The following is a 55,225-nucleotide window of genomic DNA, read 5'->3' as shown; positions in this document are numbered from 1 at the left end:
GCTGACGGTCGCGGTGCCGATCAGCCCAAACAGGATGGGCGCAGCGCAGGCGGGGATGTTCAACCCGAAGGCTGCACCTTGCAGGAGCGGCGCGTCGGCGATCTTCCAGCGGTCCGGCGCGAACCGGACCCGCCGGCGAAGCCCACTGTCACCTCCCGCGATGATCGCGATCCCGAAGCCGAGGTAGATCGCTCCGAAGACCAGCCACATCCCGGTCTGAACACCGATCAGGCGCTGGCCGAGGAGGACGATCAGGCCGCCGAACCCGCCCATGACGACAAGCCGCGCCAGTAGGAAAACCACTGCCGCGCTTAAACGCTGTCGCAGCCTACGTCCCTCTTGGGCCGAGAGGAACAGCATATGCGCCCCGAAGGTGCAGGGCTCAATAAAGCCGAGGAGGCCGAGGCCAAGGGCAAGCAGGATCGATTGATCAGAAAACTCCATGTCCCTCGTCTTATTCGGTTTCTTGGTCGACGTGCAGGCAATCCGGGCAGATGGCCGCCGGTCAGAACATTGACCCGATGTCCGACGCCCCAGTCGGATAGGCCGCGGGCATCGATTTCACCTGCGCCGCCGTCAGCCCCAGCTTGATCGCGAGAGAAAAGACGTTGATCAACTCGGCGTAGTCCGGGCCGAACATGTGCGCGCCAAGGATCTTGCCGTCCGTGCCGGTAATGACCTTCGCGCTCGCGTGACTTTCGCCCAGCCGCTTCTGCGAGAACCAGTCCGAGGTGTCGGTGAAGCTGACATCGACTTCGCCCCTTGCTCGCGCCTCCTCCTCGAGGAGGCCAACCCGCGCAAGCTCGGGAATGGTGAACACCACGCTCGGCACGCCGGTGTAGTCGGGCTCGGTCCGCTTGTCCGTGAGCATGTTCGAGGCCGCGATCTTGCCTTCGAACACCGCCACCGGGGTCAGCGGCTTGCCCCCGGATGCGGCGGCGTCGCCTGCCGCGAAGATGCGCGGGTTCGACGATGATTGGAGCCAGGGTGTGACCTCCACGCCGCCATGCTCGGTTTCGATCCCGGCAGCAGCGAGGTCGAGATGGTCGAGGGCAGGCACCCGACCGGCGCCGTGGACGAGGAGGTCCGCCTCGATGGCATGGTTTTCGTCCCCCTTCCGGTAAACCACGCAGTGGGCTCCCTCTGCCTCTTCGACCCGCTCGATCACGGCCTCAGAGATGATCTCGATCCCGGCCGCGCGGCTGCGCTCGATCAACATGTCGACAAGATCGGGATCGAACATCTTCAGCTGCCGCGCACCCCGGTCGAGGATCGTCACCTCCGCCCCCGCCCGCGCCGCGATATGGGCGAACTCGAATGAGATGTAGCCGCCGCCGACAAGGACGATACGGTGGGGCAGCTCAGCGAGGTTGAGGAAGTCGGTGCTGTCGATCAACTTTTTGGCGCCGGGGAAGTTCAGCGGCCGCGGCTTTGCTCCTGTAGCGATCAGCGCGTGGCGAAAGCCGATCTCGCCATGACCTTCGACCCCGATCCGATCTTCGGCCGTGAAGCGAGCACGACCGTGCAGCGTTCGCACCCCGGCCTCCCGCAGCCCGCTTTCCATGTTCTCGGGCACCGGATCGGTGAAGCTTTCCTTGTGTCTCATCAGCGCGGGCCAGTCGATCTGGGGCGCCCCCGTGATGCCCTTGTCCTCAAGTCTCCGAGCGGCCTCGATCGCCTCGGCACCGGCACGCAGCATCTTCTTTGGGTCGCAGCCCCTGAGCGCGCATGTGCCGCCGTAAGGAAGTTCATCGACAATGGCGACCGACCAGCCGGCCTTGCTGCATTTCTTCGCGGCGTTGATCCCGGCCATGCCGGCGCCGATGACGATCAGGTCGAGTGTCCCTGTCATGTCTGCTCCTCGTTGTTTTGCCGGTCGGATGGGTAGGTTCCTTGCGCTCAGCGGTATCTGCCCATGATGCGTTCGCTCAGCCCCCAGATCGCCGCGGTGCCTCCGCCGACCGCGAGGCCGAGCCAGTGCCATCCCCCGTCGCCCAGCGGCACCAGCCCAGTGCCATGGCCCAGCACCGGAAGCGTCATCGCCAGCAGATACGGCCCGGTGTAGCGGCAATGGACACGACCGCAGCGCCGGGCGTTGAGGAAGCAGGCGCCGCCCATCCAGACCAGCGCCACAAGCCAGATCACCGTCTTGGGGCCATCGGAGAGCGGGATCGCCAGGAGCATGGCCCCGATGGGCAGCCACCAAGCGATGACAGAGCCGCTGGCGGAGCCAAGGAGATCGCGCGAAGACTTGTCACTCATAGGTCACCCTGCACAGCAGCTGAGCGCGGCCACGTCCTTCTCGAAAGTCTGAGCGGCGAGTTTCAGCCCCTCGACCGTGGTGAGATAGGGCATAATGGTGTCGCCCAGCTCCTCGTAGGTCAGCCCCGCCTTCAGCGCCATCGCCGCTGTCTGGATACTGTCAGCCCCTTCGGGGGCGAGGATCTGCGCGCCCAAGAGACGCTTGCTTCCCGCCTCCGCCACCAGCTTGATCAGCCCGCGCGTGTCGCGGGCGGCGAGCGCGCGCGGCAAGGCATCGAGCGGCAGGACCGAGGTCACGACCTCATGCCCGGCAGCCCGCACCTGTGCTTCGCTCAGCCCCACGCCCGCCACCTGCGGGTCGGAGAAGACAACCCAGGGCATCGTGCCGTTGTCATAGCTGCGCACCTCGTCCGCCACCGCGTTGCGGGCCGCGAGCTTGGCACCGTAGGCCGCCATGTAGACGAACTGGTCGCGCCCGGTGACGTCGCCTGCGGCCCAGACGTTCGGGTTGGCGGTGCGCATCTGCGCGTCGGTGACGATCCCGCCCCGCACGTCGGTCTCGATCCCAGCAGAGCCGAGGTTCAGCCCGTCGCTGTTCGGCACCCGTCCGGTGGCGAGCAGCAGCCGCTCGGCGTCGAAGATGGCGCCGTCCGTGGTGGTCAGACGCACGGTATCGCCGTCGCAGGTCACGCTCTCGTAGCCCGCGACCCGCACCAGGCGGATGCCTTCCTCGGACAGATAGCCCTCCAGCGCCTGTGATATCTCTGGCTCTGCTTCCGGCAGCACGCCCCGGCGGCTGATCAGCGTCACTTCGACACCCGCACGGGCGAAGAGCTGCGCCAGTTCCACCCCGATATGGCCCGCGCCGAGCACCAGCATCGAGGCTGGCAATTCGGTCAGCTCCAGTGCCGAGGTGCTGTCGAGGGCGTCGACCTCCTCGATGCCCGGAATTGCCGGCATATGCGGTCGGGAGCCGGTCGCGATGACGACCTTGGTCGCCGGAAAGACCGCGCCGTTCACTGTCAGGCGGCCCTCGCCGTCGAAGCTGGCGCGGCCCTCTATGTAGTCGATGTTCTCGTGCCGGGGCAGCACGTCGACGTATTTCACCGCGCGCAGCTCCTCCACGAGCACCTGCTTCTGCGCCACTGTCGCGGCCCAATCGGTCACGCGGGCCTCGGCCTGGATACCGTCGAACCGGTTCGCGGCCCGGGCATGGTGCAGACCTTCCACCGCGCGGATCAGCGCCTTGGAAGGCACGCAGCCCACGTTGACGCATGTGCCGCCGATGGTTCCGTCGCCGATCAGGGCGACCCGCGCCCCGGCTTCGGCGGCAGTAATCGCGGCCGAAAATCCCGCCGAGCCTGCGCCGATCACGGCAAGGTCATAGGCGCCGCCCTCGGGGGTGCAGCAATCTCTCATGTCGGTCTCTCTTCAGTTGATGCGTTGGCGCCGCCAAAGCGCGTAGAGGGTGATGCCGATGAACAGCGCAAGCGCCGGCAGGAGCACGATGTCGAGCCAGCCAAGCACGGCCGACAGCCCGACCGCGCCCAGCAGGATCACGAGGATCGGCGTGAAGCAGCAGAGCGCCACGACGACTGTGCCGATCAGCCCGAATTTCAGGAGGCGGTCGTTCTTGCCTGCGGGCGTCTCGGGCTGGGTCACGAGCCCCCTCCGGGGGCAAGCGCCGCGCCGTAGCCAACGCCAGTCACGGCAGCGATCAGAGCTTCGGGATCGGTGACGGCGTCGTCATATTGCAGCAGGTAAGTGCCGTCCTCGGCCTCGCCCTCGGTAAACTCGGCGATCCGGACGCTCTCTACCTTTTTCAAAGCGGTGGCGATGATGTAGCTACATGAAGGGCAGGTTAGCCCGGTGACGTGCAGCTTGGTCTCGGCCTCGTCCGCCAGCGACATCGCAGGGGCCAGCACCAGAGCTGTGGCAAGAAGTGTTCGTTTCATCGGGGTCTCCGTATCAGAAGGTCAGGATGCGCGGGGCGACATAGGGAAAAACCAGGGCCAACAGCACGACGGCCAATGCGCTCCAAAGAAGCGCCCGCATCACGCCCCGATCCACCGGTCGGGCGCAGGCGCCGGTGTCGCAAACGTGCTCGGTCACCGGGCGATAGGCCTTCCAGAAACCATAGCCGAGAGCCGCGGTAGCGAGGAAAAATGTCATCCACTTGTAGGCGTAGAGAGCGGTCAGCTGGCCGATGAACACGCCGGTGACGCCGAGGCTGACAAGCACCAGCGGGAGGATGCAACAGGAGGTCATCGCCAGCGCGCCGAGCACCCCGGCGCCGGTGGCAGCCCATCCCGACCTGTCCGGATGGTTTTGTGCCTGTCGCTCGATCTCAGTCATCTCGCTCATCGCTTCACCGTGGTTGTCGCCTGATGACAGGCAAGATAGGATCTGTAGCAACTACAGGATCAAGGGGTTTTCTCATGTCCGATAGTCACGCCATTGCGAGCGACCTAAAGCGTTCGGATCTCGCGCGCTTGACGGGCTGCAATCTCGAGACGATCCGCTACTACGAGAACGTGGGCCTGATGCCCGATCCGCCGCGCACGGCGTCGGGCCATCGCCGCTACGGCGCACCTCATGTGGAACGGCTGAACTTCGTGATGCGCGCCCGGGATCTTGGTTTCACCATGGAAGAGATCCGCGGCCTGCTGTCCCTCGTCGATCGCGGTAGCCATACCTGCGCCGAGGTCGAACGAATGGGACGCCACCACCTCGACGTCGTCCGCGCGAAGATCCGCGACCTCCAGATGATCGAAGCCGTTCTCGCCGGAACGATCGCACGCTGCACCGGCACCGACACCCCTGACTGCCCGTTGCTCGATGTTCTCAGCGAGGGGCAGGCCGTTCCAGAACGGGTAGCAAGGACATCCGAATAGCTGCCGTTCATGCGAGGTGCAGCGAAAGACCGGTATCCGCCCTTAGTGCCGGACGGTTCGCGGCCGCAGCGAACGACGCCCAGGACCAGTAGGCTCTCTCTGCCCTCTCCGTGGCTGAGCTCGGACACCTCGTCCAGCAACCTGCGCGATCCGCCGCTCTCAGATCCTCGTCACGTTTCAACCAGCCAAGCAGCGGCATGGCCCGTCCCCCATGCGGCCCCCCGGGCCATGGATCTTGGCACCGGATCTTGTTCGCTCTGGCTTCGACCCATGTAATTCGGCTGGCGCTCGACCGAGAAACCTATCCTTTGAACGGGGGAACGGCCGCCCGAATGGGCGGCCGCCTCCCGGCGCTGTCCTCGCCTTACTCTGCCGGTTCTGGTGACGAGGTAGCCATTATGTCCGAGACGGCCGCACGAATGTCGGCCTTGTTGTCCGGATTGCGCAGTTCAGCGAGTAGGCGGTCAAAGCCGGTGGACTCGCGACCAAGCCGATCGACCTCTGCTCGAGCGACTCTTAGCTCTTCCTGAACGTCGGCCAATTGCCTCGCAAGCGCGTCACGCTCTTCCTCGATCCTTATGCGAGCTTTCTTCTCGTCGGCGAGATCGCCTTCAAGTTCGGCGACGCGATGCTGCGCAATGCGCTTGTCGGCGCGCAGTTCCTCGCACGACTTGTCCGCGATGCCTTGAGAAGCCGCGTGCTGGCGGGCCACCACCAGCTGCAATTTGCGCCCCGCAGCCGCGACAGCGGCGTCGACGGCAGATGCGATGCCTTCGGGCAGAGACTTCAGGAGCGCAACATTTTCGGCTTCCGCAAGCTCTGCATGGACGGTATCAACCAAGGCCTCGAGGGCCTCTTTGCGGATCGTGCCGTTTACGCCGTGCTCTGTGCACAGCTTCTCCTTGACGTAAGGAGCGTCCAGCTTGGCCGCAGGTGTTCCGCCGGCGAGGCCGTCGGCGATGATCTGGTGCACGAGGTTGGGATCGTAACTGTGAGGGCGGCCGCCGGTTTTCGTCTTGTTCTTCACGGACTTTGTCATGGCAGGTTTGCCTTTCGGTTTGTCAAACCCGGTTTGACAAACCTGGGCTCAATGTTGCTTCTGTCATGAAGATTGGTCTCTTCCTCGCAAACAAAAAAACTTTTCTCCAGATTTCGGGGTAGGCGACTTGGCTGCACGCCTATGGCATCCAGTTAGGCATCCTCCTGATCTTCATCGGAAAACTGGCGAATAGAAAGCACACAGAGGCAGGCGAGAGCTTGGTGATTGCTGCCATACGTGCCAAGGCAGTGCATCGTCTTGCTACTCAGCCTCCTGCCATCGCAACATCGATCGGCTCCGAGGCCAATACTAACGACCCGGATAATGCCGCGGAGGCGTGCCCATGACGCAGTGCTATTTTGCCGTCAGGCCTGGCCAGAGCTTCTTTGCCCAAGGCACCGCATCCTGGCTTGAGCACAAGACAATCGCTGGTGTGGGCTTGCCACCTCCAGCTCGGCGGAGGGAAAGGACAGAGATCGGCCATCCGTTCCTTGCTGCAATCCGCTTTGCCATACGCAGAAGCATGTGAGATGTCCGACCGCGCCGAAAATTTCGGGCAATATCTACAGAAGTGAAGTCCTTCGGCAGGTCTGCCGCGAGACCGGCCGCTGAAAGGCGTGTTCCCCGAACCGACTTACCCCGCGTCGCGCGCAGCGCCCGTTCCAGGCGAATGTATCCGGAAACATCGGCCTCTTGCTCAATCCCCCGTAGCACGGCTTCGAGAGGCACGAGCTGGGTAACCGGGAACCCCGGAAGAGGGAGGCTGCTCAGAACCACAACACGCTTCGGCTTGCTCGGACTTACGAGTCGAAGGCGTGCGATCGCCTGCAAGGTTTGGCATTCACGCATCTGTGAGAGAACGCGGCAAGCGCGAGGATCACTGTGGGTCCGACAACTGGTCTTGATTAGATCGTCGTTGTCCATCAGGTGCCAAGCCGGTCGTTCTGGCAGCATGAATGGGCCATTCGGGACCAGAGGTGTCTCGTCATCACCGAAAATGCAACGCGTCGCATCCTCGATTGCCGACGGTCGCGGTTGTAGACGACCAACGACAATGATTGTCGTGTAGCCTTCGAAGTCGTTCACGCCCTGGGTGCTTGGTCCAAACCATCGTGCTGACGCACCGCAGAGATCTTGGCGGAGGCCTTCTTCTACATCTTCGCCCACGGGCTGTCCTGCCTTTGCATGTAACGCCTTCAAGACCGCCTTGGTCGCAACAAGCAAGACGCCACCGCCCTGAGCTCGATCGACCTCCCGGGCTACAACATCGAGAATAGCGGCTTGCCGTTTCGGCCCATGTTCCGGGTTCAAGAGCCAACTGTTTGACAGGTTGCGATCCGCAATCTGGATTACATTCGCCTTCGGCTTCACTTCGATTTGGCGGATCTGGGCCCCTGGAGCAATCCTCTCCACGATCTCGTCATCGATGTCCGCGTCGAGCAAAAGAACCGGTGCATCTCGCGGCACGAGAGCCAAGGCATGAAACTTGATAAACTGGCGAGCTTCACCGCGTTCGAGTTCATCGCAATAGCTCAGGCGGATTGACGATGCAGGAAGGCGCTCGCCAATCTCTTCGAAGACCCGCTGACGAAGCCGTGAGGCCCTGAAGTCGGTCAGCTGAAATACAGAGAGCTTCTGCGCAGCCTGCTCATCCGAGTCCCACGGTCGTATATCGAGGGCGACCCGTGACGCTGCCTCTTCCTTGCTGAGATTCTTGAGCGCCTGATCCCCGATTTTCGCATCTGCGAGGGTCTCGGCAAGGGGTGCGCCGGTTTGCAGAGCATGTAGGATCGCCGAGCGCGCCTTGTTCAAGCCAGGTCTCAGAACGTGGGAGAAACCTAAGGCCGGGGCTCGCATGAAATTCTCGATAGATATCGGTATCGTCTGTGACAAGGTCGGCCAGACCTTCTCGTCGATTATGCGGAGGACCACGGGGTGGTTCTGGTCAATTGGCGGACGAGCTTTCAAATAGGCGTGCGAGAGAAAGTAGACTTTCGCACCCCCCTCCGATTTCTGGGCCAGATACGGGCATCGGGCTGCACATGGCGCCTCGTATGCGGTCCCGTCCTCCTGCTCAGCGTAGCACATCGCCTCCGTAAGCGACGGAACAAGTCCCTCCAGCCGCGCTGCCAGTTCATGCCGATCGCACATCCTGTGGCCGATGCGAGAAGGATCAGCGGCTTGGCGACCCCGCACGACGGCAGATGGAATACCGGGGGCGATCTTGCGGAAGTCCGCGCAAGCGCGGGACGCAAGCTCGAGTGTCGGTGTGTGAACAAGAACATGCCCTTGAGCGAGTAGTCGCTCCGCATGGTGCGCGAGGGCATTGAGTGCCGCTCCCGTCTTGCCGGTTCCCGCCGTGACTTTCACGGCCAAGACTGGCTCCGGGTCCTCGGTGTTGTGCGCTTCCACGGATTGCGCGACGAAGTCCTCTATCAGGCGGGCGAGATCCCGCCGCGCGTCATCGACATCCCTCCAGGACGGGATTGATCTGCTTAGGTCGAACTTTGGTGACTGGTCCACTCGGTGCTCCTTCGTTTGGAAGGAACTGGGTCGAGGTGCTGTCGCGGAAAAATTTGCTGCGTCGTGCTGCCCTGTCCCCTGTCGCAGCTACAAAGGTGTTGTCGCTCAATTGAAGATATCAATTGGCAGAGCACACCTTTGCAGCACCGACGCGTTTTTTGCCGGCCGCATTGGGGACTATTTCCTTCTCAGGTCCAAAGTGAGGAGGAAAAAATGCTGTCGGTTGAGGAAGTTGCTAAACACTACGGTCTGCGTCCCGACACGGTTCGGCGCAAGATCCGGGCCGGTGATATCGAGGCGATCCGCATCGGCCGGGTCTTCCGTCTCGCCTGGCCGGATGTGTGGGCCTGCGAGGACGGACCGATGCCGAAACGCTCTCGGATTACTCGCTACCAGGATGACCTGCTTTGCAAGAAGCGGATTGCCGGGGCACTCCGCGTCAGCGTGCGCACCGTCGAGCGGTGGATTGACGATGGGATGCCCACGCGCCGCGTCTTCGGTGCCGTGCGCTGCAACCCTCATGACGTGACCGACTGGCTGAAGCTGCGGGGCGTCGATCTTCCCGTGGGATGGTGGACGTGACCTCGCCTCTCGGTCGCACAGATGGGACAGGGATCATCCCGACACGAGCGGGGCGACCCCGGCTGTCGCACATCCGTCCCCGAACATAAATTGGCGTTATGTTTGGGGGCGATCCTGCGGAACGCGGGAAAATCACGACAGACTGTGCGAGACGCTCCGCCGGGCGCGATCTCCTGAAGGGACCGAACGAGGTCCATGGCTCGGGCCACACGAGCCGCCTTTCCGCGTGAAGGCGGCCCGAGAGGCCCCACCCCTGGAGATCGAAAAGATGAAACACGACTGCACACTGACCAACGCCGCCCCGCCGATGTTCTCTGAGTTTCTGGACTGGGCGAAGGAGGCCGACGAGAGCCGCGACACCGTTTATGAAATCGAGAAGGTCGCCACGCGGCTCGACCTGACCAAAGAAGAGTTGGATCTCATTCCGGCAGAGCTTGGCTATTTCGAGAAGGTGATCGCGGTTTCGCCCTACGGTGCGGTGTCCCGCTCGAAGAACCTCGAGCAAGCCCGCAACCGCGGGAATTCCCGTGTCCGTTCGGCCCTGCAACGATTTCTCGGAGCGCGCGGCCATGTCACTTCGAACGCGGACATCCAGACGAGTTACGACAAGGCGATCGCGTTCATCGAAGAGAATGAGGGATTCGTCGACCGTAGCGCGCTCTTTTCGACGAGCACGCACAAACCGTTCCTTCTGGTCCGGGCGCGGGCTCGCCTTGCCCTGCCGCACCTCGACCAGGAGGAGTTCGACCGTCTCTGGCACGACGCTACTCCCGATGGGCGTAAGACCCTGCGGAAATTCGCACAGCGCATTACTGCGCTCCGACGCGGCCACAATTCCTGGCCGGAGCTTGCGGACCTGCTCCCGCCCGAGGACTTCATCGTTCCGGCCGCGTCGGACCGGGCGCGGCGTATCGTGTGGCAATCACTGCCGGCATCCTTTCGCGCGGATGCCGAAGACGTGTTTCGGCAGACTTTGCGCCAGCCGGCGGACCTGAAGGCGTGGGCGAAGGAGCAGATAAAGCTCGGCCGGACTGCTGTCGAGGTCGACAAAGAGATTGCAGAGCGCGTGGGCAAGAAGGATCGCCCGCCCAAGAACATCGACTCGGCGACGGCCGGCTACCGGCAAGCCACAACCTGGCTTCTGCGCGAAAGCTACTCACCCGAGGCCGGTTTCGCCGGCCTTGCGGCGCTGCGCGATCTTTTCACCACCGATGCCTTGGAGGCCGCATGCGACGCTCAGATCGCGCGAAGCGCATCGACCGTGTCTCTCAAGGATGCGGACGAGAGCTCGACCCTCTGGTCACGTATTACAAATCTCACGACCGTCGCCAGACACGGTCTGCGCGATCCCGAGATCTTGGCCCGGATCGGTCTCGTCCGCTTGTTCTACGCGGACTATATTCTCTCGCCCGACGAGATGACCGCAGATGCGGAGGCTATATGCGACCGGTTGCGCAAATCTCCGCAGCTTGCGGCCGCATTCGTGCATGCGCCGGCGCGCCTCGCTGCCATTTCGCACAGGGAGCTTGAGGCTGCGTCGAGCACATTCGCGATGGAGCGCGGTCTGCGCCTCTCTGCCTGTGCCGCAGCCTACGCCGTTCAGGTCAGCCGAGCGCTACGTCCGGCCAATCTCTTTATGACCCGCCGCAAGGCGACTCCGGGTTGCCCACGCAACCTGACTTGGATTGTCGACGGAGAGCATGCCGAGATCCGCTTCTCGGGGGGCGAAGTGAAGAACGGCCAGAGTGTAATCGTGAACGTGCACGGCGAGGACGCCCAAGTCTTGTGGCAATGGGACCAGGTCGACCGGCCGAAGCTCATTAAGCTCCGCGGCATCGAGCCATCCCCGTATCTCTTTCCAGGCACCGCCAGTCCAAGGTTACGTAAATCAGGACTGAACTTGCCGACGGGATGCATGTCCGTCGCGTCGATCATGGAGCTCTGGGACCTCGGCGACCGGCAGCTGGGCCTCGGACTGACGCCGCATCAGTGTCGCCACGCGCTCGCGACGCTGATGCTCGCGGTCCGGCCGGGCGATTTCGCGAATGTCGCCTCGGTTCTTGCGAACACAGAACAAGTCGCGCGCCGTCATTACGGCAAGGACAGCGGCGAGGCCGCGGCGGTGGCCGTGCGCGAGTCCTTGCTCGCGCAGCATCCCGACGTCTTTGCGCGCATGCAACGAAGGACATGACATGAAGCTCGATCTCTCTAAGGTCCTCAAGGATGCGCCTGCGGCTGTGAGGCGGGCGATGTCTGACGACGCTCAGCATCTCGAACCAGGCGCAGCGCAGGTCATGGGGCGCTTCTGGTCGGCTGTCCGCGCGGTCAGGGGCGACCTGTCGATGCCACCCGCGGAGGCTTACCGCGCCGCCGCCGCTTCTGAATCGACATTCCGCTGTCTGCTACGTGCCCTGAGTGCATATGCGCCTCACCTGTCCACCGCACCCGCCAAGCGCGTCAGCGAAGAATGGTATGCCCGGCGAAAGAAATCGTCTGCAAAGGCTGCCTCGAATGCGTCGAAGCCCGTGGGGGCCGACTGGCCTGCATCTTGGCAGCAGCTAAAACGGGAATTCGATGCCGCACCGATGGCGGTCAGCACCCGGAAGCGCTACTTCGCCAGCATCGATCGATGCGCCGCAGTCGTCGCCGAGGGCTTGGCTTCGGAGAGGCACGGGTTCGTTGCAGCCTGTGAACTGGCTGAAGCGTTCATGTTCCATCCCGACGAAACCCGGCGCGTGAAGCCGGTCACCGCCGCCAACTACATCGCCGGTTTGATCGCCCTTGGCGCCAAAGGTGGGGTTGCTGAGGAGAGCCTGACTGCAATGCGGGTCATCTGGCGGGACCTGCGGGATCAGGCCGCGCTCGACGAGAAGGACAAGTATGAGCGGCTATCGGAACTGATGGAGAGAGGAGGGTATGCGCACGTCGCGGACAGGATCGGCGAACTCAGAGCGCGCGCGCAAGATCTGCCCGCGCATAGTGCGGCTGGACGGCGTTGCATGCAGCAGGCCGTCGTCTGTGCCGTCATTCTCAACAAGCCGCCGCGGAAGGGCGACCTCGTTTCGTGGCGGTTCGGTGAAGAACTTGTCCGTGAAATGGACGGGACCTGGCGCGCCGAATGGGACCAGGAGAAGACAGGAGGCACCACGGAGACCGGAGCTATCTGGCCGGAGATCTGCGACATCCTGGATGAGTGGGTTCTCGGCGGTCGTCCCGAGCGTCTCGTTCATGTTCGTTACAACGAACTCGTTGGCCAGAACTGGCTTTCGCTCAATTACACCCAGCCCTATCGCAACCTTCCCACCGAGCTGACGACGGCCGCGATTGGCGTTCCTTCCCACGACCTGCGAACTTTGGCTGCGGATTACATGAGACGTCATGATCCGGCACACGCCGCTGATGTCATCGCCACGCATCTTGGGCACGCCGACCGCCGGTCGACCGCACCCTATCGCGCCGAATGTGGTGGGGCAGCGTCACAAAAAATCTGGAGCCAAGTGCGAGAGATTGTCTCGGCGCAGTCGGTCCGCTGATACAGAGGCGGGGCCCCGCTGCGCCGTCGAGCCGTGCTCAAAGCGACCGAGGCGGCTTCACCATAGCTCAGTAAATTCTGTGCACTGAAGTGCAGCATCAGGACATGGTGGCCGGCAGAAGGCAGCTGTGGATCGTGCAGCTGTTGACCGCGCCCGGTTCGGAGGGCGCGGTCAACGCCCGCACGTCGAAAAATCAGAAGATACACCCGGAGGCTTCACGATTTCGGACCGGAAGCGCGGTCCGCACTTGACCCGAGCCACTGGAGGCTTGGGAATTCTCGAAGGAGATCCCTGATATGCACCATGATATCAAAAACGACATGCGCGCCACGCTTCTGGCCGCAGAAATCCGTCGCCAGTTCATCGCCTGGCTCAAGGCCGATGGTGATCGACTTGTCGCGGCGGCTGACCTGCTTGGTGGGGCGCCTTGGGCGGCCAAGGCTCAATCGGCGATCGATGCCTTGGCCGATCAATCGAAGCCTGAGGAGATCGAAGACGACCTTATCGCATTGCATCGCCTTCTGATGCTGGACTTCACCGATGACCTCGATAGTCCGGAAGCGATTTGCTTCATCGGGCTACATCCAGATGATCCACGCGCCGACGACGCCCGGCTATGTGCCGAAGCTCTCGAGCGCGGCCTAAAGGCTTTGCGGGCCTGCGCCGCCGCGGCAATCGGGGAGGCAGCATGATGGACCTCATTGCACAACGCGTTGCCGACGCGCTTCGGCAGGCTCGCGTCGTCGGGAAATGCCTCGACGAGAAGATCATTCCGATGCTCGAGACAAGGGATCGTGCTTTCGCTGGCAACATCAGCCGGCGGATCGCGGCACGCGATATCGTGAGCGAGGAATTTCTCCGGGATTTGGAGGCCTTCACGCTGCGGATCGAGCGAGAGGTTGAGGAGGGGACGACGCTCATTTGGCGAGGGCACGAGCATGACCCGGACTGTGGTTATCACGCACCTGTGCGGACCGCCCGGGCGGGCGGCCTTCAGCACTTCCAGGCGGAGCTCGTCGACCTCGCCAGTGAAGTAGAGGGCGCCCTGAATGCGGCCTATGCCTTGGAGATAACCAGCGCGCTCTTAGCCCAATGAGCCCCACGGCGCGTCTCCGGGCGCGTCGCCTTGACGGAGCGAAGCTGCCCTCTCTCTTGGATGGGATGACTGTAAGCACAGGTGCAGGTGCGATCTGTTTTTCTGTTGCTGGAGCCGGCAGGCGATTGACCAGAGGCCATCCTTCCCTGCGGTCACGACCAAGCTAATTGCCTCAAATTCAGTTTACGACGCGCACTGCGGTATCTGCGACCCAGGGTAACCCTGGCCAAAGAGCCACTGAATCTATGCCGTTAAGAGACACGAAAGCCCCCCGCAGCAACGATTTCGCTTTGCCTGACGCCTATAGAGACATGGAATTCGAAGGTCGTGACTCAGTTTGTCAACTCCAAAGCTTCGCAAACTCTCTGTCAGCTTCAGCCGATCGCTGATCAAGAATGGTAGCGATATTCGCCACGCGAACGAGCTTTACGGACTTCTGTTTCCCGTCCGAGGTGAAGTATGGTAATCGGATCTCACCGGAGTCGATCTTGTCCTTCATGGTTTTCTCCGTATGCCCCCAAAGAGATCCGGCCTCCGCCAGAGGGATATACGGTCGGAAGCCGTAGTGTTTCAGAAGCAGTTCCGTAGTATCCATTTGAGCCTCCACATTAGGATACTCAGGATCTGGGTTCAGTCCGCATTGGCAAAAAATCACCCTTACGCAACGTCATGAATCGCCCCGGTTTCCTTGGAGGCTGATAAGTATGGGTCACGCTGCTTGTGGCTGCATGTCGATCAGCGCGTAGTAGACCGCGGCTACCGGGAAGCGGCAGATTGCGTTTGTCGCCTTCATCCCCTCCCTATATCCTGGCTCAATGAACCACTGCATGTGAGCCATCATGAATCACTTCGACCTGCCACTTCAGGAAGAGAGAGCACGGCTCTCAGCGGTGCGCAGGTATGCTGTGCTGGATACGCCCCCCGACGGTGCCTTTGATCGAGTCGCCAGATTGGCCGCGCGATTGCTGGATGTTCCAATCGCCATCATCTCGATCGTTGATGAGGACCGCATCTGGTTCAAGAGCCATGAAGGGCTGGACGGCGTGGAGGAAATTCCCCGGGACCCGGGGCTCTGCGCTTCTGCAATCCTGCAAGACGGCCCGTGGATTCTCAGCGACGCTTCCGTTGAGCCGGTGGCCCTTGCCAACCCGCTGGTCGCGGGTGAGTTCGGGCTCCGCTTCTACGCCGGTATCCCGCTCAGGACCCAGGATGGTTACGGCCTCGGCACGCTGTGCGTCATCGACAAGGAGCCGCGTGAGATCACGTCCGCGCAGACGGCGATCCTCGAGGAGCTGGCAGCCGTGGTCATGGACGAGCTCGAGTTGAGGCGCGAGGCGATCGACATGCACAAAGCGCTGCGGCGAGAGGTGCGGGAGAAGGAACTTCTCGCTGAGGAGGTCGAGCACCGGATCATGAACAGCTTGCAGCTCATCTCTTCGGTCGCGCGGCGCAAGGCGGCGCAGCATGACGGGGTGGTCGCAACAGAACTCAACGACATCGCCGCGCGCATTAGAGCCATCGCGCAGGCCAACCGGCATATTCAGCAGAGCCTACCCGGCCACTCGAAGCACGGGGATCTGGCACTATTTTTGGAGGTGCTGGGCCGTGAACTCTTCCCGCTGTGCCCCAAAGGCGGATTGATCGAGGTGGAATGTCCATCGCTTCAGCTGGACCGGGGCCAATTGGTCTCGTTGGGTCACCTTATCACCGAGCTCGTGTTGAACTCGGTCAAGAGCGGCGCTCAGCGTATCGGCCTTCAGGGTGATGCGACCGAAGGGCATCTGCGACTGCTGATCGACGACGATGGGCCCGGACTGGAGGAAGATTTCGACCCGCACAAAAGCAAGGGTCTTGGCATGGTCATTCTCCAGGCAATGGCACAGAAGCTTGAGGCCGAAGTAACCTGGGGGCGCAGCCCGGACGGAGGTGCTCGGTTCGCCGTGAAGCTGCCACTCACGCTCGACTCGACGAGCGATGACGGCCCGGCGCAGCAGCCGAGTATCGCCGGAGTGTAGCGACGGCATCCTTCTCAGGCGCTGCGAGGCAAGGCGATTCCGCCCTCGGTTTCGCCCGTTCCCGAGCCGTGGCATCCTGCCTGGGAAAAGGGAGCCGAAAGAATGGAGACATTCCATTATCTGATCGGGCAGGATACGCCGCATATCGCGTGGTGGCAGATGAGCCGTACGCCTCCGGCGAGGGCCGCCTGAACACGGGTTTGGATTTCAGCTAAGGGTCTGAACCTATGACAGACCATAGCTTCATGCCCCAAGTAGAAGTTCTTTCGGTCACGGATACTGGTCGGCGCCGTCGATGGACGGATGCGGAGAAGCTCCGGATCGTAGAGGAGAGTTATTCAGCACCGCGGATGGCCGCGGCGACGGCGCGGCGACATGCCATCTCTCGTTCGCTGCTGACGCGATGGCGGCGGGAAGCACGCCAGGGGCGGCTGTCTGCGCCGGAATCCGAGATGCATTTCGCGCCGGTGGCGATCACAGCGAACGCGGATCAGCGAGCTGAGACCGAGCGCGGCGATGCGTGCTCTGGCCGCTTCGAGATCGTCTTGCAGAACGGACGACGACTGCTTGCTGACGCCTCGCTCGAAGCGTCGGCTCTTGCACGACTGGTGCAGATCCTGGAGCGGGCATGATCGCGTTTCCGGCCGGGGTGCGGGTCTGGATCGCGGGCGGGGTCACCGACATGCGCCGCGGTATGAACACCCTCGCGCTACAGGTTCAGCAGGGGCTCGGACGCGATCCCCACGCCGGCGAGATCTTCTGTTTCCGTGGGCGCAAGGGCGACCTGGTCAAATTGCTCTGGCACGATGGGGTCGGCATGTCGCTCTACACCAAGCGGCTCGAGGCGGGGAAGTTCATCTGGCCGGTCAGCCGTAGCGGAGAAGCTGTTCAGGTCTCAGCGGCGCAGCTCGGCTATCTTCTTGAGGGGATCGACTGGCGCAACCCGCGCTGGACGCAACTCCCTGCAAAAGCAGGATGAAACAACTCGGCAGCCCTTATTTTCATGGGCTTTCCGGGAGCTGCGTGGTAGGTTTCGGCCATGCCTGATGCGACCTCCGAGATTGCCAGATTGCGTGCCGCGCTCGCGGCATCGGAGGCCCGCGCCGAGACGGCCGAGAACGAGTTGGCACAGGCCCGCGCGGTGGTCTCGACCTCCGAGGCGATGATCAAGCACCTCAAGCTCGAGATCGCCAAGCTGCGACGGGAGCAATACGGACATAGCTCGGAGCGCCGCGCTCGCCTGATCGACCAGATGGAATTGCAACTCGAGGAGCTCGAGGCTGCCGCCACCGAGGACGAACTCGCCGCCGAGAAGGCGGCAAAGACCACCTCCGTCGCGGGGTTCCAGCGCCGCCGCCCGGTCCGCAAGCCCTTTCCGGAGCATCTGCCGCGGGAGCGGGTCGTGATCGAGGCGCCATCGTCCTGCGCATGCTGCGGCTCCGAGCGCATCGTGAAGATGGGCGAGGATGTCACCGAGACGCTGGAAGTCATTCCGCGCCGCTGGAAGGTTATCCAGACCGTCCGCGAGAAGTTTACCTGCCGCCACTGCGAGACGATCAGCCAGCCCCCGGCGCCGTTCCACGCCACACCCCGCGGATGGGCCGGGCCGAACCTTCTGGCGACCATCCTGTTCGAGAAGTTCGGGCAGCATCAGCCATTGAACCGGCAGGCCGAGCGCTATGCCCGGGAAGGTGTTGATCTCAGCCTGTCGACCCTGGCCGACCAGGTGGGCGCCTGTGCCGCCGCGCTTGAGCCCATCCATGCGCTGATCCGCAACCCATGTCCTGCAAGCCGAGCGGTTGCACGGCGATGACACGACGGTACCGCTTCTGGCGAAGGGCGGTACGCGCACAGCGCGGCTCTGGACCTATGTCCGCGACGACCGGCCGTTTGCGGGCGGCGCGCCGCCCGCGGCAGTGTTCCACTTCTCCCGGGACAGGGAGATGACCCACCCGAACCGGCATCTCGCGGGATGGCAAGGTATCCTGCAAGCCGATGCCTATGGCGGATACAACGATCTCTATCGCGGCGACCGTGATCCCGGTCCGGCGAGCAGCGCGCTGTGCTGGAGTCATGCCCGCAGGAAGTTCTTCGAACTCGCCGACATCAAGGAGAATGCCCGCAAGAAGAAGCCGGCCCACGACATCTCGCCCGTCGCGCTGGAAGCGGTGAAGCGGATCGATGCCATCTTCGACATCGAACGGGAGATCAACGGCCTGGATGCCGGATCGCGTCTCGAAGTCCGACAACTTCGGTCGCGCCCTCTGGTCGATGATCTTCACGATTGGATGCACAGCGAACGCGACACGATGTCGAAGCACAACCCGGTGGCCAAGGCGATCACCTACATGTTCAAGAAGGACCGCTGGGAAGCCTTCACGCGCTTCCTCGACGATGGCCGGATCTGCTTGACGAACAATGCAGCCGAACGAGCGTTGCGCGGCGTCGCCCTCGGTCGGAAGTCATGGCTCTTCGCTGGTTCTGAGCGCGGCGGCGACCGCGCGGCCTTCATGTATTCCCTGATCGTCACGGCAAAGATGAACGACGTCGATCCCCAAGCATGGCTTGCCGATGTGCTCGCTCGCTTGCCAGAGATAACCGCCTCTCGAGTGCCGGATTTGCTTCCTTGGAACTGGCAATCGTCGGAGCGCAGCAAAGCCGCCTGACCGCGGCCCACGCCGGATGGTTACGATGAGCCTCCGCGCCGTCATCATTTTTTTCTACGCGATCCTGCTCTACCGGCTTGCCCCGAGACGATCATTCTCGAACCTATCTGCTCAAGACATCGTCCTGACCGTGATCCTGGGATCGAGCCTGAGCCGCGCTTTGACAGGGAATGCCCCGCTACTACCTACCCTCGTCGCTACCGGCTTGTTGGTAGGCCTTTATGTCGGCGTCACAGCACTGGCACCGCGTTCGAAGCTGATCTCCCGCCTCGTCAAGGGACGTCCCATAACCCTTGTCCGCGATGGGAAGGTGGACCGGCAGGCTTTTCGGAGGGCTCATTTCGGTGAGAACGACATCACTGAGTTGCTGCGCCTGAACGGCTTGCGGGATCTTTTGGAGGTCGAGGAGGCCCATCTGGAACGCAATGGGCAAGTCAGCGTGATATCGAAGAATAGCGCCTGATATCGCGGCTGGAGGTGCAGGCCCCGTCTCGGGGACGGATGGGGGCTCCAAGGCCGGGGGTAGGTGTCCCCGGCCCGGTGCAGTCATTTGCCGTTGTGGCTATTCACGTAGCTCTTCACGAAGTCTTCCAGCTCCGGCGTGTCGCACTCGAAGCCCATTTCCTCGGCCTTGCGGATTACCTCATCGCCGGTCAGGCCTTGCTCGCAGCCGATGTGCATCATCACGAAGGCCCCGGACCGCTTGCCAGAGGCGCAGTGAACCAGCACCGGGGCCGGCAGGTCGGTGGCCTTTCGGCGGAAGTCATCGACAAGGTCTTCGGAGAGTTTCTCGCCGTCGACCGGATGATGCAGGAAGGTCAGACCGGCCTCTCTCGCCGTCTCACCTTCCTCCTGCGGCTTCATCTTCAGCTTCTTGTCCTCGTCATCGGTCTGCATGTTGATGAGCGACTTGAAGCCCTCCTGCGCGGCCTGCCGGACCTGATCGGCCTCGGGCGCGAACTTGGCGATCGTGAAGCGATCGTTGATCTGAACCGTATCTTGCATGGTGTTCTCCTTAACTCGGTTTCTCGACGTCGTAGCCAGCGGCGCTCCAGGCCTTCCAGCTACCCGGCACGTTGCACACCTGTTCGAAGCCGTTCTTCTTCAGCAGGCTGGCGGCGATCGAGGCGCGGAAACCACTGGCGCAATAGGTGGCGTAGGGGGTGGAGCGATCGAGGTTGTCCATCTCCTCCCGCAATTCTCCGAGAAAGGCGTGGCGGGCGCCCGGGACGTGCCCACCCTCCCACTCATCGGGCTTGCGCACGTCGAGCGGCTGCAAGTCATTCGCCTTGTGCAGCTCATGCACGGAAATTTGCGGGATCTGCGCGAACTCCCGCCCCGCTTCGCGCCAAGCCGCCATGCCGCCCGCGAGGTAGCCCCCGAAGTCGGTGAAGCCGGTGCGCCAGAGGAGGCGCAACACGTCTGGAAGCTCAGCATCCTCGTGTAGGACGAGGTAGATCGGTTTCTCTGGATCGAGCAACCAGCCGGCCCACACCGACAGCTCCGGCCGCGCGCCGATGTTCAGGCTTCCGGGCACGTGGCCCGCGCCGAAATCCATCATGTCGCGCACGTCGAGAAGTTGCGCGCCCCCCTCCGCCGCCTCCGCAAAGCGCTCCACGGTCATCGGCTCGATCCGCGGCAGGTTGCGCAGCACCTCCGGGCCCTTTGCGTTCACCCTCTTCATGCGCGGATAATGGGTCGGCACCGGAGGGGCGTCCCCCAGGATCGCCTTCTTGAACTTCTCCAGCTCCTCAATCTGGGCGTAGCTGTTGAAGCGCCGCTCATAGCCGATGGTCGAGGACATCCGGTCGCCGATGTCGGGCCCGCAGGCCGACCCCGCGCCGTGGCAGGGGTAGATAATGACGTCGTCGGGCAGCGCCATGAAGACATCTCGGACGGTGTGGAAGAGCTTCTCGGCCAGCTCCTCGGACTGGTCGTCGCCCAGGAGGTCAGGCCGGCCGACGCTGTCCACGAAGAAGGCATCGCCCGAGAGCACGCCCCACGGCGTCTCGGTGTCACCGTCGAAGAGCAGGTAGGAGACGTGCTCAGGCGTGTGGCCGGGGGTATATCGCGCCTTCATACGCATGCCGCCGAAGGTGAACTCGTCGCCGTCGCGCACGGGCTCATGCTCGAACCCGTATTCGGCCCCGCCCTCGGTGCTGACATAGAGCTTGGCCTGACCGCCGAGGCGGTCCACCAGCTCGCGCGCGCCGCTGAGGAAATCCGCATGGATATGGGTCTCGAAGACATGGGTGATGGCGAGGCCTAAGCGCCGGGCGGTCTCGAGGTAGACCTCCACGTCGGGGCGCGGGTCGACGACGGCGCAGGTGTGGGCCGAGTCGTCGCCGAGCAGGTAGGAGCATTCGGCGACGCCGTCGGCCAGTATCTGTTCGAAACGCAGGGTCATGACAGGTCCTCCTTGTGAATTAACTTGCTCGTTTCATGGACCGTTCCGGCTTGCTCCACCTGACCGGAGCGATTCCGCCGATCGCGCTGCGCCTTTCGCCGCGACGCCCGAGCTCGCAGGGGCTCGCGCGGCCTCCGGATTCCTTAAATGAAGCTCGGCCTCGTGTTGGCTCAGGAAGATCTCCCCCGTCAGCTCGTCCAGGAAATGGCTGCGCTGGAGGCGATCCATGACAGGTCCCTTCACTTCGCTCAGATGCAGTCGGATGCCGGCATCGCGCAGGCGGGTGTTGATCGCCTCGAGCGACTCCAGCGCCGACAGGTCCACCTCGTTGACCGCCGGGAACATCAGCACCACGTCGGTGAGATCCGGCTTGTCGGCGGCGAAGGCGCCCAGCTGGTCCTCAAGGTAGCGCGCGTTGGGAAAATAGAGGCTTTCATCCACCCGCAGCGACAGGACGTGCGGCTGTGTTTCTACCTCGTGCCGTAGCACGTTGCGAAAGTGCTCGGTGCCGGACACCCGGCCAACCACGGCCATGTGCGGCCGCGAGGTCTTGTAGAGGTGCACAAGGATCGAAGTCACCACCCCCGCTGTCACCCCCAACTCGACCCCGGCAAACAGCGTCAGCAGGATGGTGACCGAGACGGCGGCGAAATCTGCGCGGCTGAAGGTCCAGGCGCGCGTCAGGATCGACAGGTCTACCAGGCTCAGCACCGCCACGATGATGGTGGCGGCCAGCGTCGCCTTGGGCAGGTAGTGGATCAGCGGCGTCAGGAACAGCGCCGCCAGCGCAAGGCCGATAGCGGTGAAGGCCCCGGCCGCCGGCGTCTCGACCCCCGCATCGTAATTAACGACGGAGCGCGAGAAGCCGCCTGTCACCGGGAAGCCGCCGGTGAAGGCCGCGCCCATGTTGGCGGCGCCGAGGCCGATCAGCTCCTGGTCGGGATCGATGCGCTGGCGCTTCTTGGCGGCCAGGGTCTGGGCGACCGAGATGGATTCGACGAAGCCGATGATCGAGATCAGCAGGGCGGGCACCGCAAGCTGCCGAAGCAGCTCCGGCGAGACAGAGGGCACGGTGAGCGGAGGCAGGCTTTGCGGCACCTCGCCGACGATGGCCACGCCCCGCGCCTCAAGATCGAAGGCCCAAACCGCAAGGGTGGTTGCCACGATGGCCAGCACAGGTCCGGTCTTGGCGCCAATATCGGCCGCCCGCGGGCCGAGACCAGCCCGGCGCAGCAGCGGCTTCAGCCCGCCGCGCACCCAGTAGAGGAACGCCGTGGCCGAGGCGCCGAGCGCGAGGGTGATGACGTTTACCTCGTCCAGATGCGCCCAAAGGCTTTTCGCGATCTCGAGCAGTGTGTGGCCCTCGGCCTCTATTCCCAGGATGTGCCGTAGCTGGCTGGCGGCGATCAGGATGCCGCTGGCGGTGATGAAGCCCGCGATGACAGGGTGCGACAGGAAGTTCGCGAGGAAGCCCAACCGCAGCAGCCCCAAGGCGAGGAGCATCGCGCCGGACAGCGCCGCCAGCGTTAGGGCCGCGGCGACGTAGCCTGCGGTGCCGCTCTCGGCGATGTTGCCCACCGCCGCCGCCGTCATCAACGAGACCACGGCCACCGGTCCCACTGCCAGGGCCCGGGACGTGCCGAAGATCGCATAGAGTAGGATCGGCGCGATGGAGGCGTAGATGCCCGCCTCGGGCGGCATGCCAGCCAGCAGTGCGTAGGCAAGCGACTGCGGGATCAGCATGATCGTCACGATCACCGCCGCCACCGCATCGCCGGTCAGGGCGGTCCGATCATAGCGGCGGCCCCAGTCGAGAATCGGGAAGTAGCGTGACAGTGACATGGCATCAGGTCCGAAATCTTGTTGGAGCGGCGAACGGCCCTGAGACCGCCCGCCCAAGCCTCAGTCGAAGCGGTTCACCGGCAGCTTCAGGTAGTGATTGCCGTCATCCTCCGCCGGCGGCAGGCGCCCGCCCCGCAAATTCACTTGCAGCGCGGCGAGGATGCGGTCGGGCAGCGGCAGCGTCGCGTCGCGCTCCTGCCGGCGCTTGATGTAGTCGTCGCGGTCCGTGCCGTCCTTGACGTGCTTGTTGTGCGCCTTGTGCTCGTCGACCGTCGCCTCCCACATCGGCTCGTCCCGGTCGGGTCCGCCATAGTCGTGGCCGACGAAGAGACGCGTGTTGCCCGGCAGGGCCAGGATGTCCTGGATCGAGTCCCACAATTCGGACGTCTTGCCCCCCGGGAAGTCGGAGCGCGAGGTGCCGACATCAGGCTGCATCAGCGTGTCGTGCACGAAAGCCGCATCGCCGCAGAGGTAGGTTATCGACCCGAGCGTGTGGCCCGGCGAGAGCATGATCTTCACGTCGAGTTCGCCGATCCTGAAGGTCTCGCCCTCTTCGAACAGCCGGTCGAAGTCGCGCTCCGGGTCGAACGCCTCGGGCAGGTTGTAAAGATCGGCCCAGATCTTTGCGATTTCGGGAACCAGTGCGCCGATGGCGTTGGGCGCGCCGGTGCGCTCCTTGAGGTGCGCCGAGGCCATCACATGGTCCGCATGCGGATGGGTGTCGAGAACCCACTCCACCTCCAACCCATTCTCGCGCACAAGATCCAGCACCTGGTCCATGCTCTCGGTCGAGAAGCGATAGTTCCGGTGGTCGAAGTTCCAGGCCACGTCGATCAACGCCGCCTTCTTTGTCACCGGGTCGGCGCAGATATATTGGATTGAGCCGGTGTCCGGCTCGTAGATGCCCCACACATCGGGGCTGCCGGTCCCGGTGGAGGGCGAGTGGCGGACGACGCGGGACTTCAACGGATCGCTCATTGAGTGGCTCCTTTCGGTGAGAACGGGTTGTCGGGGACGTGGCGGGCGGCCCACATGCCGATCAGCATGAAGGGAACGAAGACAAGAGTGCCAGTCGCCGCGATCGGCAGGGCGGTAAGCGCCGGGCCCGGGCAAAAGCCGCCTAAACCCCATCCGATCCCGAAGATCGTGGCGCCGACGATGAGCTTGGGCTCGAGATCGCTCTTCTGGGGGATGCGGAACTCGCTGTCGAAGAACGGCCGCTCACGCGTTCGTGTGAGCCAGGCGAAACCCGGTGCTGTCACCAGTATCGCGCCTCCCATGACGAAGGCGAGGCTCGGGTCCCAGCTGCCGAAGAGGTCGAGGAAGTTCAGCACCTTGGCCGGGTTGGCCATGCCGGAGACGATCAGGCCGAGGCCGAAGATCAGGCCGGAGACGAGGGCGAAAAGCTGTTTCATGGCGCGAGCCTCAGATCAGGTGACGGGTGATAAGAACGGTCGCGAAGGCCGCGGCCATGAACACGAGCGTCGCAACGATGGAGCGGGCGGAGCCGCGGGAGATGCCGCAGACCCCATGGCCCGAAGTGCAGCCGCTTCCGAACACGGCGCCGAAGCCCACAAGAAGGCCGGCGACAGCCATCAGGACGGGACTCGACGGCACCCATTGCTGCGGCCAGTCGCCCGCGATCAGCAGCCACAGCGGGGCCGCCAGCAGCAGGCCCAGGATGAACAAGGCCGAAACGCCCCGCGCCTCGCCATCGCTGCCGCGCGCAAAGATGCGCGAAGTCAGACCGCTAATGCCGGCGATCCGGCCGTTGGTGGCCATCAGCAGCACCGCCGACGCGCCGATCATCATGCCGCCGCCAAGCGACAGCCAGGGGGTAAACGTGGTTTCCATCTCTCGGCTCCGTGATGGCGCGCAGGAGCGAGCGCGCTTGATGTCGTCTACCGGCCAATATATATCTAATTATGAATATTCAAGGTGGAGAATGTAATGTCCGGCGACGACCTGCTCGAGGGCGACATCAAAAGAGCCTCGGAGCTGATGAAGATGCTGGCCTCCGAAGGCCGCTTGCGAATTCTATGCCGCCTGGTGGAAGGCGAGCGCTCCGTCGGCGAGCTCGCGCAGGCCTGCGGCGTCGCTCAGCCCACCATGTCCCAGCAACTCAAGCGGCTGAAGGATGCGGGCCTGATCGAGAGGCGACGGAACAGCCAGACGATCTATTATCGCCTGTCGGGAACTGAGGCCGCGGCGGTGCTGGAAACCCTGCACAGGTTGTATTGCGCGCAATAGGAAGAGGCCGACCACGACCAAGCCGCCTTGTCCCCGTGTAAAGCGATGGTCGACAACATCGCCAGCAGGGATCGAGATCGCCGAAAGGTCACGCAGAATCTACGCACCCTGCCGCCCGCAGGGTCCATCGCCATCCTGCAAGTTTATCTCCTTCCTGCTCAACGTGCTCATAGCGATAAAGACATCCGCCATTCTTGTGACCCGAGTGTTTGGCAACGAAAGCTGCTGCCATCCCCATCTCGAAAAGCCGGGTGATACCTTCGTGTCGCAGGTCGTGGAAACGTAGATCCTCAATCTCGAGCGAGTCGCGGTGGCGACGCCACGCTGTTCCGACCGATGCTGCCTTGAATGGAAATATGAACTCACCGTCTCGAGGCATAGAGAGGATGATCGCCATGGCTTCGTCGGTTAGACTACACCAGACGTCATTGCCCTTCTTCTTCTTCGGATGTTTCATGTCTCGAACCAGGATTTCCTGCTTCTCGACGCGTAGGTCCTCCCAGCGAAGCCGGCATATCTCTCCCAAACGCCGACAGCTATAAATGGCGAATACGATAATCTTCGCGAGGGGAATTTTCTGTCTTTTGTTGGCAGCCGCCGCGTCAAGAATCCTGTTCAGTTCATCGATCGTGGGTCGGCGATCCCGTTCTTCTGAGCGGGCGAGTATCTCGTCTTCCCATAGGTGTTCCATGGCCTCTCTCATGGCGGCAATTGGAAGAGAGAAGCCACGCCTCGAGGCCCATTGCAGCGTGTTCACAAGTATCGTGAGATACCCCGCAACGGTCTGCGGTTGCCGCTCTTCCGCAAGCATGTCGTCCGCGAGCTCAGTCAGACTTTCCAGGGATAAGTCGGACAGCTTCTTCTTTCCAAAGTCGCTTTTCATGACCCAGACGAGTTGTTGCTTCGCCGATCGGCCCAGGTTCTTGTGCTTGGCCAAGCGAGCAGAAATTGCGTCAGCCACCGTATCTCCATTTCGGGCCACAAACTCGACACCATCGATTTCGATCTCGGCAAGCTTTCGCTTCTTCCACTTCCTCGCCATCGCGAGCTTAGAGAAGGTCTTGGTGAAGCTCATGCTTTTCCCAGAGGCGGCTTTCCGGATCTGCACACGATAGGACAGCTTGTCGTTTTTGCCGCGGATCTCTTGAATGTTCGGCTCGACACTGCGAGATCTACCTTTCTTCTTGCGGCGCCGGTCGGCCGATGCCCGAGAGCAAGTATCAAGAGGTGGCTTTGCGCTGTGCGAGGCTTCGGCATCGACCGTCAGTCCTGCGACAGAGGTTGCCGGGCGGGGAGTCAGTTGGGAGTTGGGAAAGGTGATGATCTCTGCGGACATGTGGAGCTTCCTTATTCTGTCTCAGGCGGAAGGTTGGTCCGGGTCCGGAAACCCGGAAATCGAGGTGCTGAGGCTTTCGCGGAGGTCCTCTTGACCGTGAAGGAAGTTGACCGACCAAATTGCTACGGCGTAGCAACTCTGCTCGTGGAACCCGGGAAAACCCGGCATAACGCGGAGAAATGCGCTGATTCCGAGTTCTTGAGGCAGCAGCTATCGTTATGAATACTGCTTTGAAATCAGATGCTTGCGCTGCATCGCGGCTTTCCGTGGCACCCATGATGGATTGGACCGACCGGCATTGCCGGTACCTGCACCGGCTGCTGTCGCGGCACGCGCTGCTCTATACCGAGATGGTGACGGCGCCGGCGCTGGTGCGGGGCGGGGCGGTTCATCTGCTGGACTTCTCGCCCCGGGAGCATCCCGTGGCGCTGCAGCTGGGGGGATCGGACCCCGAGGAACTGGCCGCCGCCGCCCGCCTGGGGCAGGCCGCGGGCTATGACGAGATCAACCTGAACTGCGGGTGCCCGTCGGACCGGGTGCAGTCGGGCGTCTTCGGCGCCGTGCTGATGCGTGATCCCGGCCGGGTCGCGGACTGCGTGGCGGCGATGCGCGAGGCGGTCGAGGTGGAGGTCACGGTCAAGTGCCGGATCGGCGTCGACGACCAGAACCCGGAGGAGGTGCTGCCGGAATTCCTCTCGCGGGTCGGTGCGGCCGGATGCGGGCGGTTCATCATCCATGCCCGCAAGGCCTGGCTCCAGGGGCTCTCGCCGAAGGAAAACCGCGACATCCCGCCGCTCGACTACGACCTCGTGCAGAGGATGCGGGGGATGTTCAGCGGCCTGCACCTGTCGGTGAACGGCGGGATCGTATCGCTCGACCAGGCGGAGCGGTTCCTCGAGGCGGGGCTCGATGGGGTGATGGTGGGACGCGCGGCCTATCACGACCCGGCGTCCATGCTGGCGCAGGCCGATCGCCGGATCTTCGGCGCGGGGGAGGATGCCGATGCGGTCGCCGTCGCCCGCGCGATGCTGCCCTATATCGAGGCGCATCTGGCCGCCGGCGGCAAGCTGGGGCAGGTCACGCGGCACATGCTGGGGCTGTTCGCGGGGCGCCCCGGGGCGCGGCACTGGCGCCGTATCCTCTCGGAGGGGGCGCACCGCCCCGGCGCCGGGCCGGAACTGGTGGAACAGGCGCTGGAACCGGTTCTGCAGGCGGCGTGAGCGGTCCGCCGCGGCGTGCCGTCATCCTCGGGCCTCTTGCCGGTTGTCGTGCGCCTTGGGTCGGGGGGGGCCGGCCTCAAGGCCGACGGTGATGCAGCCGGGAATGGCCGTGGGTGGACGGGTGGCTCCGGCCCTCCGTACCGATCTCTGCGATGCGTTCGGCAGTTCGATGCAAAGGAGCGGCGACGGAGCCCGGGGTGGCGCATTGGCGCCGCCCTGCGAACGGGGCGGCGGTGCTGCCGGGCGGAACGCGTTGCGCCGGGGAAGTCTCACGGCTCGTGAAGAGCGATTACGGGCCGGATTGATGTTTTGGAGTTCGGTACCACCGTAGACCGGGAGATCCCCGGTCGGGGCCGGGGATGAGGTTGGCGGGAGATCCCCGGTCGGGGAGGGGATGACGGTGCTCATGCGCCCAAGGTGGTCACGGGCGCAATTGCGCGCCCGCGCTCCGACGCTCAGGCCCCGCTCAGGTCCCGCTCAGGCCCGGGCGGGGTCGCGCACCGGGCGCAGGACGGTCCAGCACAGGCCCGCCGCCAGCAGGCCGCAGATCGCGATGGCCAGCAGCATGGGCGTGGCGGTGCCGTCGAAGAAGGGACCGGTCAGCGTGATCATCATGCCCCCCGCCAGCATCTGGAGCGTCCCGCCCAGCGACGAGGCCAGGCCCGCGATGTCGCCGTGGTCTTCCAGCGCGAGCACCATGGTCGTGGGGATCACCAGCCCCATGAAGGCGTTGGCGACCAGCAGCCCGCCGACGACCACCGGCAGCGACGCCAGCCCCCCCAGGGTGACGGCCGCCAGCAGCACCGTCGCCGTGGCGAAGCCGCTCACCCCGATCCGCACCAGACGGCCGATGCCGATCCGGGCGCCCAGCGGCGCAGCCACCTGCGAGGCGCCGAAGAACCCGATGGCGTTGATCGCGAAGGCGATCGAGAAGCCGGTCGGCGTCAGGCCGAACTGCTGCGTGTAGACGAAGCTGGCCGAGGCGATGAAGACGAAGAAGCTGGCCATGCCGAAGCCGCCGACGAAGGTCAGACCCATGAACATCGGATCCGTCAGCAGGCGTCTCGCCCCGGCCAGCATCGGTGCCAGGCGGGGTGTCTGGCGGCTTTCCCGGGCGAGGGTCTCGGGCAGGCCGAAGGTCAGCAGCAGGATCGACAGGCCGCCCGCCAGCAGGAGCGCGTAGAAAATCCAGCGCCATCCCGCCAAGGCGATCACGCCGGATCCGGCCAGCGGCGCCAGCATGGGAGAGATCGAGATGACGAGCATGATCATCGCCATCAGCCGCGTCGCCTCGGTCCCGGTATAGCGGTCGCGGATCACGGCGCGCGGCACCACCATCAGCGCGGCGCCGCCCAGCCCCTGCACGAAGCGCCAGGCCGCCAGGACCTCGATCGTCCCGGCCGAGGCCGCCCCGACCGAGCCGGCGGCGAATATCCCCAGGCCCAGCAGCAGCGGCAGCTTGCGGCCCGCGGCATCCGCCAGCGGCCCGTAGAAGAGCTGGGCCACGCCGAAGGCGATGAAATAGGCCGTCAGGGTCAGCTGCACGCCCGCCTCGGTCGTGCCGAGATCCGCGGCGATGGCGGGCAGGGCGGGCAGATACATGTCGATCGCAAAGGGCCCGACGGCGGACAGCAGTCCGAGAATGAGGGCGAGACGAACCATGGGGAACTCCTGAACCGGATGGTTCAGCGGGCTAGCGGTCTTCCGGCGCCGGGTCAATTCCGTGGCGGTGCAACGGCGCTCCGGCGGTTTTTGCGGCGCTGCGGCACCGCTTGCGCAGGTCGGGGAAAGCTGGCACCTGTGAGCGGTCTGACAAGGAGATGGAAAATGGAGCCGACAGCGGTACTTGCCATGCTGGGCCTCCTGGCCGTGATCGGCGCCTTCGCCGGGGTTCTGGCCGGATTGCTGGGGGTCGGCGGCGGGATCGTGCTGGTGCCGGCATTCTTCTACGCCTTCCAGTCGCTGGGGTTCGACGGGGACAAGCTGATGCAGCTCTGCCTGGCAACCTCTCTCGCGACGATCATCGTCACCTCGCTGCGGTCGGTGCAGTCGCATCATCGCAAGGGCGCGGTGGACTGGGACATCCTGAGAGGATGGGGCCCCGGCATCGCCATCGGCGCGGTGATCGGTGTGCTGGCCGCGGCGGCGCTGCGGTCCGACGCGCTGCAGGCGCTTTTCGGCATCCTCGCCATGGTGATCGGGCTCTATCTGTCGCTCGGGCGGTCGGACTGGCGGATCGCCGAGGCCATGCCGACGGGGCCGGTGCGATGGCTCCTGTCGCCGCTCGTGGGGTTCCTGTCGGTGCTCATGGGGATCGGCGGGGGCAGTTTCGGCGTGCCGCTGATGACGCTCTACGGCCGGCCCATCCACCGCGCGGTGGCGACCGCGGCAGGGTTCGGCGTGATCATCGCCGTGCCCTCGGTCATCGGCTTCCTGCTGGTCTCGCTGCCGGCCGAGACGCGGCCGCCGCTGACCATCGGGGCGGTGAACCTGCCGGCCTTCGCCGTGGTGATCGCGATGACGCTGATCACCGCGCCGCTCGGGGCGCGGCTGGCCCATGCCACCGATGCCGGCCCGCTCAAGCGGATCTTCGGGATCTTCCTGCTGCTCGTCGCCGCGAACATGCTGCGCCGGGTCTGGTTCGGCTGAAGCCATTGTTCCGAAAACGGGAACACTGTGGTTCCCGGACGGGCACGTACTGCGGCAAACATGGCCGAAATCTGTTCGATTCACCCATAGCGTGTGTCAGATTTCCGCGATAGCGCCTAACTGGTGCCACGGCCCGGCCCCATTCGCCCATGAGAGTCGAGGGTGGAGAATACCGAAAGGGCCGGGCCATGATTGAACTGCTGGTGTTGATCACAATCGCGACCATCGGGGTCATCTACACCTCGTCCACCGGCGAGGCCGAGAGCAAGGCCATGGCCGAAAAGACCGCCAAGGACGCGCTGAACGACGCCGAGGGTCAGTCCGGTATCGGCATCCTCGGGATCGACGTCGTCGCGCGCAAGATGCGCAGGATGGTCGGGCTGGCCGAGGATGCGGTCGGGGCGGATACGCTGGCCAGTTTCCGGGGCTCCGCCGAGGATCTCGATGCGCCCGAGCCGCTCCAGTCGCGTCGCGACCGGGATGCGGGCGACACCTTCGCCGAGGACGACCGCGAGGTGACGCCGGTCAGCGCGGACACGGCGGATGCCTTCGTCTGGGCCACCGACGAGGACGAGCCGGAAGCCGAGGGCCCGCACGACGATGAGGAACTGCAGGGCGACGCGGATCTGATGTCCGAGGACGACCAGCGCGATCAGGAACTGGTCATGGGCATCCTGGCCGAGATCGACATGGCCGATGACGAGAACCTGCACGGCGAGGCCGCGGACGACATCGAGGACAGTTTCGTAGACGCGGACGGTGGCGCAGACGTGGGCCTGGCCGATGACGCAGCCCGGGAAGAGGAGTGGGAAGAGGACTGGGACGACGTCCGCGCCGCCCTCGCGACCGACACGCTGACCGAAGAGCCCGCCGCCGAAACCTCCGCGCCGACCACCGCGCCAACCACCGCGCCGGCGCCCGCCGTCGAGACACCGGCCGCCGCGGCCGGGCTCGACACCCGGGACGCGCCCACGGTCGAGGACTTCGACCCCGAACAGGACCAGCTTCTCATCGCCTACCGCCCGGGCGAGGCCGGGAACGGGCGGATCGGCATCGCCGAGGATCCGCTCCGGCCGGGCAGCGCTGCCGTGACGCTTGGCGGGCGTTGCGTGGCCGTGGTGCTCGGCGGGTTCGGCACGGTGCGCGCCCACCATATCGAACTGGTCTGCGAGGACGAGGTCGACCTCGCCGCCTGATCCTAGTCGGGTTTCGCCCTGCGGCGGCCGAGCCTTGCGGCGCGGCCGCCGCGGCGTTTCTCGTGCAGGGGCTTGCGTGCGGGCAGGTCCTCCATCACCGCGCGGCGCGCCCCGGGGCTCATGCGGGCCCAGGCGGTGATCTCGTCGATGCTGCGCAGGCAGCCCGTGCAGAGCCGCGTCTCGGGATGGATGACGCAGACCTTGATGCAGGGGCTCTCGACCTCGTCGCGTTTCCAGATGTCGTCGGTCATGAGGCGCCTTTCAGGTGGCGCAGGCGGTCCAGCGCGCCCTGCAGGATATAGCCCGCCGCCACGTGGTCGATGACCTCGGCGCGGCGGCGGCGCGAGGTGTCGGCTTCGAGCAGCGCGCGCTCGGCCGCCACGGTCGACAGGCGCTCGTCCCAGAAGGTCAGGGGCAGATCGGCGAAATCGGGGCGACGCGCGAGATTGCGGGCGAAGGCCCGGGTCGACTGGCAGCGCGGTCCCTCGCTGCCGTCCATGTTGCGCGGCAGGCCCAGAACCAGACCGCCGATGGTCCGGGCGGCCAGCAGGGCCGACAGCGCGTCCGCATCCTGACCGAACTTCCGCCGCCGGATGGTCTCGAGCGGGGTGGCCACCGACAGGAAGGTGTCCGAGACGGCTACGCCGATCGTCTTGTCGCCGAAGTCGAGACCGGCAATGGCGCGCATCGGGGGCAGGGCGGCGGCGAACTCCTCGACCGTTTCGTGGATCATTGCGAGACCTCGGGCGTCGCGTCGTCGCCGATCATCTGTTCCGGTCCGGGCGCCGAGGGCGGGATGGCCGGAGGCGAGGTTTCCGTCGCCCGGTCCGGGGCCTCATCCGGGTCCCGGGCCGGATCGCGCTCCACCGGTTCTTCCGCGTCTTCCCCGGCTTCCCCGCCTTCCGCGGACTCTGCCGTGTCCTCTGCCGTGTCCTCCGACAGGCTGGCCTCGGCGGCGGCGATCCGGTCGATGGCCTCGGGTACCGCGGCAAAGACCTGGCGGGCCTCGGCCGCGATGGCGCGGGCGCGGGCCGTATCGCCCAGCACGCCGTAGGCGCGGATCAGGCGGGCCCATTCCTCGGGGCTGCCGCCCTGCGTGGCCAGCCGGTCCGACAGGCGCGAGACCATGCCGCGCACCATCTCGGCGCGGGCCGCCTCGGACAGGTTGGCCGCGTCGGCGATATCCTCGGCCGAGGGGCCGGCGAGCGTGTCGGCGGGCGCGGGCTGGTCGTAGTCGATGCCCGCCAGCTGCGCGGCGCGGTCGATCTGCGCCCGGATCGGCGGGATCCAGGCCGCATCCTCGGGGCCGTCGCGCAGCAACCGGTCCCAGAGGCGGAACGCCACGTCGGGGCGGTCGTTCTGGCGCATCATCAGACCCATGTAATAGCGCGCCGGCCCGTTCTCGGGGTCGCGGGCCAGAGCGGCGCGCAGGGCCTCTTCCGCCTCGGGCGAGACATAGCCCCCGGCAGCCAGGATCAGCATGTCGGCATAGGCGATGAAATCGGCGGCCGTGGCCTCGTCGCCCTTCAGCGACAGGACCTCTTCCTGCGCCTTGTATGCGGCCCGGAAATTGCCGAGCGCCGCCTCGTTCCGCGCCAGAAGCTGCTGCCCCTCGAGATCGTCGGGCCGTTCCAGCACGGCTAGGCGCAGCTTCTCGATCAGGGTCTCGAAATCGGCGGGCGCGTCTTCCTGCTGCGGGACGGCGATCGGCGGCACCTCGGCTTCGGCGGTCCGCTGGTCGGGGCGGCCCTCGCGCCGTTCGCGCGCCATGTCGAGCCGGTCGCCCAGGGCGAGGTCGCCGTAACCGGGCGCGCCGATCCGCGCATAGAGGCCAAGGGGCAGGGCGACGAGCGCGGCGAGCAGAAAGGCCACCAGCGCGGGGCGGAGGCGCAGCGGCTCCCGCTCGGGGCGGGCGCGGGCGGCCCGGGTGTCGGCGGCGATCAGGCGGCGGGCGATCTCGGCGCGCAGGCGCTCGGCCTCGTCCTCGGGGATGGTGCCGCGCGCGCGGTCGCGGGCGACGTCGTCCAGCTGTTTCCGGTAGAGCGCCAGGTCCTGCCCGGCATCCTCGCCGGCGCCCGCCGCGTCGCGCGCCCGCAGAACGGACAGCCCGATCATCAGCGCGACGGCCAGCGACATCAGGGCCGGTATGATCCATTCAAGCATGGCGCGACACTCCCTCCGCCCCATCTAGCGACGCGGTGCGCCGGGAAAAAGGGCAAAAGACCGGGAGCGACGGTTTGTCTTGGCCGCGCGATCCGCGCAAAGATGACGCACCCGGCAAATCGTTCCTTGTCGGGTTCGTGTCAGAAAATGACGTATTGCGGCGGGGGGCCGGCGGCATGACTGATATGGCTCACCTCATGCTGTTCCGACCGTCAAGGAGTCGCCCGATGAAACGCTATTCCGCCTTCGCCCTCGCCCGGGAAGCCCTGCGGGACCACACGGGCTGGAAACGGGCGTGGGAAAAGGCGCAGCCCAAGGCGCATTACGACGTCATCATCATCGGCGCGGGCGGACATGGCCTCGCCACGGCGTACTATCTGGGAAAGAACCACGGCATCACCAATGTCGCCGTGCTCGAGAAGGGCTGGCTGGGCGGGGGCAACACGGGCCGGAACACGACGATCATCCGCTCGAACTATCTTCAGGACCCCTCGGCCGCGATCTATGAAAAGGCGCGCTCGCTCTACGAGACGCTCAGCCAGGAGCTGAACTACAACATCATGTACAGCCCGCGCGGCGTGATGATGCTGGCGCAGACGGAACACGAGGTGCGGGGCTATCGCAGGACCGCGCAGGCCAACGCGCTGCAGGGGGTGACGACCGAATTCATCACGCCGCAGCGCGTGCAGGAGCTGGTGCCGATCATCGACATCTCGGGGCCGCGCTATCCGGTGCTGGGGGCGCTCTGGCAGCCGCGCGCCGGGACCGCGCGCCACGACGCGGTGGCCTGGGGCTATGCGCGGGCCTGTTCCGACATGGGCATGGACATCATCCAGCAGTGCGAAGTGACCGCCGTCCGGCAGGAGGGTGGCAAGGTGACCGGGGTCGAGACCACCCGGGGCGCGATCGGCTGCAACCGGCTGGGCATCGTGGTGGCGGGACACTCCGGCGTCATGGCGGAAAAGGCGGGCTTCCGGCTGCCGATCGAATCCGTGGCGCTCCAGGCGCTTGTGTCGGAGCCGATCAAGCCCTGCATGGACGTCGTGGTGATGGCCAACACGGTCCACGGCTACATGAGTCAGTCCGACAAGGGCGAGATGGTGATCGGCGGCGGCGCGGACGGCTACAACAACTATACGCAGCGCGGATCCTTCCATCATATCGAGGAGACCGCCCGCGCGCTGGTCGAGACCTTTCCGATGATTTCCCGGCTCAAGATGCTGCGCCAATGGGGCGGGATCGTGGACATGACGGGCGATCGCTCGCCGATCATCTCACCCACGCCGCTCGCCGGCTGCTACATCAACTGCGGCTGGGGCACCGGCGGGTTCAAGGCGATCCCCGGCTCGGGCTGGGCCATGGCCGACATGATGGCGAACGGACGGCCGGGGCCGCTCTGCGCCGAGTTCGGGCTGGACCGGTTCCGCCAGGGCCGCTTCGTCGACGAAAGCGTCGCCGCGGGCGTGGCGCACTAGGCAGGGCGCGATGATCCCGGCACCGCATAGCACTCCGGCCTCTCGCGGCCCGGCCGCACGCCCTCTACTGGGCGGCGATCTTGCGGGCCAGCGCCTGAGCCTGGATGGTGGATTGCGCCGCTTCGATCTCGGCCAGGGCGTCGGCGGCGGCGTTCACCGGGGCGTCGTTGGCCACGGCGAGGTCATGCACCAGCGTCGCGGGATCCTCTCCGCCCGGCACATAGGCCGAGGCAAAGTCGAGCGGGCCATACCGGATCGCATGGGCGAAACCGGGGTCGTAGGGCAACTGGTCCCGCATGCTGCGATCCGCATAGCCGAAGTAGAGCGGCCGGTCGCGACGGGTCTGACCGGGCCCCAGCAGGACGAACAGGCCCGGCCGGTGGGGCAGGCTGCTGATGTCGCGATGCACCACGAAAGGAAGCTTTCGGCTGTCGGGGCGGAGGCCTGTCTTCAGGATCATCTTGGACTGCATGCTCGGGCCTCTTTCGTCGGGGCGATTGGCGAGGGGGATGGCCTCGGAATACCACAAGATATGGTGGTTCCGTTAGCGGAACCGTACTGCAAGCCGTCGGTTTTTCCGGTGCTGCCGAATTCAGTGGCAAAACGTCTCCGGGCTCTCGCGGGTTCCGCTTGGCGGCGTTTTCCGGCGGCTTCCCGCCACCGCCGGATCCTTCCGTCGGGGAACCATTTCCCGCTCCTGCCCGTTCACCGGACACCCGAAACGGAACCGGAGATCTGGTCATGGCCGATCGCAACATCAACGAAAACCGCACCACGGGCGGATCGCGCTCGTCCGGTGCCCTCGCCTTCATCGTCGGCGGTCTCGTCGTCCTCGTCGCTGCGCTTGCGTATGTCGTCTTCTCGGACGGCGTTCTCATGGGGGGTGGCGTGCCGGCGGATACCGACGTCGAGATCAACACCACGTCCGACAGCGCCGCCGGAGCCGAAGCCGTCGACGATGGCGCCGAGGCCGGCGCCACGGCCGAAACCGACAACGCAGAAGCCACGTCCGGCGCAGCGGCCACGGCCGAGAACTGAGACCCGGCACGCGCTGACCGCCAGCCCCCGGTCCTCAGCATCGTCCGGGTGCCGGGGGTTCTGCATGTACCCGGCCGGCCACGGCAGCGCGACACCGGTCGTCGCTGCCGATCGGCGCGGTAGACCGATCCGCGCCGCGGCCCTCGGATGCCGTCCTGCGCCTGCGGCGGGCGCGGCTGCACTCTCCTCCCATGGCCGGGCGGTGCGCCCTGCGACGGCCGTCCCCGGCAGGCTCCGTCGCGAGGCCGGGACGCCGGTGAACCACCTCTCTGCGCGCCCCGCCGCTTCCACCGAACGAGCGTATGCAAAAAAGCGCCGGCGCGCCCCGTTCTCCCGGAACAATTCCCCCGCGCGGAATGTTTCCCCTTCACTGCCTGGGAAGACGGCACTGGCCGTCATTTCCCTTGTCCCTTACCTGTCAACTCGGCCGGGCGCTTTTCGCGTCCGGCCTTTTTTCGTCCCGCGCCCCGCGGGCGAGGAGGTGTCATGCTGATCCTCACCTGTCCCTGTTGCGGCGTCACCGCCGAAGAGACCGAGTTCCACGGCGGCGGCGAGGCCCATCTGAAACGCGAGGGGCCCGGATCGGACGACGCGGCGCTGGAAGGCTACCTCTTTCACCGCGAGAACCCGCGCGGCGTGCATTTCGAACGCTGGCGGCATGTCTACGGCTGCGGCAAGTGGTTCCACGCCGCCCGTGACACCGCGACGCTCGAGGTTTTCGGCACCTATCCGGCCCAGTCCACCCGGCCGCCCGAAGACCTGCTGGAAACCATCCGCGCAAAGCGCCCCGGCTGGCGCTGGCGCGACCTTGCCTGACCCCGCACCGATGACGATCCGAGACTCCGAGAGGCCCAAGACATGAGCACCCGACTGAAGACAGGCGGCCGGCGCATCGACCGGTCGAGGCCGGTCACCTTCACGTTCAACGGCCAGCAGCTCAGGGGCTATGCGGGCGATACGCTTGCCTCGGCGCTGCTGGCCAACGACAGGATGATGATGGGGCGGTCGTTCAAGTATCACCGCCCGCGCGGCGTCGTGGCCAGCGGCACCGAGGAACCCAACGCGCTCTTCGGGATCGGGCAGGGCGGCCGGTTCGAACCGAACCAGCGCGCCACCATGCAGGAGCTTCACGACGGGCTGGAGGCGCAGAGCCAGAACCACTGGCCGTCGCTCGAATTCGACGTGGGCGAGATCAACGCGCATCTGTCGCGCTTCCTGCCGGCGGGGTTCTACTACAAGACCTTCCTCTGGCCACGCGCCTTCTGGAAACACGTCTACGAGCCCTTCATCCGCCAGTCCGCCGGACTCGGCAAGGCGCCGAAGGACCGCGACGCGGATACCTACGAGCACTACTACCACTTCTGCGACGTGCTGGTGATCGGCGGCGGGCTGGCCGGGCTGGCCGCGGCCCGCGCGGCGGCCTCCGGCGGGGCGAGGGTCACCCTGCTGGAACAGGAGCCGGTGCTGGGCGGCCGCGCGCCGGTGGACGAGGGAACCGAGGGCGCCGCGCTGGTCGAGACGCTCGCGGCCGAGATCGGGGCGATGGAGAATGTCACCATCCGCACCCGCTGCATGGGCGCCGGCGTCTACGATCACGGGTATGTGCTGGGCTACGAGCGCCTCACGGATCACCTCGCGCACAAGTCCGGCCCGCGCCACCGCCTGTGGCGCATCCGGGCCGGGCAGGTGATCACCGCCACCGGCGCCATCGAACGGCCGCTGTCCTTCGCGGGCAACGATGTGCCCGGGGTGATGCTGGCCTCGGCCCTGCGCGACTATCTGGTCGGGTTCGGCGTCTCGGCCGGCGACCGCACCGTGGTCGTGACCAACAACGACGACGCCTACCGCACCGCGCTGGCCCTTGCCGGCGCCGGGCTCACCGTGCCCGCCATCGTCGATGCCCGCCATGGCGGCGCCGGTGCGCTCGGGGCCGAGGCCGAGGCGGCGGGCATCCGGGTGCTCAAGGGCCACGGCATCGCCAGGGTCAAGGGCCGCAAGCGGGTGACCGGCGTCGTGCTCTGCAAGCAGGTGGGCGAGGGCGCCCCGGTCGAAGAGATCGCCTGCGACGCGGTCGCCATGTCGGGCGGCTGGTCCCCGGTGGTGCATCTGTGGTCGCATTGCGGCGGCAAGCTGACCTGGGACGACGCGCAGGCGATGTTCCGCCCCGATCCCGACCGCGCGCCGACCGGCGCTGATGGACGGGCCTTCGTCTCCTGCGCCGGCGCGGCCTTCGGGGTGTTCGACGCCGCCGACGTCCTGTCGCAGGCGACCAGGGCAGGACTGACCGCGGCCCGTGCCTTCGGCAAGGCGGGAGAGGTCGCCGCACCCGACGCGCCCGCCGCGCCCGAGACCAACCCGATCGAGCCGGTCTGGCTCATGCCCGCCTCGGCCGGGCGGGCGCTGCGCGCCAAGGCCTGGCTCGACTACCAGAACGACGTGAAGGTGACCGACGTCCAGCTTGCCGCGCAGGAGGGGTTCGAGTCCGTCGAACACGCCAAGCGCTACACCACGCTCGGCATGGCGACGGATCAGGGGAAACTCTCCAACATCAACGGTCTGGCGATCCTGTCCGGCGCGCTCGACACGCCGATCCCGCAGGTCGGCACCACCACCTTCCGCCCGCCCTATACGCCGGTCTCGATGGGCGCCATCGCGGGCGAGGCGCGGGCCGAGACGTTCCAGCCGCTGCGCCGGTCCCCGCTGCACGACTGGCACGCCGCCAACGGCGCCGACTGGGAGCCGGTCGGCCAGTGGCGCCGCCCCTACACCTACCTCCGCCCCGGCGAGGACCGGCAGGCCGCCGTCACCCGCGAGATCACCCAGACGCGCGGCGCGCTCGGCCTGCTCGACGCCTCGACGCTTGGCAAGATCATCGTCAAGGGGCCGGATGCGGGCCGGTTCATGGACATGATGTACACCAACATGATGTCCACGTTGAAACCGGGCCGGTGCCGCTATGGCCTGATGTGCTCGGAGAACGGCTTCCTGATGGACGACGGCGTCGTGGCCAGATGGGACGAGGACACGTTCATGTGCCACACCACCACCGGCGGCGCCGACCGCATCCACGCGCATATGGAGGAATGGCTCCAGACCGAGTGGTGGGACTGGAAGGTCTGGACCGTCAACGCGACGGAACAATACGCCCAGATCGGCGTGGTCGGTCCGCAGGCGCGCGCGGTGCTGCAAAAGCTCGGGGCGCGGAACATCGCGAACGAGGACTTTCCCTTCATGTCGTTCCAGGATCACCGGCTGGCCGGGATCGAGGCGCGTGTCTACCGGATCAGTTTCTCGGGCGAGCTGTCCTACGAGATCGCGGTGCCCGCGGGGCAGGGCCTCGCCCTCTGGAAGGCGCTGCACGAGGCCGGCGCGGAATGGAACGTCATGCCCTACGGCACCGAGGCTCTGCATGTCATGCGGGCCGAGAAGGGCTTCATCATGATCGGCGACGAGACCGACGGAACGGTCATTCCGCAGGACCTCAACCTGCATTGGGCGATCTCGAAGAAGAAGGACGATTTCATCGGCAAACGCGCGCAGCAGCGCGCGGACATGACGCGCCCTGACCGCTGGAAACTGATCGGTCTGGAAACGTCCGACGGCTCGGTCCTGCCCGAGGGCGCCTATGCGCTCGCCGAAGGGAAGAACGCCAATGGTCAGCGCAACGTGCAGGGGCGGGTCACCTCGACCTACCACTCGCCCACGCTCGGGCGGGGGATCGCCATGGGCCTCGTGCTGAACGGGCCGGACCGGATGGGCGAAACCGTCGCCTTCAACAAGGTCGACGGCAGCACCGTCCCCGCCAAGATCGTCGACCCGGTCTTCTACGACAAGGAGGGCACTAAGAATGTCTGACCCCGTATCCGCATTGCACGGCCTGACCGTCGAGGGTTCCGTCCGCGTCGAGGATCTCGCGCCGCGCGGCATGATCACCCTGCGTGGCGATCTCTCGGATGCCACCGTCTCGGACGCGCTGGCCCGGGCCGCGGGCCTCGCCGTGCCGGACCGGCGCGGCATCGCGGTCGAGGGTGAGAAGCGCCTCGCCTGGATGAGCCCGGACGAAGCCCTGCTGATCCTGCCCCGCGCGCGCCTCGCCGCCACGCTGGCCGGGCTGACCGAGACGCTCGCCTCGTCCCATGCGCTGGCCGCCGACATGTCCGATGCGCGCGCGCTCCTGCGCCTCACGGGCGAGGACGCGGCCCTGCGCGAGGTGCTTGCCCGCCTGGCGCCGGTCGACATGGCGACCTTCGCCACCGGAGAGATCCGCCGCACCCGGCTGGCGCAGGTCGCCTGCGCCTTCTGGATGCCCGCGCCGGGGACGGTGGAAGTGATCTGCTTCCGCTCGGTCGCGCGCTACGCCTTCGACCTGCTCGCGCAGGCGGCCGCCAGCCCGCGCATCTCCTGACCTTCTTTTTGCCGGAAATATCCCGGGGGAGGAGAGCCCGCCCGGGCTCGGAGGGGGCAGCGCCCCCTCGCCACGTTTCGAACCGGGGCAACCGTCGGGGCGATGTTTTGACGGTGCAACGCACGGCGCCGGTCCGCATTGGGGCGCTGCAAACAACGGCAAAGCTGGGCCCCCTCGCCACGTTTCGAACCTCGATGACATTCGGGTCGAAGGGTTCGACGGGTCAAGCTGCCGCAGCGTCGCGCCCGGGGCGCTGCAAATAGCGGCAGAGCTGGGCCCCCCTCCACGTTTCGAACCTCGATGACATTCGGGTCGAAGGTTCGACGGGTCAAGCTGCCGCAGCGTCGCGCCGGGGGCGCCGCAAATAACGGCAAAGCAGCGCCCCCTCGCCATTCGCAGCCTGCAAGGGGCGTCCGGTGCCGGGGCACTGCGACAATCGGCCGGACCGGCCCCCTCGCGGGCCCATGTCGTGACCGATCAGGCCGACCTGTCGCCGCGCTCTGGACCGCCGCCGCTACCGGCAGGCCGACGCCGACATGCCACCCGCCGCCACCTGCGGCAGGTCGGCGTCGGCGCGCCGCAGATGTCGGCAGCCTCGGTGACAGCGGTGCGGCGGTGTCGATCGGCACCGCCCGGTCGCCCTCGATCTCCGGCCTGTCGCCGAAGCGGTCCGCCAATGCCGTTTCGCAATCGACGGCAAGCGCCACGCGGTCGGGCAGGTCGCGCTCCGGCCCGATGCGCAGCGTCCTGCCGCTCCGGATAGCCTCTCGCCTCTTTTCCGCGTTCCGATCAGCGGTCCCGCGCCGGGGACCAAGCCGGCAGTGGCGCAGGTCGGCCGCCGCAGCGCGTGCAGCCGCACGGCCGGGGTGCGGGGCGTTGGCGCCCGCGTCTTCGCGACGGCCCGCGCGGGGCCGACGGGTCCGGCGGGCGCATGGCGGAGCTCTTTCCTCCAGGCGGGACGGACGGGATGGCAGGCCCCGCTTATCGTCGGCCCCGCTTTTTGTCGGGCCCGCCCCTGCAACCGCGTCCCGGCGCCGGAGGGTTGACGTTTCGGATGGAAGGGTAACATCTAGGGGCAAAGCAATTCCCCAAGGAAAGGAGCCCACCATGGCCTTCGAACTTCCCGATCTCCCCTATGCCCACGACGCGCTCGCCGATCTCGGCATGTCCAAGGAAACGATGGAATATCATCATGATATCCACCACAAGGCCTATGTCGACAACGGCAACAAGGCGATTGCCGGGACCGAGTGGGAAGGCAAGTCCGCCGAAGAGATCATCAAGGGCACCTACGATCCGAACGCCGTCGCGCAGAACGGCATCTTCAACAACGCCTCGCAATACTGGAACCACAACCAGTTCTGGGAAATGATGGCGCCAGGCGAGAAGAAGATGCCGGGCGAGCTGGAGAAGGCCCTGACCGAGGCCTTCGGGTCGGTCGACAAGTTCAAGGAAGAATTCTCCGCCGCCGGTGCCGGCCAGTTCGGCTCGGGCTGGGCCTGGCTGGTCAAGGACCAGGACGGCTCGCTCAAGGTCACCAAGACCGAGAACGGCGTGAACCCGCTCTGCTTCAACCAGACCGCGCTTCTGGGCTGCGACGTGTGGGAGCACTCCTACTACATCGACTTCCGCAACAAGCGCCCGGCCTATCTGTCGAACTTCCTCGACAAGCTGGTGAACTGGGAAAACGTCGCCTCGCGGATGTGATCCCTCGACATGCCGATGCCGAAAGGCCCGCCGCACACCGGCGGGCCTTTTGCGTTCCCGGGCGGGGCAAGGCTGCGGGAACGGGGGCGCGCCCGGTCCTGCGGCAAAGGCGGCCGGCCATTCTGGGCGTGCGGCCGAAGTCGGCCCGGTGTCTGCCCGCGCCGCGACGTCGGACGAGGGGCTGGGGGAACGAACCTGACCGGCGCGGATTGGTAGGGGGAGACCCTCAGTTCCGGAAAGAAGGATCGCACCATGCAAAGCCACAGCACGACCGTCGACGGCATCGCCATGCGTTGGGAGGAGAGGGGGCCCGGAGACCCGGTCATACTGCTCCACGGCATCCCGACCTGTCCCGCCCTCTGGCGCGAGGTCGCGCCGCTTGTCGAAGGGCACCGGGTCATCGCATGGGAGATGCCGGGCTACGGCGCATCCATTCCCGAAGGACGGGACCGCGACATTTCTGTCGCGACTCAGGCCGACTACCTGATCGCGTGGATGCGCAGCCAGGGGATTCAGCGCGCGACCCTGGTCGGGCACGACCTGGGCGGAGGCGTGGCGCAGATCGCCGCCGTGCGGGCGCCGCAGATGGTCAGCGGACTGCTTTTGACCAATGCGATCTGCTATGATTCCTGGCCCGTGCCGCTTGTGGCCGCCGTGGCCAAGACCGGCTCGATCGCAAAGCACGCGCCGGACAGCTCCTTTCACCAGCTGCTCAAGCTCATGTTCTCGAAGGGGCACGAAACGGAGGCGGCGGCCGAAGCGGCCTTCGAGGCGCATGCGCCGCACTACGACCGCCACGGCGAGGCCGAGGCCTTCGTCCGCCAGGCACAATCCCTGAACGTCGAGGACACCAAGACCATCGCCGGACAGCTGTCCGGGCTCGGTCTCCCCGCCCGGATCGTCTGGGGCGCAGCCGACGAGTTCCAGAAGGTGGAATATGGCGAAAGGCTTGCCGCCGATCTCGGCGCGCCGCTGCGCCGGATCGAGGGCGGGTTGCATTTCACCCCCGAGGATCACCCGCGGATCCTGGCGGACGAGATCAACGCCCTGCTTCGGACCGTCGCCGCGACGCGCCCTGCCTGATCGGGCCGGCTGCGGCAGGGAGGCCGTAGCGCACGCGGGGGCGATGTCCGCATGACGGGGGCGGCGCCCCCAACGGGGCGGGCACATCGCACCGCGTTCGGCGCTCCGGCGGACCCGTCCCGGCGCGCTGGCGCGGGGGAAGACCCTCCGCTCGCGGTGCGGCGCGCGGCTCAGTCCGGATGGATGTCCCGCCGCGTGCAACCGGCCGCCCATGTGATCGCCAGCCAATTCACCTCGAGCGTGAGACCGCGTTCCGCCAGCCAGGCCTCCTGCGCGCGGTAGGCGGCGGGCTCCTGCGCCGCGGCGCAATAGAAATGATGATCCGCCTGCCGGTGGTGGACCAGTTCATGCAGCAGGACCGAGACGTCCCCGGGCTCGTCCGCCGACCAGGGCGTGACGAGGTGGATCGTCCCGGTCGCGGCATCGTAGAGCCCGCGGTGCCGCCCGTGCCCGAGCGCCGGGGCGCCCGCCATCCGCGCGGCCTGGCGCGGTGTGACATAGCGGATCGCGGGCGCGCGGTCGGGGGCGGGCCAGTCGACATGGGCATCCAGCCAGGCGTTCAGCCGGTCCAGCAGTCCGGCATCCGCCACCGCATCGACACCGGCGGGCCGGAGGGTGATGCGGACCGGCGCATCCGTGTCGCCGGCGTGAAGGGCGCCCGCGACAAGCGCGCAGAGGATCGGCGCGGTCAGCCAGCGGCTGACGCGGGTGGGGATCGACATCGGTCTCTCCTTGGCGGGGGTTTTTGTATGGACGTGAAAAGATGCTAGGATGTGACCGAACCGCACGCAAAAGACGCTTTTTCAGCAACGGTTGAACGGGGTTCATCCGCCATGGGACGCAAGCTCCCGCCTTTCGCCGCCGTCCGCGCCTTCGAGGCCGCGGCCCGGCGCATGAGCTTCAAGGACGCCGCCGCCGAACTGTGCCTCTCGCCCTCGGCCGTCAGCCACCAGGTCCGGGCGCTCGAGGACTATCTCGACACCCGGCTCTTCGAACGCCGGGGCAATGCGCTGGCGCTGACGCTGACGGGGCAGGGCTACGCGGGCCGGTTGACCGGTCTGCTCGACGGCATCGAGGCCGCATCGCAGGCCGCGCGGGCCGAGGTCCGCCCGCCGGTGCTGCGCGTGCTCTGCACCCCGGGGTTCGCGGCGCGCTGGATGGTGCCGCGCATGGCGCGGTTCGCCCATGCGGACGCTCTGCGGCTGCGCGTCTCGGTCGGCGCGCCCTCGACCGATTTCGCCAGCAACGACGCGGACGTGGTGATCCACTGGGCCGATGCGCCGGTGCCGGGGGTTCTGGTCGAACCGCTGATGGAATCCGGCCGCTACCCCGTGGTCAGCCCCGCCCTCAAGGAGGAACTGCGGCTCGCCCGGCCCGAGGACCTTTACCGCGCGACCCTGATGCACGACGAAACGATGGACATGTGGGCCGACTGGTTCGCTCTCGCCGGGGTTCCGCCGCCGCAGTTTCCCCGCGGCCCCGAGTTTCCCAATTGCGAGCTGGCCACCACGGCGGCCGAGCAGGGCGGAGGTGTGGTTCTCGCCTATGACATGATGGTGCGCGACACGCTGGCGAGCGGCCGCCTGGTGCGGCTCTTCGACCAGGTCACCCTGCCTTTCGTGATCTATTCCTTCGCCTGCGCCGAGGCCCGGGCCGGGGAGCCGATGATCCGCGCCTTCCGGCACTGGCTGCGCGACGAGATGGCGCGGGACGGCCGCCCGGCACCCCTGCAACTCGTCCGGGGCTGATCGGGGCCCGCGGGCGGCCTCGGGCACCACCGCGCCGGGTCGACGGCCCGGCGAGCGGATCATCGGCAAGCTCCCTCCGGCCGGTCACGATCCCCGGGGGCGGCGGAACCGCCGCGCGCCGCGATCCGTTGAGCCACAGAACCATGATGGAGGATCGAGACATGGCAGAGCGCCAGAAATCGAAAGACGGCCGCCGCGAAACCGAGGAAATCCTGGGCGAGAAGCCCGAGAACCTCGAGGAGACCCCCAGCCACGAGGGCGCCAAGGGCGGCAACATCCAGCGCAAGGTCGGCAAGCGGGACGAGAAGAAGCGGCTCGACGAGACCTCGGCCGGGGCCACGCGGCCGCTGGCACAGGATCAGAACGAAAGCGGCGACAAGGAGAAGATGTAATGGGCGGCATTCCCCATGACGGCTGGGTCCTGATCGCGGATGGCGAAAAGGCGCTGTTTCTCAAGAACATCACCGACGAGGAGAACCCGAACCTCGAGGTGGTGCGCAAGGAAGAGCAGGACAATCCCAAGGATATCGACCAGTCGGCCAACCGGCCGGGCCGCAAGCAGGACGGCGGCGTGCAGCAGGTGTCGGCCATGGACGATACCGACTGGCACGAACTCGCCAAGGAACGGTTCGCCGACGATCTGGCCGATCTGCTCTACAAGCAGGCGCACAAGCACAAGTTCGAGAAGATCGTGCTGGTGGCGCCGCCGAAGGTGCTCGGCGAGCTCCGCAAGAAGATGCACAAGGAGGTCGAATCCAGGGTTATAAACGAGGTGCCCAAGACCCTCACCAATCACCCGATCAACGAGATCGAGGATCAGCTGCGGGCCGAACTCGCCTGACCCTCATGGGCCCGCAGCGCCTGCATGGCCGCTGCGGGGTTCTCCGCCAGGGTCACCAGCGCCCTGAGCGTCTCGGCCGCGAAGCCGCGCTCGATCACGTGATCGACCAGCGCGACGAGCGGCGTCCAGAACCCCGAGGTATTCAGCAGGATGATCGGCTTGGCGTGCAGCCCGAGCTGCGCCCAGGTGAGGATCTCGAAGAACTCGTCCAGCGTGCCCGCGCCCCCGGGCAGGACGACCACCGCGTCCGAGTTCATGAACATGACCTTCTTGCGCTCGTGCATGTTCTCGGTCACCACGAAATTCGTCAGGTCGCGCTTGCCGACCTCGGCGTGCAGCAGGTGGACCGGGATCACGCCGAAGGTCTCGCCGCCCGCGGCCTGCGCCGCCCGCGCGACCCCGCCCATCAGCCCGACGTCGCCCGCCCCGTAGACCAGCCGCCAGCCCTCCTGCGCGAGCGCTGTGCCGAAGGTCTCGGCGGCCTCGGCATAGGCGGGATCCGCGCCGGGGCGCGACCCGCAGAAGACGCAGACGGAAAGGGCGGGGGCATCGGAGGTCATCAGGGGTCCTTTTTCAGCGAATCCGGGGCTTTTGACCCGTGTCGGGCTTGTTGATATACGTGCTCAACCGTGCAGGCCAGACGTGGGCCGTGCCTTGACGAAAGGAAGCTTGGGTGGCGGGGAAATTCAACGGGGGGGGCGGCCTTGCGGCCGGTGCGGTTGTCACGGCCGTGATCGTGGCGGCCGGCGCTTATTTCAGTGGCGTTTTCGATTCCGATCTGGGACTTCCCCGCATCGACCCCGAGGTCTCGGCCCGCGAGGAGCCGGGCGCAGACGAGGCATCGGCCGGCCCCGGCACCGATGAGGCCGCACGCACCGCCGCCGATGATGCGGAGATGCCCGGGACCGGCGGCAGCGGCGACGCGGCCGGCGACGGGCCGGCGGTGGCCGACACGGAGTCCCCCGCGCCCGACACCGCTCCGCCGAGTTTCGACATCGTGCGGGTCGAGCCCGACGGCTCGGCGCTGGTGGCCGGCAAGGCCGCGCCGGATGCAGAGGTCTCGGTCATGCTCGACGGGCATGTCGTGGCCCGGGAACGGGCGGGCGGCGACGGCAAGTTCGTGGCCTTCCTCGACATTCCCGCAAGCGCGGCACCGCGTGTCCTGACGCTGTCGATGACCGGCGCGGGCGGAGACATGGCCTCGGTGCAGGAGGTCCTCCTCGGGCCGACCGCCGCGCCGCAGGTGGCCGAGGCGGTCGAGGACACGGCAGAGGCCCCGGTCGGCGACACCGCCGGCCCGGCCGGAGCCGAGACCGATCCGCAGCCCGCGGGCGCCGACGACGCGGGCGGCGACCGGCTGGCGCTGCTGCCCGATCAGGAGCCGGACGCACCGGATGCCGCCGCGCCCGAAACCGCCTCCCCGACCGACGCGGCCGGGGACGTGGGTACGGGCGGCGCGGACGACCCGACTGCCGCGCCCGCCGGCACCGAGGCCCGGGCAGAGGCTGATGCGTCCGACACCGCCTCTCCGAGCGGCACGGCAGAGGACGGCGCGGAGGGCCCGGACATGGCGGACCGGCCGATCGCCGCGCCCGTCGTGGCAGAGGCTCAGCCAGAGGCCGATGCGACCGGCACCGCCTCTTCGCGCGACACGGCAGAGCCAGCGGGTGACGCGCCTTCGGGCGGTGCGGCGCAAACGGCTGCCGATAGGCTCGCCTCTGCCGGACCGGCGGCGGACGCCACCGTCACGTCGGACGGGACGGATGCCGGACCGGCCGCGGAGGGCGACGAAGCGGCTGCGGAGACGCCGAAGGTCGCGACGCTCGCCCCCGGAGACAGCCCCGATCCGGGCGCGCCGGAGGCCGGGTCGCGCGCCCCGGACCCCGCACCCGAAACGCCCTCCGTGGCCTCCGTCGCCCCATCCGACACCACGGATCCCTCGGCAGAGGGTCCGGCTTCGGACCGGACCGGGGCAGCGCCGCGCACCGCCCGGGACGGGGCAACGCCCCCCGGAGACGGTTCCGGGTCGGGCGACGGGGACCGGGCGGTGGCTTCGACCGGCCAGACCGCCTCGTCCGCGACCGGCGACGCGCCCGGTGACGCCTCGGGGGTCACCGATCAGCAGGTCGCGACCGCAGGAACGGAGCCGGCAGACCGGTCATCCCAGCCAGACGAGGGACGGCGAAGCTCGGACGCAGCCGATCCGGCCCCCGCGTCCGGCGGGGAACTGGCCACGGCCAAGGCCCCGGGGGATGCCTCGTCGGCCTTGCCCCGGTCTTCCGGAACCGAGACGGAGGGGTCGTCGGCTCGGGACGAGGCGGGCGGGGCCAATGCATCGGCAGGAACCGCGCCGGAGAGCGACGCGGCGCAAGGCGGGCGCCCCGGGGACGCGCCGGGAGACGAGAGCCCGGCCCGGAGCGACCCCGACGCGGGGTCCGCACCGTCACGCATGGCTGCCATCGAGCCTCTGGACGAGAGCCCCGCGACCCCCTCCGCCGACCCGGCGGGAGGTGACGCTCCCGCCGCGATCGCGGGGGGCACCGACGGCGAGCGCGCCGATGGCACCACGCAAACCGCTGAGATCGCGGGGGATGCCGGGGCCGCTGCGCAGAGCGCCACCGAGGACCGGATGGCGGAGGCCGCCGCCGGTGTCGACGCCCCCGCCGGACCCCCCGCCTCCACGCCGGACGAGGGCGGCCAGACCGTGCGGGAGACCGCGGGCGGCCAGAGCGAAGTTCGCGAGGCAGAGGCCCCGACCGGAAGTGACGGGACGGACGGATCCCGCTCGGAGCCCGCAACAGGGGCGCCGGATGGTTCCGGAACCGACGTCGCGGACGCGGCGACAACGGCAGAGACCCCCGCTCCGGGCGAGGCCGGCGCGACGGGGGGCGACACCGCTACCGGCGGCACCGCGCAGACCGCGACCGGCACCGCGCAGACCGCGACTGGCACCGCCACCGAGGCGACGGACCTGCGGCGCGCGGAGGCCGGGGAACCTGGCGCGACTGCCGCCGGGGCCACGCCCGGCACGGGCGCAGGGACGGACGCGGCGACCCCGCTCCGGGACGCGACCGGCGCCGCCGCAGCGTCCCGCACAGACGAAGAGCCGCCCGCGGAGCCCCTGACCATGGCCGATGCCGGGCCGGAACCGGCCGCTCCGGCCACGCCGGAGACCCCGGCAGAGCCCGCCGCACCGACCGTTCTGCTTGCTGACGAGGATGGCGTGCGCGTGCTCCAGTCCCCGGCCAGCCCGACCGAAGACGTGGCGATCGACGCGATCACCTATTCCGAAACGGGCGGGGTGGACCTTGCCGGTCGGGGCCGCGTCGGCCAGTTCGTGCGCGTCTATCTCGACGACAGCCCCGTGGCCCTGGCCGAAATCGACACCGGCGGCAGCTGGACCACCAGCCTCGAGGACGTGGCCGGCGGCGTCTACACGCTCCGGGTCGACGAGCTGAACGCCGAGGGCGAGGTCACCTCGCGGATCGAGACGCCCTTCAAGCGCGAAACCCCCGAGAAGGTGGCGGCCGCCGCGCCGGACAGCCGGCCCCGGACGCCCTTCGGGCAGGTGACGGTGCAGCCCGGCTCGACCCTCTGGGCCATCGCGCGCGAGAAATACGGCCGCGGGATCCTCTATGTGCGGGTGTTCGAAGCCAACCGCGACCTCATCCGCGACCCCGACCTGATCTATCCGGGCCAGGTCTTCACCATTCCCGAGCCGGAGGACGAGGACACCGCCGGGACGGATACGGAATAGGGTCGCCATGGCCGGACGTCGTCAAGCGTCCGGTCAAGAGCGGAGCACGTGTTCCGGCAGGGACCGGGGCCGAGCGGTCCCATCGCCTCTTCGAGACGGCCCTGCGGCTCTGCCGAGGGGGCGTCGCGCACGGCGCCCCGGCCTCCTCGGGCTCGCGGCGGGGAATCTCTCACATACTCCGCGCCCCCGTCGCGATCGGTTCGGATGGTCTCTTCCAGCCGGACCGGTCGATCTGTCAAACGCTCGCAGCCACGGCGCGGCGTCGTCGGGGCTGCCCGAACCGGGCGTTTTCCCAGAGGCCCGTCATCCTCCGACTTGATCCGAGGATCTCCGGCCGGTTGGCGCGAGGGGCGGGGGAGAGGTCCGCGGGCCGCGCCCGAGGATGACGGCGGTGAGGGAGACCGGACGAGCTGCTGGTGATGGCGATACGTGACGGACGGAAGATCCGCGGGTCGCGCCCGAGGATGACGGCGGTGTGGAAGACCGGAAGAGCTACCGGTCGCCGAGGGACGGCGAACCACGGGGCGAATTTGTGGATGGCGGTAGTGTGGAAGACCGGACGAGCTGCGGGTCGCGGCGGTGAGGAGCGGCCGAAAGAGCCACGGGTCGAGGGCGTTGACGTCGGCACCGTCAGGGACCTTGCTGCCGGTCTCGGCGATGCGGGACGGTCGGGAGCTCCTCGGGTCGCGCCCGAGGATGCCCCCCGGCGGCACTGGCCCCCGTTTCAGCCGCAGCCGCAGTTGCAGTCGGGCGCGTGGAGCCGGCACATCTCGCCCACGGTGCGATCTCCGGCGCAGCAGTCGTTCAGCAGGTAGTGGATCAGACCGCCGATCCGTCGCCGCCGGGCGCTGTAGATCACCCGGCGGCCCTCGCGCCGGGCGGCGATCAGCCCGGCCTGTTCCAGCGACGAGAGGTGGAAGGACAGGCGCGAGGCGGAACAGGCCACATGCGCCCCGATCTCGCCCGCCGAGAGGCCGCTCTGGCCGCAGGGCACCAGCAGGCGGACGATCTGCAACCGGGTCTCGTGGGCCAGCGCCGAGAGCGCGCCGAGGGCTTGTGCCTGCTCCATATTTCAACTACTCATGAATCGTTGAACTATTGCAGTGATACGCCAGCCGGACCGATACGGCAAGCCAGTCAAGGACCCTCCCATGCGCAGACGCGGGCCGACGAAGCTCACCACCACGGAGATGCCGCAGAACGGCATGGCCATCGTGCGCCGTGCCTTGCCCTATCTCTGGCCATCGGACGCGCCCTGGGTGCGCCGCCGCGTGGTGATCGCGCTGACCGTGCTCTTCATCGGCAAGCTGATCGCCGTCGGCACGCCCTTCTTCTACAAGGCCGCCGTCGATTCGCTGGCCGGAGAGGGCGACAGCGCGGCCTGGCTGATGTCGCTCGGAGCCATTGCGCTGACGGTGGTCTACGGGCTGTCGCGGCTGATGTCGGTGGGGTTCCAGCAGCTGCGCGACGTGGTCTTCGCCCCCGTGGGCCAGAAGGCGCTGCGGCAGGTGGCCTACGAAACCTTCGCCCATATGCACCGCCTCTCGATGCGCTACCACATCACCCGGCGCACCGGCGGGCTGAGCCGGATCATCGAACGTGGCGTGAAGGGGGTGGATTTCCTCCTCCGCTTCCTGCTGTTCTCGATCGGACCGCTCGTTCTGGAGCTGCTGATGGTGGCGGTGGTCCTGTGGTGGGCCTTCGACATCTGGTATCTCGTCGTCGTCGCCGTGGTGATCTGGGGCTATGTCGCCTTCACCTTCCGGGTGACGGAATGGCGGGTGAAGCAGCGCAAGGAGATGAACGACCAGGATACCGACGCCAACCAGAAGGCGATCGACAGCCTGCTCAATTTCGAGACGGTCAAGTATTTCGGCGCCGAGGCGCGCGAGGCGGCACGCTATGACCGGGCGATGGAGAAATACGAACGCGCCGCGCTCAAGACCCAGTATTCGTTGGCCTTCCTGAATTTCGGCCAGTCCTTCCTGATCACCGGCGGGCTGATCGCGGTCATGGTCATGGCGGGGATCGGGGTGAGCAACGGCACCCTGACCGTGGGCGATTTCGTCATGGTCAACGCCTACATGATCCAGATCACGATGCCGTTGAATTTCCTCGGCACGGTCTATCGCGAGATCCGGCAGGCGCTGGTCGACATGGGCGAAATGTTCGATCTGCTGGAACAGCCGGCCGAGATACGGGACAGGCCGGGCGCCCCCGCGCTCGAGGTGCGGGGCGGCGCGCTGGAATTCGACCGGGTCGATTTCGGCTATGATCCGGAACGCCCGATCCTGCGGGACCTCAGCCTGACGGTCGAACCGGGGCAGAAGGTGGCGATCGTCGGTCCCTCGGGGTCGGGGAAGTCCACCATCGGCCGGCTGCTCTTCCGGTTCTACGACGTGACCGGGGGGGCGATCCGCATCGACGGGCAGGACCTGCGCGAGGTGACGCAGGACAGCCTGCACGCGCAGATCGGCGTGGTGCCGCAGGATACGGTGCTCTTCAACGACACCATCGGCTACAATATCGCCTACGGTCGCGACGGCGCTACGCAGGAGGAGATCGAGGCCGCCGCCCGCGCCGCGCAGATCCACGAGTTCGTCGCCTCGCTGCCCGACGGCTACGACACCACCGTGGGCGAACGCGGGCTCAAGCTCTCGGGGGGCGAGAAGCAGCGGGTCGGCATCGCGAGGACGCTGCTCAAGAACCCGCCTGTGCTGCTGCTGGACGAGGCGACCTCGGCGCTGGACACCGAAACCGAACGGGGCATCCAGGCCGCGCTCGACCGGGCGGGCGAGGGGCGGACGGTGCTTGTCATCGCGCACCGCCTCTCGACCATCGCGGATGCCGACCGGATCGTCGTGCTCGAGGCGGGGCGCATCGCCGAGGAAGGCACCCATGCCGAGCTTCTCGCCCGCCGCGGCCGCTATGCCGCGCTCTGGGCCCGGCAGGAGGCCGAGGCGGCGTGAGCCCGGCGCCCGCCGGGACGGCGGAGCCGGACCCGGCGGCTCTGCGCAGGCTCGGAGAGGCTGGGTCGGCGCGAAAGCCGGGCGGGGCGGGACGGTGTCCGGCTTCGCGGGGGCCGGGCAGGGGCGCTGCAGACGGTCCCGGGGAAGACGCGACGGGTTCGGCCGGGGACGGTATCGGAACCACGAGCATCGGATGATGCGCCGGAAACGTTCGGCGCCGTTCTGCAGGCGACCCCGTGAATGCGTGCGACGGGTTCGGCTGGGGACGGTATCGGGACCGCGAGCATCGGATGATGCGCCGGAAATGCTCGGCGCCGTTCCGCAGGCGATCCCGGTGAATGCGTGCGACGGGTGCAGAGAGAGGCTTTCCTGCCTGCCGGTGCGGCTCGATTACCACGGGCCGAGGTATCCGGCATAGAACGTTTCGTACCTTGTAGCACCCCTGCACCCGGTCGAGCGGCCCCGGCGACACTTGCGCGCGTCGCCCCACGGCGACACTTGCGTGCGTCGCCCTGGTCGGCGCTGCCGGCACTGCGATGGACACTCCCGCGACCGCCCCCGAGGGCCGCGGCCCGGCGTCACCCTTCGTCCGCCCGCCGCCCCCCTGTCCCCTCGTGCGGCCGGAACGGCGACCGGCAGGGGCGTCGCCCCGTACTCCGGCGCCGGCCGCCCCGCGCAGGCAGCAGATTGATGCATCGCGGGGGTGGTATCGGCACGGCAGCCTCCCTATGTCGGGCAGGTTCGAAACCGTTTGCGTCCCCTGTCGCTTATGCTATAGGCGGCGCAGGCCAGCCGGGGCATGTCGCCATGCCCGGGCCACTCGCAGTATGCGGGATCAACCGCCCCCGCGGGGGCATCACAGCACGACCCCGACCGGGGCGAGGGCAGAACCGGGCCAGTGGCCCACAGAGATATGAGGGGATAATCCCATGAGCGATGTCGCGGAACGCGTGAAGAAGATCGTCGTCGAGCATCTGGGCGTGGAAGAAGACAAGGTGACCGAGAACGCCTCGTTCATCGACGACCTGGGTGCGGACAGCCTCGATACGGTCGAGCTGGTGATGGCCTTCGAGGAAGAGTTCGGCATCGAGATCCCCGACGACGCCGCCGAGAACATCCAGACCTTCGGTGACGCCGTGAAGTTCATCAAGGACGCTGCCTGATCCCTCGGGCGCCCTTGCGGTGATCGAAAGCCCTCGCGTTTCGCGGGGGCTTTCTCGTTCCGGACGGCCCCGTGCCCGGCCGGGCCGCGGGACGGCTTGTGCCGGATGCCTCCGGCGGGGATATTTGCCGGACCAAAGAAGGAGGGCGCGATGCGCGAGGAGACGTACCTGCTGAAGGCCGCGGATATCGCGGCGATGGAGGGGCTGCACAAGACGCATTTCCTCAACGACAGGGCCAGGCGGGTGAACCGGTCGCTCGGCGACCGCACGGGGATCACCGGGTTCGGCTTTCACCTCATCACGGTGGAGCCGGGGGACGAGACGACGGAGTATCATCTCCACCATTTCGAGGACGAATGCGTCTACGTGCTCGAGGGCGAGGCGACGGCGGTGATCGGCGAGGCGGAACACGCGATCGGCCCGGGCGATTTCATCGGCTACCGAAAGGGCGGCCTGGCGCATACGATCCGCAATACCGGCGCCGGCCCGCTGAAATGCATCGTCGTGGGCGAGCGGCTGGCGCATGACGTCGGCGACTATCCGCGCCTGGGCAAGCGCATCTACCGCAACGCGGGGCTGCCGTGGGACGTGGTGGACCACGGGGATATCGACAACCCCGCCGGGGCCGGCCGGAAATAGCGCCTGTCGCCGGGGGCAGGCGCCCCGGCGGGGCTTGTCTTCCCGGCGGCGCCGGGGTTCCCTGTCGCCGGGGAAACCGGAGGCCGGCATGGCGAAGACACTCGAGGAACTGCGCGAGCTCTATGGAAATGATCGGGGCGCGGTGTTCCACGACCCCCGGCTCAAGGCCGTGGCGGATGCTCAGTTCGGCGAGGGCGGGCGGCGCGCCTGGCCCTTCGCCGGGGTGTCGACGCTGCTTGACGCGCCCTACCGGCCGGACATCGCGCAGGCTCTCGTTGCAGGCGGGCGGACGGACGAGATCGACGTGGCGCTGATCGGCGTGCCCATGGATCTGGGCGTGACCAACCGCGCGGGGGCCCGGCGCGGCCCCAAGGCGGTGCGCGAGATCGAGCGGATCGGCCCCTGGAACCGCGTGCTCGGCGTGGCGCCCCTGCAGGCCCTGCGGTTCGCCGACCTCGGGGACGTGCCAATGCGGTCGCGCTATGACCTGACCTCGTGCCACGAGGATATCGAGGCCTTCTACGACCGGGTCGTGGGCGCCGGCCTGCTGCCGCTTTCGGTCGGGGGCGACCATTCGATCTCGCGCCCGGTCATCGCCGCGCTGGCGCGCCGGCACGGGTCCGTCGGCATGGTCCATATCGATGCCCATGCCGATACCTCCGGCGTCTACGAAGGGGCCAAGTTCCACCACGGCGGGTCGTTCCGGCAGGCCGTGCTCGAGGGCGCG

Annotated in this window: 55 protein-coding genes (1 of these 55 only partly in view); 30 read left to right on the top strand and 25 right to left on the bottom strand. The window is 66.8% G+C overall.

Going from position 1 to position 55,225, the window contains the following annotated elements; translation table 11 throughout:
* The 7 genes from OB2597_RS08955 to OB2597_RS08925 all read right to left on the bottom strand — a co-directional run.
* Positions 1–444, bottom strand: partial view of a cytochrome c biogenesis CcdA family protein gene (locus OB2597_RS08955; protein WP_009805219.1) — the 5' portion only. It extends 225 nt beyond the left edge of the window; the window shows 444 of its 669 coding nt (coding positions 1–444); its start codon is at positions 442–444; its stop codon lies beyond the left edge, outside the window.
* A gap of 61 nt (positions 445–505) precedes the next feature.
* Positions 506–1,852, bottom strand: a complete 1,347-nt coding sequence (locus OB2597_RS08950; protein ID WP_009805218.1) for a dihydrolipoyl dehydrogenase family protein — start codon at positions 1,850–1,852, stop codon at positions 506–508.
* A 47-nt stretch (positions 1,853–1,899) separates the two neighbouring features.
* Positions 1,900–2,262, bottom strand: coding sequence for a hypothetical protein (locus OB2597_RS08945; protein ID WP_009805217.1), 363 nt, complete (start codon positions 2,260–2,262; stop codon positions 1,900–1,902).
* Between the two features lie 3 nt (positions 2,263–2,265).
* A complete protein-coding gene (gene merA / locus OB2597_RS08940; RefSeq protein WP_009805216.1) occupies positions 2,266–3,681 on the bottom strand; it encodes a mercury(II) reductase in 1,416 nt (471 codons plus the stop codon).
* A 12-nt stretch (positions 3,682–3,693) separates the two neighbouring features.
* Positions 3,694–3,924, bottom strand: coding sequence for a mercury resistance system transport protein MerF (gene merF / locus OB2597_RS08935; RefSeq protein ID WP_009805215.1), 231 nt, complete (start codon positions 3,922–3,924; stop codon positions 3,694–3,696).
* Positions 3,921–4,217: a heavy-metal-associated domain-containing protein gene (locus OB2597_RS08930; protein WP_040609222.1), complete on the bottom strand. Its 297-nt coding sequence runs from the start codon at positions 4,215–4,217 to the stop codon at positions 3,921–3,923. The genes merF and OB2597_RS08930 overlap by 4 nt, the downstream gene beginning before the upstream one ends.
* 13 nt (positions 4,218–4,230) lie before the next feature.
* Complete coding sequence (locus OB2597_RS08925) at positions 4,231–4,626, bottom strand: mercuric transporter MerT family protein (protein WP_009805213.1); 396 nt, start codon at positions 4,624–4,626, stop codon at positions 4,231–4,233.
* Between the two features lie 74 nt (positions 4,627–4,700).
* Between OB2597_RS08925 and OB2597_RS08920 the strand changes: the two genes are divergently transcribed.
* Positions 4,701–5,156 (top strand): MerR family transcriptional regulator, encoded by a 456-nt coding sequence (locus OB2597_RS08920; RefSeq protein WP_009805212.1) that lies wholly within the window; start codon positions 4,701–4,703, stop codon positions 5,154–5,156.
* A gap of 364 nt (positions 5,157–5,520) precedes the next feature.
* Here the strand turns inward: OB2597_RS08920 and OB2597_RS08915 are convergent, their stop codons facing one another.
* Positions 5,521–6,195, bottom strand: a complete 675-nt coding sequence (locus OB2597_RS08915; protein WP_009805211.1) for a hypothetical protein — start codon at positions 6,193–6,195, stop codon at positions 5,521–5,523.
* Between the two features lie 354 nt (positions 6,196–6,549).
* On the bottom strand, positions 6,550–8,718 hold the full coding sequence (locus tag OB2597_RS08910) for a hypothetical protein (protein WP_009805210.1): 2,169 nt from the start codon (positions 8,716–8,718) through the stop codon (positions 6,550–6,552).
* Between the two features lie 213 nt (positions 8,719–8,931).
* On the opposite strand from OB2597_RS08910, the gene OB2597_RS08905 reads away from it, so the two are divergent.
* From OB2597_RS08905 to OB2597_RS08885, 5 genes are all read left to right on the top strand, one after another.
* Complete coding sequence (locus OB2597_RS08905; RefSeq protein WP_007253834.1) at positions 8,932–9,300, top strand: helix-turn-helix domain-containing protein; 369 nt, start codon at positions 8,932–8,934, stop codon at positions 9,298–9,300.
* Between the two features lie 268 nt (positions 9,301–9,568).
* On the top strand, positions 9,569–11,491 hold the full coding sequence (locus OB2597_RS08900; protein WP_148234703.1) for a site-specific integrase: 1,923 nt from the start codon (positions 9,569–9,571) through the stop codon (positions 11,489–11,491).
* 1 nt (position 11,492) lies between these two features.
* The gene (locus OB2597_RS08895) at positions 11,493–12,833 is read left to right on the top strand and encodes a hypothetical protein (protein ID WP_009805208.1); all 1,341 of its coding nucleotides are present in this window, start codon (positions 11,493–11,495) and stop codon (positions 12,831–12,833) included.
* A 296-nt stretch (positions 12,834–13,129) separates the two neighbouring features.
* Positions 13,130–13,525, top strand: a complete 396-nt coding sequence (locus tag OB2597_RS08890; protein WP_007253837.1) for a hypothetical protein — start codon at positions 13,130–13,132, stop codon at positions 13,523–13,525.
* Positions 13,522–13,929, top strand: a complete 408-nt coding sequence (locus OB2597_RS08885) for a hypothetical protein (RefSeq protein ID WP_009805207.1) — start codon at positions 13,522–13,524, stop codon at positions 13,927–13,929. Before OB2597_RS08890 ends, OB2597_RS08885 begins: the two co-directional genes overlap by 4 nt.
* A 340-nt stretch (positions 13,930–14,269) precedes the next feature.
* Here OB2597_RS08885 and OB2597_RS08880 read toward each other — a convergent pair whose 3' ends face one another.
* Entirely contained in the window at positions 14,270–14,524 is a 255-nt protein-coding gene (locus tag OB2597_RS08880; protein ID WP_009805206.1) for a pyocin activator PrtN family protein, read from the bottom strand.
* A 244-nt stretch (positions 14,525–14,768) separates the two neighbouring features.
* On the opposite strand from OB2597_RS08880, the gene OB2597_RS20920 reads away from it, so the two are divergent.
* From OB2597_RS20920 to OB2597_RS08855, 5 genes are all read left to right on the top strand, one after another.
* Positions 14,769–15,944, top strand: coding sequence for a sensor histidine kinase (locus tag OB2597_RS20920; protein ID WP_009805204.1), 1,176 nt, complete (start codon positions 14,769–14,771; stop codon positions 15,942–15,944).
* Positions 15,945–16,171: 227 nt separating this feature from the next.
* Positions 16,172–16,576, top strand: coding sequence for an IS66-like element accessory protein TnpA (gene tnpA / locus OB2597_RS08870; protein ID WP_040608767.1), 405 nt, complete (start codon positions 16,172–16,174; stop codon positions 16,574–16,576).
* Positions 16,573–16,923, top strand: coding sequence for an IS66 family insertion sequence element accessory protein TnpB (gene tnpB, locus OB2597_RS08865; protein ID WP_009803581.1), 351 nt, complete (start codon positions 16,573–16,575; stop codon positions 16,921–16,923). Before tnpA ends, tnpB begins: the two co-directional genes overlap by 4 nt.
* Positions 16,924–16,983: 60 nt before the next feature.
* A protein-coding gene (tnpC, locus tag OB2597_RS08860; RefSeq protein ID WP_009803580.1) for an IS66 family transposase occupies positions 16,984–18,610 on the top strand; the annotation gives its coding sequence in 2 pieces (ribosomal slippage) (positions 16,984–17,721 and positions 17,723–18,610; 1,626 coding nt in all).
* 25 nt (positions 18,611–18,635) lie between these two features.
* A complete protein-coding gene (locus tag OB2597_RS08855; protein WP_009805201.1) occupies positions 18,636–19,073 on the top strand; it encodes a DUF421 domain-containing protein in 438 nt (145 codons plus the stop codon).
* A gap of 83 nt (positions 19,074–19,156) precedes the next feature.
* On the opposite strand, the gene OB2597_RS08850 is transcribed toward OB2597_RS08855, so the two are convergent.
* From OB2597_RS08850 to OB2597_RS08825, 6 genes are read right to left on the bottom strand one after another with little or no spacing between them, the layout of a single operon-like run.
* Positions 19,157–19,615 (bottom strand): beta-lactamase hydrolase domain-containing protein, encoded by a 459-nt coding sequence (locus OB2597_RS08850; RefSeq protein ID WP_009805200.1) that lies wholly within the window; start codon positions 19,613–19,615, stop codon positions 19,157–19,159.
* Positions 19,616–19,625: 10 nt separating this feature from the next.
* Positions 19,626–21,017, bottom strand: coding sequence for an MBL fold metallo-hydrolase (locus tag OB2597_RS08845; protein ID WP_007253843.1), 1,392 nt, complete (start codon positions 21,015–21,017; stop codon positions 19,626–19,628).
* Between the two features lie 33 nt (positions 21,018–21,050).
* Positions 21,051–22,859 carry a SulP family inorganic anion transporter gene (locus OB2597_RS08840; RefSeq protein WP_007253844.1) on the bottom strand — a complete coding sequence of 603 codons (1,809 nt, stop codon included), beginning with the start codon at positions 22,857–22,859 and terminating at the stop codon, positions 21,051–21,053.
* Between the two features lie 60 nt (positions 22,860–22,919).
* Complete coding sequence (locus OB2597_RS08835; protein ID WP_007253845.1) at positions 22,920–23,837, bottom strand: MBL fold metallo-hydrolase; 918 nt, start codon at positions 23,835–23,837, stop codon at positions 22,920–22,922.
* A complete protein-coding gene (locus OB2597_RS08830; RefSeq protein ID WP_007253846.1) occupies positions 23,834–24,274 on the bottom strand; it encodes a YeeE/YedE family protein in 441 nt (146 codons plus the stop codon). Before OB2597_RS08830 ends, OB2597_RS08835 begins: the two co-directional genes overlap by 4 nt.
* 10 nt (positions 24,275–24,284) lie before the next feature.
* Complete coding sequence (locus tag OB2597_RS08825) at positions 24,285–24,713, bottom strand: YeeE/YedE family protein (RefSeq protein WP_007253847.1); 429 nt, start codon at positions 24,711–24,713, stop codon at positions 24,285–24,287.
* Positions 24,714–24,809: 96 nt separating this feature from the next.
* On the opposite strand from OB2597_RS08825, the gene OB2597_RS08820 reads away from it, so the two are divergent.
* Positions 24,810–25,109 carry an ArsR/SmtB family transcription factor gene (locus OB2597_RS08820; protein WP_007253848.1) on the top strand — a complete coding sequence of 100 codons (300 nt, stop codon included), beginning with the start codon at positions 24,810–24,812 and terminating at the stop codon, positions 25,107–25,109.
* Between the two features lie 88 nt (positions 25,110–25,197).
* Here OB2597_RS08820 and OB2597_RS08815 read toward each other — a convergent pair whose 3' ends face one another.
* Positions 25,198–26,445 carry a site-specific integrase gene (locus tag OB2597_RS08815; protein WP_238529709.1) on the bottom strand — a complete coding sequence of 416 codons (1,248 nt, stop codon included), beginning with the start codon at positions 26,443–26,445 and terminating at the stop codon, positions 25,198–25,200.
* A 218-nt stretch (positions 26,446–26,663) separates the two neighbouring features.
* Between OB2597_RS08815 and dusA the strand changes: the two genes are divergently transcribed.
* Complete coding sequence (dusA, locus tag OB2597_RS08810; protein ID WP_084658670.1) at positions 26,664–27,665, top strand: tRNA dihydrouridine(20/20a) synthase DusA; 1,002 nt, start codon at positions 26,664–26,666, stop codon at positions 27,663–27,665.
* 477 nt (positions 27,666–28,142) lie between these two features.
* Here the strand turns inward: dusA and OB2597_RS08805 are convergent, their stop codons facing one another.
* Positions 28,143–29,327 (bottom strand): multidrug effflux MFS transporter, encoded by a 1,185-nt coding sequence (locus OB2597_RS08805; protein WP_009805197.1) that lies wholly within the window; start codon positions 29,325–29,327, stop codon positions 28,143–28,145.
* Positions 29,328–29,492: 165 nt separating this feature from the next.
* Between OB2597_RS08805 and OB2597_RS08800 the strand changes: the two genes are divergently transcribed.
* Entirely contained in the window at positions 29,493–30,314 is an 822-nt protein-coding gene (locus OB2597_RS08800) for a sulfite exporter TauE/SafE family protein (protein ID WP_009805196.1), read from the top strand.
* Between the two features lie 188 nt (positions 30,315–30,502).
* A complete protein-coding gene (locus OB2597_RS22065) occupies positions 30,503–31,510 on the top strand; it encodes a hypothetical protein (protein WP_009805195.1) in 1,008 nt (335 codons plus the stop codon).
* A 2-nt stretch (positions 31,511–31,512) separates the two neighbouring features.
* Here the strand turns inward: OB2597_RS22065 and OB2597_RS08790 are convergent, their stop codons facing one another.
* The 3 genes from OB2597_RS08790 to ccmI are packed head-to-tail and all read right to left on the bottom strand — an operon-like array spanning position 31,513 to position 33,673.
* Positions 31,513–31,761 (bottom strand): DUF1289 domain-containing protein, encoded by a 249-nt coding sequence (locus tag OB2597_RS08790; protein ID WP_009805194.1) that lies wholly within the window; start codon positions 31,759–31,761, stop codon positions 31,513–31,515.
* Positions 31,758–32,243 carry a Holliday junction resolvase RuvX gene (ruvX, locus tag OB2597_RS08785; protein ID WP_009805193.1) on the bottom strand — a complete coding sequence of 162 codons (486 nt, stop codon included), beginning with the start codon at positions 32,241–32,243 and terminating at the stop codon, positions 31,758–31,760. The genes OB2597_RS08790 and ruvX overlap by 4 nt, the downstream gene beginning before the upstream one ends.
* Entirely contained in the window at positions 32,240–33,673 is a 1,434-nt protein-coding gene (ccmI, locus tag OB2597_RS08780; RefSeq protein ID WP_009805192.1) for a c-type cytochrome biogenesis protein CcmI, read from the bottom strand. The genes ruvX and ccmI overlap by 4 nt, the downstream gene beginning before the upstream one ends.
* Before the next feature lie 227 nt (positions 33,674–33,900).
* Here ccmI and OB2597_RS08775 point away from each other — a divergent pair, with 227 nt between their 5' ends.
* The gene (locus tag OB2597_RS08775) at positions 33,901–35,148 is read left to right on the top strand and encodes a sarcosine oxidase subunit beta family protein (RefSeq protein ID WP_009805191.1); all 1,248 of its coding nucleotides are present in this window, start codon (positions 33,901–33,903) and stop codon (positions 35,146–35,148) included.
* Between the two features lie 64 nt (positions 35,149–35,212).
* Here the strand turns inward: OB2597_RS08775 and OB2597_RS08770 are convergent, their stop codons facing one another.
* Complete coding sequence (locus OB2597_RS08770) at positions 35,213–35,620, bottom strand: hypothetical protein (protein WP_009805190.1); 408 nt, start codon at positions 35,618–35,620, stop codon at positions 35,213–35,215.
* Between the two features lie 269 nt (positions 35,621–35,889).
* Between OB2597_RS08770 and OB2597_RS22260 the strand changes: the two genes are divergently transcribed.
* The 6 genes from OB2597_RS22260 (at position 35,890) to OB2597_RS08740 (ending at position 43,381) form a co-directional block, all read left to right on the top strand.
* Positions 35,890–36,186, top strand: a complete 297-nt coding sequence (locus OB2597_RS22260) for a flagellar basal body-associated FliL family protein (RefSeq protein ID WP_009805189.1) — start codon at positions 35,890–35,892, stop codon at positions 36,184–36,186.
* Between the two features lie 486 nt (positions 36,187–36,672).
* The gene (locus OB2597_RS08760; RefSeq protein ID WP_009805188.1) at positions 36,673–37,002 is read left to right on the top strand and encodes a sarcosine oxidase subunit delta; all 330 of its coding nucleotides are present in this window, start codon (positions 36,673–36,675) and stop codon (positions 37,000–37,002) included.
* 42 nt (positions 37,003–37,044) lie between these two features.
* On the top strand, positions 37,045–40,041 hold the full coding sequence (locus OB2597_RS08755; RefSeq protein ID WP_009805187.1) for a sarcosine oxidase subunit alpha family protein: 2,997 nt from the start codon (positions 37,045–37,047) through the stop codon (positions 40,039–40,041).
* Positions 40,034–40,591 (top strand): sarcosine oxidase subunit gamma, encoded by a 558-nt coding sequence (locus OB2597_RS08750; RefSeq protein WP_040609220.1) that lies wholly within the window; start codon positions 40,034–40,036, stop codon positions 40,589–40,591. The genes OB2597_RS08755 and OB2597_RS08750 overlap by 8 nt, the downstream gene beginning before the upstream one ends.
* A gap of 1,107 nt (positions 40,592–41,698) precedes the next feature.
* Positions 41,699–42,298 carry a superoxide dismutase gene (locus OB2597_RS08745; RefSeq protein ID WP_009805185.1) on the top strand — a complete coding sequence of 200 codons (600 nt, stop codon included), beginning with the start codon at positions 41,699–41,701 and terminating at the stop codon, positions 42,296–42,298.
* 252 nt (positions 42,299–42,550) lie between these two features.
* Positions 42,551–43,381 (top strand): alpha/beta fold hydrolase, encoded by an 831-nt coding sequence (locus tag OB2597_RS08740; protein ID WP_009805184.1) that lies wholly within the window; start codon positions 42,551–42,553, stop codon positions 43,379–43,381.
* A gap of 170 nt (positions 43,382–43,551) precedes the next feature.
* On the opposite strand, the gene OB2597_RS08735 is transcribed toward OB2597_RS08740, so the two are convergent.
* Positions 43,552–44,103 carry a DUF6647 family protein gene (locus OB2597_RS08735; protein ID WP_009805183.1) on the bottom strand — a complete coding sequence of 184 codons (552 nt, stop codon included), beginning with the start codon at positions 44,101–44,103 and terminating at the stop codon, positions 43,552–43,554.
* A gap of 111 nt (positions 44,104–44,214) precedes the next feature.
* Between OB2597_RS08735 and OB2597_RS08730 the strand changes: the two genes are divergently transcribed.
* The 3 genes from OB2597_RS08730 (at position 44,215) to OB2597_RS08720 (ending at position 45,970) form a co-directional block, all read left to right on the top strand.
* On the top strand, positions 44,215–45,129 hold the full coding sequence (locus OB2597_RS08730) for a LysR substrate-binding domain-containing protein (RefSeq protein ID WP_009805182.1): 915 nt from the start codon (positions 44,215–44,217) through the stop codon (positions 45,127–45,129).
* Positions 45,130–45,290: 161 nt separating this feature from the next.
* Positions 45,291–45,521: a hypothetical protein gene (locus tag OB2597_RS08725; protein ID WP_009805181.1), complete on the top strand. Its 231-nt coding sequence runs from the start codon at positions 45,291–45,293 to the stop codon at positions 45,519–45,521.
* The gene (locus tag OB2597_RS08720; protein ID WP_009805180.1) at positions 45,521–45,970 is read left to right on the top strand and encodes a baeRF12 domain-containing protein; all 450 of its coding nucleotides are present in this window, start codon (positions 45,521–45,523) and stop codon (positions 45,968–45,970) included. The genes OB2597_RS08725 and OB2597_RS08720 overlap by 1 nt, the downstream gene beginning before the upstream one ends.
* Here the strand turns inward: OB2597_RS08720 and OB2597_RS08715 are convergent.
* Positions 45,946–46,530, bottom strand: a complete 585-nt coding sequence (locus OB2597_RS08715) for an LOG family protein (protein ID WP_009805179.1) — start codon at positions 46,528–46,530, stop codon at positions 45,946–45,948. The two genes, OB2597_RS08720 and OB2597_RS08715, sit on opposite strands and share 25 nt — an antisense overlap.
* Before the next feature lie 113 nt (positions 46,531–46,643).
* Here OB2597_RS08715 and OB2597_RS22505 point away from each other — a divergent pair, with 113 nt between their 5' ends.
* Positions 46,644–49,727 carry a LysM peptidoglycan-binding domain-containing protein gene (locus OB2597_RS22505; RefSeq protein WP_009805178.1) on the top strand — a complete coding sequence of 1,028 codons (3,084 nt, stop codon included), beginning with the start codon at positions 46,644–46,646 and terminating at the stop codon, positions 49,725–49,727.
* Positions 49,728–50,451: 724 nt separating this feature from the next.
* Here the strand turns inward: OB2597_RS22505 and OB2597_RS08705 are convergent.
* Positions 50,452–50,796 (bottom strand): ArsR/SmtB family transcription factor, encoded by a 345-nt coding sequence (locus tag OB2597_RS08705; protein WP_009805177.1) that lies wholly within the window; start codon positions 50,794–50,796, stop codon positions 50,452–50,454.
* A gap of 82 nt (positions 50,797–50,878) precedes the next feature.
* On the opposite strand from OB2597_RS08705, the gene OB2597_RS08700 reads away from it, so the two are divergent.
* The 4 genes from OB2597_RS08700 to OB2597_RS08685 all read left to right on the top strand — a co-directional run.
* Positions 50,879–52,696 carry an ABCB family ABC transporter ATP-binding protein/permease gene (locus tag OB2597_RS08700; protein ID WP_009805176.1) on the top strand — a complete coding sequence of 606 codons (1,818 nt, stop codon included), beginning with the start codon at positions 50,879–50,881 and terminating at the stop codon, positions 52,694–52,696.
* Between the two features lie 929 nt (positions 52,697–53,625).
* Entirely contained in the window at positions 53,626–53,859 is a 234-nt protein-coding gene (locus OB2597_RS08695) for an acyl carrier protein (protein WP_009805175.1), read from the top strand.
* 150 nt (positions 53,860–54,009) lie between these two features.
* A complete protein-coding gene (locus tag OB2597_RS08690) occupies positions 54,010–54,498 on the top strand; it encodes a cupin domain-containing protein (RefSeq protein ID WP_009805174.1) in 489 nt (162 codons plus the stop codon).
* Between the two features lie 88 nt (positions 54,499–54,586).
* Positions 54,587–55,225, top strand: a 639-nt coding sequence (locus tag OB2597_RS08685) for an arginase family protein (RefSeq protein ID WP_009805173.1), incomplete at its 3' end; no start/stop codon positions are given.

It is taken from the genome of Pseudooceanicola batsensis HTCC2597 (assembly GCF_000152725.1).
Taxonomy (GTDB): Bacteria; Pseudomonadota; Alphaproteobacteria; order Rhodobacterales; family Rhodobacteraceae; genus Pseudooceanicola; species Pseudooceanicola batsensis.
The sequence above is the reverse complement of the archived record's forward strand: the minus strand, read 5'-3'. Positions and strand labels throughout refer to the sequence as shown.

Excerpts from the sequence above, each read along its gene's own strand:
- OB2597_RS08830 (WP_007253846.1), bottom strand. The coding sequence starts at position 24,274 with ATGAAACAGCTTTTCGCCCTCGTCTCCGGCCTGATCTTCGGCCTCGGC.
- OB2597_RS08730 (WP_009805182.1), top strand. The coding sequence starts at position 44,215 with ATGGGACGCAAGCTCCCGCCTTTCGCCGCCGTCCGCGCCTTCGAGGCC.
- OB2597_RS08915 (WP_009805211.1), bottom strand. The coding sequence starts at position 6,195 with ATGACAAAGTCCGTGAAGAACAAGACGAAAACCGGCGGCCGCCCTCAC.
- OB2597_RS08850 (WP_009805200.1), bottom strand. The coding sequence starts at position 19,615 with ATGCAAGATACGGTTCAGATCAACGATCGCTTCACGATCGCCAAGTTC.
- OB2597_RS08890 (WP_007253837.1), top strand. The coding sequence starts at position 13,130 with ATGCACCATGATATCAAAAACGACATGCGCGCCACGCTTCTGGCCGCA.
- OB2597_RS08800 (WP_009805196.1), top strand. The coding sequence starts at position 29,493 with ATGGAGCCGACAGCGGTACTTGCCATGCTGGGCCTCCTGGCCGTGATC.
- OB2597_RS08705 (WP_009805177.1), bottom strand. The coding sequence starts at position 50,796 with ATGGAGCAGGCACAAGCCCTCGGCGCGCTCTCGGCGCTGGCCCACGAG.
- OB2597_RS08720 (WP_009805180.1), top strand. The coding sequence starts at position 45,521 with ATGGGCGGCATTCCCCATGACGGCTGGGTCCTGATCGCGGATGGCGAA.
- OB2597_RS08945 (WP_009805217.1), bottom strand. The coding sequence starts at position 2,262 with ATGAGTGACAAGTCTTCGCGCGATCTCCTTGGCTCCGCCAGCGGCTCT.
- OB2597_RS08735 (WP_009805183.1), bottom strand. The coding sequence starts at position 44,103 with ATGTCGATCCCCACCCGCGTCAGCCGCTGGCTGACCGCGCCGATCCTC.
- OB2597_RS08900 (WP_148234703.1), top strand. The coding sequence starts at position 9,569 with ATGAAACACGACTGCACACTGACCAACGCCGCCCCGCCGATGTTCTCT.
- OB2597_RS08820 (WP_007253848.1), top strand. The coding sequence starts at position 24,810 with ATGTCCGGCGACGACCTGCTCGAGGGCGACATCAAAAGAGCCTCGGAG.
- OB2597_RS08825 (WP_007253847.1), bottom strand. The coding sequence starts at position 24,713 with ATGGAAACCACGTTTACCCCCTGGCTGTCGCTTGGCGGCGGCATGATG.
- ccmI (WP_009805192.1), bottom strand. The coding sequence starts at position 33,673 with ATGCTTGAATGGATCATACCGGCCCTGATGTCGCTGGCCGTCGCGCTG.
- OB2597_RS08745 (WP_009805185.1), top strand. The coding sequence starts at position 41,699 with ATGGCCTTCGAACTTCCCGATCTCCCCTATGCCCACGACGCGCTCGCC.
- OB2597_RS08950 (WP_009805218.1), bottom strand. The coding sequence starts at position 1,852 with ATGACAGGGACACTCGACCTGATCGTCATCGGCGCCGGCATGGCCGGG.
- OB2597_RS08920 (WP_009805212.1), top strand. The coding sequence starts at position 4,701 with ATGTCCGATAGTCACGCCATTGCGAGCGACCTAAAGCGTTCGGATCTC.
- tnpA (WP_040608767.1), top strand. The coding sequence starts at position 16,172 with ATGACAGACCATAGCTTCATGCCCCAAGTAGAAGTTCTTTCGGTCACG.
- OB2597_RS08880 (WP_009805206.1), bottom strand. The coding sequence starts at position 14,524 with ATGGATACTACGGAACTGCTTCTGAAACACTACGGCTTCCGACCGTAT.
- OB2597_RS08845 (WP_007253843.1), bottom strand. The coding sequence starts at position 21,017 with ATGACCCTGCGTTTCGAACAGATACTGGCCGACGGCGTCGCCGAATGC.
- OB2597_RS08855 (WP_009805201.1), top strand. The coding sequence starts at position 18,636 with ATGAGCCTCCGCGCCGTCATCATTTTTTTCTACGCGATCCTGCTCTAC.
- OB2597_RS08775 (WP_009805191.1), top strand. The coding sequence starts at position 33,901 with ATGAAACGCTATTCCGCCTTCGCCCTCGCCCGGGAAGCCCTGCGGGAC.
- OB2597_RS08770 (WP_009805190.1), bottom strand. The coding sequence starts at position 35,620 with ATGCAGTCCAAGATGATCCTGAAGACAGGCCTCCGCCCCGACAGCCGA.
- OB2597_RS08905 (WP_007253834.1), top strand. The coding sequence starts at position 8,932 with ATGCTGTCGGTTGAGGAAGTTGCTAAACACTACGGTCTGCGTCCCGAC.
- OB2597_RS08695 (WP_009805175.1), top strand. The coding sequence starts at position 53,626 with ATGAGCGATGTCGCGGAACGCGTGAAGAAGATCGTCGTCGAGCATCTG.
- OB2597_RS20920 (WP_009805204.1), top strand. The coding sequence starts at position 14,769 with ATGAATCACTTCGACCTGCCACTTCAGGAAGAGAGAGCACGGCTCTCA.
- OB2597_RS08930 (WP_040609222.1), bottom strand. The coding sequence starts at position 4,217 with ATGAAACGAACACTTCTTGCCACAGCTCTGGTGCTGGCCCCTGCGATG.
- OB2597_RS08925 (WP_009805213.1), bottom strand. The coding sequence starts at position 4,626 with ATGAGCGAGATGACTGAGATCGAGCGACAGGCACAAAACCATCCGGAC.
- OB2597_RS22260 (WP_009805189.1), top strand. The coding sequence starts at position 35,890 with ATGGCCGATCGCAACATCAACGAAAACCGCACCACGGGCGGATCGCGC.
- OB2597_RS08700 (WP_009805176.1), top strand. The coding sequence starts at position 50,879 with ATGCGCAGACGCGGGCCGACGAAGCTCACCACCACGGAGATGCCGCAG.
- OB2597_RS08790 (WP_009805194.1), bottom strand. The coding sequence starts at position 31,761 with ATGACCGACGACATCTGGAAACGCGACGAGGTCGAGAGCCCCTGCATC.
- OB2597_RS08895 (WP_009805208.1), top strand. The coding sequence starts at position 11,493 with ATGAAGCTCGATCTCTCTAAGGTCCTCAAGGATGCGCCTGCGGCTGTG.
- OB2597_RS08815 (WP_238529709.1), bottom strand. The coding sequence starts at position 26,445 with ATGTCCGCAGAGATCATCACCTTTCCCAACTCCCAACTGACTCCCCGC.
- OB2597_RS08690 (WP_009805174.1), top strand. The coding sequence starts at position 54,010 with ATGCGCGAGGAGACGTACCTGCTGAAGGCCGCGGATATCGCGGCGATG.
- OB2597_RS08740 (WP_009805184.1), top strand. The coding sequence starts at position 42,551 with ATGCAAAGCCACAGCACGACCGTCGACGGCATCGCCATGCGTTGGGAG.
- dusA (WP_084658670.1), top strand. The coding sequence starts at position 26,664 with ATGAATACTGCTTTGAAATCAGATGCTTGCGCTGCATCGCGGCTTTCC.
- OB2597_RS22065 (WP_009805195.1), top strand. The coding sequence starts at position 30,503 with ATGATTGAACTGCTGGTGTTGATCACAATCGCGACCATCGGGGTCATC.
- merA (WP_009805216.1), bottom strand. The coding sequence starts at position 3,681 with ATGAGAGATTGCTGCACCCCCGAGGGCGGCGCCTATGACCTTGCCGTG.
- OB2597_RS08750 (WP_040609220.1), top strand. The coding sequence starts at position 40,034 with ATGTCTGACCCCGTATCCGCATTGCACGGCCTGACCGTCGAGGGTTCC.
- tnpB (WP_009803581.1), top strand. The coding sequence starts at position 16,573 with ATGATCGCGTTTCCGGCCGGGGTGCGGGTCTGGATCGCGGGCGGGGTC.
- OB2597_RS08725 (WP_009805181.1), top strand. The coding sequence starts at position 45,291 with ATGGCAGAGCGCCAGAAATCGAAAGACGGCCGCCGCGAAACCGAGGAA.
- OB2597_RS08715 (WP_009805179.1), bottom strand. The coding sequence starts at position 46,530 with ATGACCTCCGATGCCCCCGCCCTTTCCGTCTGCGTCTTCTGCGGGTCG.
- ruvX (WP_009805193.1), bottom strand. The coding sequence starts at position 32,243 with ATGATCCACGAAACGGTCGAGGAGTTCGCCGCCGCCCTGCCCCCGATG.
- OB2597_RS08760 (WP_009805188.1), top strand. The coding sequence starts at position 36,673 with ATGCTGATCCTCACCTGTCCCTGTTGCGGCGTCACCGCCGAAGAGACC.
- OB2597_RS08885 (WP_009805207.1), top strand. The coding sequence starts at position 13,522 with ATGATGGACCTCATTGCACAACGCGTTGCCGACGCGCTTCGGCAGGCT.
- OB2597_RS08835 (WP_007253845.1), bottom strand. The coding sequence starts at position 23,837 with ATGAGCGATCCGTTGAAGTCCCGCGTCGTCCGCCACTCGCCCTCCACC.
- OB2597_RS08805 (WP_009805197.1), bottom strand. The coding sequence starts at position 29,327 with ATGGTTCGTCTCGCCCTCATTCTCGGACTGCTGTCCGCCGTCGGGCCC.
- OB2597_RS08840 (WP_007253844.1), bottom strand. The coding sequence starts at position 22,859 with ATGTCACTGTCACGCTACTTCCCGATTCTCGACTGGGGCCGCCGCTAT.
- OB2597_RS08755 (WP_009805187.1), top strand. The coding sequence starts at position 37,045 with ATGAGCACCCGACTGAAGACAGGCGGCCGGCGCATCGACCGGTCGAGG.